Source organism: Kerstersia similis, from assembly GCF_965139615.1.
Lineage (GTDB): Bacteria > Pseudomonadota > Gammaproteobacteria > Burkholderiales > Burkholderiaceae_B > Kerstersia > Kerstersia similis.
Window position 1 is genome coordinate 114,778 of record NZ_CBCSIQ010000002.1, and the last position, 56,289, is coordinate 171,066.

At 61.6% G+C, this 56,289-nt stretch carries 51 protein-coding genes and 1 pseudogene (2 of these 52 cut by a window edge); 33 read left to right on the forward strand and 19 right to left on the reverse strand.

Translation table 11 applies throughout. From position 1 onward, the window contains the following. Positions 1-810 carry the 3' portion of a tRNA (adenosine(37)-N6)-threonylcarbamoyltransferase complex transferase subunit TsaD gene (gene tsaD / locus ACNA1V_RS01810; RefSeq protein WP_415831872.1) on the forward strand. The gene continues 246 nt to the left of window position 1, outside the view, so the window shows 810 of its 1,056 coding nt (coding positions 247-1,056); its start codon lies off the left edge, out of view; it ends in the stop codon at positions 808-810. 94 nt (positions 811-904) lie between these two features. Here the strand turns inward: tsaD and plsY are convergent, their stop codons facing one another. Next, a complete protein-coding gene (gene plsY, locus ACNA1V_RS01815; protein WP_415831873.1) occupies positions 905-1,609 on the reverse strand; it encodes a glycerol-3-phosphate 1-O-acyltransferase PlsY in 705 nt (234 codons plus the stop codon). A gap of 368 nt (positions 1,610-1,977) precedes the next feature. On the opposite strand from plsY, the gene surE reads away from it, so the two are divergent. The 6 genes and pseudogenes from surE to ACNA1V_RS01845 all read left to right on the forward strand — a co-directional run bounded on the left by surE (position 1,978) and on the right by ACNA1V_RS01845 (position 7,895). After that, the gene (gene surE / locus ACNA1V_RS01820) at positions 1,978-2,718 is read left to right on the forward strand and encodes a 5'/3'-nucleotidase SurE (protein ID WP_415831874.1); all 741 of its coding nucleotides are present in this window, start codon (positions 1,978-1,980) and stop codon (positions 2,716-2,718) included. Positions 2,719-2,726: 8 nt separating this feature from the next. After that, complete coding sequence (locus ACNA1V_RS01825; protein ID WP_415831875.1) at positions 2,727-3,551, forward strand: protein-L-isoaspartate(D-aspartate) O-methyltransferase; 825 nt, start codon at positions 2,727-2,729, stop codon at positions 3,549-3,551. A gap of 49 nt (positions 3,552-3,600) precedes the next feature. Next, entirely contained in the window at positions 3,601-4,458 is an 858-nt protein-coding gene (locus tag ACNA1V_RS01830; RefSeq protein ID WP_415831876.1) for a peptidoglycan DD-metalloendopeptidase family protein, read from the forward strand. Continuing rightward, a complete protein-coding gene (locus tag ACNA1V_RS01835) occupies positions 4,455-5,243 on the forward strand; it encodes a 3'-5' exonuclease (protein WP_415831877.1) in 789 nt (262 codons plus the stop codon). Before ACNA1V_RS01830 ends, ACNA1V_RS01835 begins: the two co-directional genes overlap by 4 nt. A gap of 224 nt (positions 5,244-5,467) precedes the next feature. Further along, positions 5,468-6,772: pseudogene (gene rlmD / locus ACNA1V_RS01840) on the forward strand (23S rRNA (uracil(1939)-C(5))-methyltransferase RlmD); the annotation flags it as partial. Positions 6,773-6,833: 61 nt separating this feature from the next. After that, positions 6,834-7,895, forward strand: coding sequence for a DUF481 domain-containing protein (locus ACNA1V_RS01845; RefSeq protein ID WP_415831878.1), 1,062 nt, complete (start codon positions 6,834-6,836; stop codon positions 7,893-7,895). Between the two features lie 143 nt (positions 7,896-8,038). On the opposite strand, the gene argH is transcribed toward ACNA1V_RS01845, so the two are convergent. Next, a complete protein-coding gene (gene argH, locus ACNA1V_RS01850) occupies positions 8,039-9,463 on the reverse strand; it encodes an argininosuccinate lyase (RefSeq protein WP_415831879.1) in 1,425 nt (474 codons plus the stop codon). A 64-nt stretch (positions 9,464-9,527) separates the two neighbouring features. Here argH and ACNA1V_RS01855 point away from each other — a divergent pair, with 64 nt between their 5' ends. The 13 genes from ACNA1V_RS01855 (at position 9,528) to ACNA1V_RS01915 (ending at position 20,397) form a co-directional block, all read left to right on the forward strand. After that, complete coding sequence (locus ACNA1V_RS01855) at positions 9,528-10,814, forward strand: mechanosensitive ion channel family protein (RefSeq protein ID WP_415831880.1); 1,287 nt, start codon at positions 9,528-9,530, stop codon at positions 10,812-10,814. A gap of 470 nt (positions 10,815-11,284) precedes the next feature. Continuing rightward, positions 11,285-11,782, forward strand: coding sequence for a cupin domain-containing protein (locus ACNA1V_RS01860; RefSeq protein ID WP_415831881.1), 498 nt, complete (start codon positions 11,285-11,287; stop codon positions 11,780-11,782). Between the two features lie 118 nt (positions 11,783-11,900). Beyond that, on the forward strand, positions 11,901-12,215 hold the full coding sequence (locus tag ACNA1V_RS01865) for an NIPSNAP family protein (protein ID WP_415831882.1): 315 nt from the start codon (positions 11,901-11,903) through the stop codon (positions 12,213-12,215). Between the two features lie 10 nt (positions 12,216-12,225). After that, positions 12,226-13,167, forward strand: coding sequence for a 3-hydroxyacyl-CoA dehydrogenase (locus tag ACNA1V_RS01870; protein ID WP_415831883.1), 942 nt, complete (start codon positions 12,226-12,228; stop codon positions 13,165-13,167). After that, positions 13,164-13,685: a TRAP transporter small permease gene (locus tag ACNA1V_RS01875; RefSeq protein ID WP_415831884.1), complete on the forward strand. Its 522-nt coding sequence runs from the start codon at positions 13,164-13,166 to the stop codon at positions 13,683-13,685. The genes ACNA1V_RS01870 and ACNA1V_RS01875 overlap by 4 nt, the downstream gene beginning before the upstream one ends. 6 nt (positions 13,686-13,691) lie before the next feature. Continuing rightward, positions 13,692-14,960: a TRAP transporter large permease gene (locus ACNA1V_RS01880; protein ID WP_415831885.1), complete on the forward strand. Its 1,269-nt coding sequence runs from the start codon at positions 13,692-13,694 to the stop codon at positions 14,958-14,960. Between the two features lie 35 nt (positions 14,961-14,995). Continuing rightward, on the forward strand, positions 14,996-15,979 hold the full coding sequence (locus ACNA1V_RS01885; RefSeq protein WP_415831886.1) for a TRAP transporter substrate-binding protein: 984 nt from the start codon (positions 14,996-14,998) through the stop codon (positions 15,977-15,979). Between the two features lie 5 nt (positions 15,980-15,984). Beyond that, positions 15,985-16,794, forward strand: a complete 810-nt coding sequence (locus ACNA1V_RS01890; RefSeq protein ID WP_415831888.1) for an alpha/beta fold hydrolase — start codon at positions 15,985-15,987, stop codon at positions 16,792-16,794. After that, entirely contained in the window at positions 16,791-17,591 is an 801-nt protein-coding gene (locus tag ACNA1V_RS01895) for an aspartate dehydrogenase (RefSeq protein WP_415831889.1), read from the forward strand. Before ACNA1V_RS01890 ends, ACNA1V_RS01895 begins: the two co-directional genes overlap by 4 nt. A gap of 51 nt (positions 17,592-17,642) precedes the next feature. Next, on the forward strand, positions 17,643-18,404 hold the full coding sequence (locus ACNA1V_RS01900; RefSeq protein WP_415831890.1) for an SDR family oxidoreductase: 762 nt from the start codon (positions 17,643-17,645) through the stop codon (positions 18,402-18,404). Positions 18,405-18,542: 138 nt separating this feature from the next. Next, the gene (locus tag ACNA1V_RS01905; protein ID WP_415831891.1) at positions 18,543-19,175 is read left to right on the forward strand and encodes a TetR/AcrR family transcriptional regulator; all 633 of its coding nucleotides are present in this window, start codon (positions 18,543-18,545) and stop codon (positions 19,173-19,175) included. Between the two features lie 125 nt (positions 19,176-19,300). Further along, the gene (locus tag ACNA1V_RS01910; RefSeq protein ID WP_415831892.1) at positions 19,301-19,639 is read left to right on the forward strand and encodes a P-II family nitrogen regulator; all 339 of its coding nucleotides are present in this window, start codon (positions 19,301-19,303) and stop codon (positions 19,637-19,639) included. 2 nt (positions 19,640-19,641) lie between these two features. Continuing rightward, positions 19,642-20,397: a pseudouridine synthase gene (locus tag ACNA1V_RS01915; RefSeq protein ID WP_415831893.1), complete on the forward strand. Its 756-nt coding sequence runs from the start codon at positions 19,642-19,644 to the stop codon at positions 20,395-20,397. A 121-nt stretch (positions 20,398-20,518) separates the two neighbouring features. Here the strand turns inward: ACNA1V_RS01915 and ACNA1V_RS01920 are convergent, their stop codons facing one another. Continuing rightward, positions 20,519-21,382: a 23S rRNA (adenine(2030)-N(6))-methyltransferase RlmJ gene (locus ACNA1V_RS01920; RefSeq protein WP_415831894.1), complete on the reverse strand. Its 864-nt coding sequence runs from the start codon at positions 21,380-21,382 to the stop codon at positions 20,519-20,521. 272 nt (positions 21,383-21,654) lie between these two features. Here ACNA1V_RS01920 and ACNA1V_RS01925 point away from each other — a divergent pair, with 272 nt between their 5' ends. Continuing rightward, entirely contained in the window at positions 21,655-23,700 is a 2,046-nt protein-coding gene (locus ACNA1V_RS01925; protein WP_415831895.1) for a SurA N-terminal domain-containing protein, read from the forward strand. A 7-nt stretch (positions 23,701-23,707) separates the two neighbouring features. Beyond that, entirely contained in the window at positions 23,708-24,922 is a 1,215-nt protein-coding gene (dinB, locus tag ACNA1V_RS01930; protein ID WP_415831896.1) for a DNA polymerase IV, read from the forward strand. A gap of 83 nt (positions 24,923-25,005) precedes the next feature. Here the strand turns inward: dinB and ACNA1V_RS01935 are convergent, their stop codons facing one another. The 4 genes from ACNA1V_RS01935 to gmk form a co-directional block, all read right to left on the reverse strand. Further along, positions 25,006-26,025 carry a C45 family autoproteolytic acyltransferase/hydolase gene (locus ACNA1V_RS01935; protein WP_415831897.1) on the reverse strand — a complete coding sequence of 340 codons (1,020 nt, stop codon included), beginning with the start codon at positions 26,023-26,025 and terminating at the stop codon, positions 25,006-25,008. Positions 26,026-26,315: 290 nt separating this feature from the next. Continuing rightward, positions 26,316-28,595 carry a RelA/SpoT family protein gene (locus ACNA1V_RS01940; RefSeq protein WP_415831898.1) on the reverse strand — a complete coding sequence of 760 codons (2,280 nt, stop codon included), beginning with the start codon at positions 28,593-28,595 and terminating at the stop codon, positions 26,316-26,318. An 18-nt stretch (positions 28,596-28,613) separates the two neighbouring features. Beyond that, entirely contained in the window at positions 28,614-28,817 is a 204-nt protein-coding gene (gene rpoZ / locus ACNA1V_RS01945) for a DNA-directed RNA polymerase subunit omega (protein WP_068369484.1), read from the reverse strand. A 39-nt stretch (positions 28,818-28,856) separates the two neighbouring features. After that, positions 28,857-29,489 carry a guanylate kinase gene (gmk, locus tag ACNA1V_RS01950; RefSeq protein ID WP_415831899.1) on the reverse strand — a complete coding sequence of 211 codons (633 nt, stop codon included), beginning with the start codon at positions 29,487-29,489 and terminating at the stop codon, positions 28,857-28,859. A gap of 172 nt (positions 29,490-29,661) precedes the next feature. On the opposite strand from gmk, the gene ACNA1V_RS01955 reads away from it, so the two are divergent. The 5 genes from ACNA1V_RS01955 (at position 29,662) to phnE (ACNA1V_RS01975) (ending at position 34,434) form a co-directional block, all read left to right on the forward strand. Further along, positions 29,662-30,528, forward strand: a complete 867-nt coding sequence (locus ACNA1V_RS01955; RefSeq protein ID WP_415831900.1) for a sulfurtransferase — start codon at positions 29,662-29,664, stop codon at positions 30,526-30,528. A 291-nt stretch (positions 30,529-30,819) separates the two neighbouring features. Then, the gene (gene phnD, locus ACNA1V_RS01960) at positions 30,820-31,788 is read left to right on the forward strand and encodes a phosphate/phosphite/phosphonate ABC transporter substrate-binding protein (RefSeq protein WP_415831901.1); all 969 of its coding nucleotides are present in this window, start codon (positions 30,820-30,822) and stop codon (positions 31,786-31,788) included. Positions 31,789-31,931: 143 nt separating this feature from the next. Continuing rightward, positions 31,932-32,765 (forward strand): phosphonate ABC transporter ATP-binding protein, encoded by an 834-nt coding sequence (gene phnC, locus ACNA1V_RS01965; RefSeq protein WP_415831902.1) that lies wholly within the window; start codon positions 31,932-31,934, stop codon positions 32,763-32,765. Beyond that, on the forward strand, positions 32,762-33,595 hold the full coding sequence (phnE, locus tag ACNA1V_RS01970; RefSeq protein ID WP_415831903.1) for a phosphonate ABC transporter, permease protein PhnE: 834 nt from the start codon (positions 32,762-32,764) through the stop codon (positions 33,593-33,595). The genes phnC and phnE (ACNA1V_RS01970) overlap by 4 nt, the downstream gene beginning before the upstream one ends. Continuing rightward, positions 33,592-34,434 (forward strand): phosphonate ABC transporter, permease protein PhnE, encoded by an 843-nt coding sequence (phnE, locus tag ACNA1V_RS01975; protein ID WP_415831904.1) that lies wholly within the window; start codon positions 33,592-33,594, stop codon positions 34,432-34,434. The genes phnE (ACNA1V_RS01970) and phnE (ACNA1V_RS01975) overlap by 4 nt, the downstream gene beginning before the upstream one ends. An 86-nt stretch (positions 34,435-34,520) precedes the next feature. Here phnE (ACNA1V_RS01975) and ACNA1V_RS01980 read toward each other — a convergent pair whose 3' ends face one another. Then, complete coding sequence (locus ACNA1V_RS01980; protein WP_415831905.1) at positions 34,521-35,969, reverse strand: catalase; 1,449 nt, start codon at positions 35,967-35,969, stop codon at positions 34,521-34,523. A 502-nt stretch (positions 35,970-36,471) separates the two neighbouring features. Here ACNA1V_RS01980 and ACNA1V_RS01985 point away from each other — a divergent pair. Together ACNA1V_RS01985 and ACNA1V_RS01990 are read left to right on the forward strand one after the other, a co-directional pair. Beyond that, positions 36,472-37,587 (forward strand): 5-methyltetrahydropteroyltriglutamate--homocysteine S-methyltransferase, encoded by a 1,116-nt coding sequence (locus tag ACNA1V_RS01985; protein ID WP_415832022.1) that lies wholly within the window; start codon positions 36,472-36,474, stop codon positions 37,585-37,587. 446 nt (positions 37,588-38,033) lie between these two features. After that, positions 38,034-38,621 (forward strand): nitroreductase family protein, encoded by a 588-nt coding sequence (locus ACNA1V_RS01990; RefSeq protein WP_415832023.1) that lies wholly within the window; start codon positions 38,034-38,036, stop codon positions 38,619-38,621. Here the strand turns inward: ACNA1V_RS01990 and cueR are convergent. Both cueR and ACNA1V_RS02000 read right to left on the reverse strand, forming a co-directional pair. Next, positions 38,590-38,988: a Cu(I)-responsive transcriptional regulator gene (gene cueR, locus ACNA1V_RS01995; RefSeq protein ID WP_415831906.1), complete on the reverse strand. Its 399-nt coding sequence runs from the start codon at positions 38,986-38,988 to the stop codon at positions 38,590-38,592. The two genes, ACNA1V_RS01990 and cueR, sit on opposite strands and share 32 nt — an antisense overlap. Then, positions 38,985-41,294 carry a heavy metal translocating P-type ATPase gene (locus ACNA1V_RS02000; RefSeq protein WP_415831907.1) on the reverse strand — a complete coding sequence of 770 codons (2,310 nt, stop codon included), beginning with the start codon at positions 41,292-41,294 and terminating at the stop codon, positions 38,985-38,987. The genes cueR and ACNA1V_RS02000 overlap by 4 nt, the downstream gene beginning before the upstream one ends. Before the next feature lie 194 nt (positions 41,295-41,488). On the opposite strand from ACNA1V_RS02000, the gene ACNA1V_RS02005 reads away from it, so the two are divergent. Continuing rightward, on the forward strand, positions 41,489-41,698 hold the full coding sequence (locus tag ACNA1V_RS02005) for a heavy-metal-associated domain-containing protein (protein WP_415831908.1): 210 nt from the start codon (positions 41,489-41,491) through the stop codon (positions 41,696-41,698). A 2-nt stretch (positions 41,699-41,700) separates the two neighbouring features. Beyond that, a complete protein-coding gene (locus ACNA1V_RS02010; protein ID WP_415831909.1) occupies positions 41,701-43,101 on the forward strand; it encodes a dihydrolipoyl dehydrogenase in 1,401 nt (466 codons plus the stop codon). Between the two features lie 114 nt (positions 43,102-43,215). Here the strand turns inward: ACNA1V_RS02010 and ACNA1V_RS02015 are convergent, their stop codons facing one another. The 3 genes from ACNA1V_RS02015 to wrbA form a co-directional block, all read right to left on the reverse strand. After that, positions 43,216-43,464, reverse strand: a complete 249-nt coding sequence (locus tag ACNA1V_RS02015) for a GlsB/YeaQ/YmgE family stress response membrane protein (RefSeq protein WP_415831910.1) — start codon at positions 43,462-43,464, stop codon at positions 43,216-43,218. Positions 43,465-43,630: 166 nt separating this feature from the next. Further along, a complete protein-coding gene (locus ACNA1V_RS02020; RefSeq protein ID WP_415831911.1) occupies positions 43,631-44,833 on the reverse strand; it encodes an MFS transporter in 1,203 nt (400 codons plus the stop codon). After that, positions 44,830-45,459 (reverse strand): NAD(P)H:quinone oxidoreductase, encoded by a 630-nt coding sequence (gene wrbA / locus ACNA1V_RS02025; protein ID WP_415832024.1) that lies wholly within the window; start codon positions 45,457-45,459, stop codon positions 44,830-44,832. The genes ACNA1V_RS02020 and wrbA overlap by 4 nt, the downstream gene beginning before the upstream one ends. A 95-nt stretch (positions 45,460-45,554) precedes the next feature. On the opposite strand from wrbA, the gene ACNA1V_RS02030 reads away from it, so the two are divergent. Next, a complete protein-coding gene (locus ACNA1V_RS02030) occupies positions 45,555-46,472 on the forward strand; it encodes a LysR family transcriptional regulator (protein WP_415831912.1) in 918 nt (305 codons plus the stop codon). A 197-nt stretch (positions 46,473-46,669) separates the two neighbouring features. On the opposite strand, the gene ACNA1V_RS02035 is transcribed toward ACNA1V_RS02030, so the two are convergent. The 6 genes from ACNA1V_RS02035 to ACNA1V_RS02060 all read right to left on the reverse strand — a co-directional run bounded on the left by ACNA1V_RS02035 (position 46,670) and on the right by ACNA1V_RS02060 (position 53,154). Next, positions 46,670-47,134 carry a carboxymuconolactone decarboxylase family protein gene (locus ACNA1V_RS02035; RefSeq protein ID WP_415831913.1) on the reverse strand — a complete coding sequence of 155 codons (465 nt, stop codon included), beginning with the start codon at positions 47,132-47,134 and terminating at the stop codon, positions 46,670-46,672. 30 nt (positions 47,135-47,164) lie between these two features. Continuing rightward, positions 47,165-47,677 carry an RrF2 family transcriptional regulator gene (locus tag ACNA1V_RS02040; protein WP_415831914.1) on the reverse strand — a complete coding sequence of 171 codons (513 nt, stop codon included), beginning with the start codon at positions 47,675-47,677 and terminating at the stop codon, positions 47,165-47,167. Between the two features lie 166 nt (positions 47,678-47,843). Further along, positions 47,844-49,913, reverse strand: coding sequence for a M3 family metallopeptidase (locus ACNA1V_RS02045; RefSeq protein ID WP_415831915.1), 2,070 nt, complete (start codon positions 49,911-49,913; stop codon positions 47,844-47,846). Continuing rightward, positions 49,910-50,776 carry a bifunctional methylenetetrahydrofolate dehydrogenase/methenyltetrahydrofolate cyclohydrolase FolD gene (gene folD, locus ACNA1V_RS02050; protein WP_415831916.1) on the reverse strand — a complete coding sequence of 289 codons (867 nt, stop codon included), beginning with the start codon at positions 50,774-50,776 and terminating at the stop codon, positions 49,910-49,912. Before folD ends, ACNA1V_RS02045 begins: the two co-directional genes overlap by 4 nt. Positions 50,777-50,788: 12 nt before the next feature. Then, positions 50,789-51,403 (reverse strand): response regulator transcription factor, encoded by a 615-nt coding sequence (locus ACNA1V_RS02055; protein ID WP_415831917.1) that lies wholly within the window; start codon positions 51,401-51,403, stop codon positions 50,789-50,791. Beyond that, positions 51,400-53,154: a PAS domain-containing sensor histidine kinase gene (locus tag ACNA1V_RS02060; protein ID WP_415831918.1), complete on the reverse strand. Its 1,755-nt coding sequence runs from the start codon at positions 53,152-53,154 to the stop codon at positions 51,400-51,402. The genes ACNA1V_RS02055 and ACNA1V_RS02060 overlap by 4 nt, the downstream gene beginning before the upstream one ends. 558 nt (positions 53,155-53,712) lie before the next feature. Here ACNA1V_RS02060 and aceE point away from each other — a divergent pair. Further along, positions 53,713-56,289: the 5' portion of a pyruvate dehydrogenase (acetyl-transferring), homodimeric type gene (aceE, locus tag ACNA1V_RS02065; RefSeq protein ID WP_415831919.1), read on the forward strand. The gene runs 129 nt beyond the window's last position; the window shows 2,577 of its 2,706 coding nt (coding positions 1-2,577); its start codon is at positions 53,713-53,715; its stop codon lies off the right edge, out of view.

A 56,289-nucleotide genomic window follows, 5' to 3' on the forward strand; every position in this document is an offset into this window, starting at 1 on the left:
GGCCTTGCCGGTGCCTTGCTGGTAGGCGCCAGTGTGGCGCAATCCATGGCCTGGACGCTGGGGGTGCCTGCCATTCCTATTCATCACCTGGAAGGGCATCTGTTGTCGCCGCGGCTGGCGACGCCGCAGCCTGCATTTCCTTTTGTCGCCCTGCTGGTCAGTGGCGGCCACACCCAGTTGATGCGCGTCGATGGGGTGGGACGTTATGAGTTGCTGGGCGAGACGCTGGACGATGCGGCCGGCGAAGCCTTCGATAAAAGCGCCAAATTGCTGGGCCTGGGCTATCCGGGCGGGCCGGCATTATCGGCGCTGGCCGAGCAGGGCGATGCCAGCCGCTTCGAGTTACCGCGCCCCATGCTGCATAGCGGCGACCTGGATTTCAGCTTCAGCGGGCTGAAAACGGCGGTGCTGACCAAAGTGAAGGCGGCCAACGCCAATGGTGCGATGGACGCGCAGACGCGCGCGGATCTGGCCGCAGCCACCCAGCAGGCGATTGTCGAGGTATTGATCGCCAAGGCTGCGAAAGCCTTGCGTCAGACCGGCCTCAAGCGTTTGGTGGTGGCGGGGGGCGTGGGAGCCAATCGTCTGCTGCGGCAACGGCTCGATCAGGCGCTCAAACCGATCAAAGGCGAAGCCTTCTTTCCACCCCTGGCGCTATGCACGGACAATGGGGCGATGATCGCTTTTGCGGCAGCCCAGCGGGTTCAGGCTGGCCTGTGGTCGCCTGAGGAGGATCCGGAGACCAGTCTGGCCCATGCCTTTACGGTGCGGCCGCGCTGGGATCTGGCGGATGTCTCGCGGCCTGCCTGAGCCTGCCGGCGCGCTTGCGCGCCAGCGTGACATCCGGTGCATCGAGGGCTGAACAGACGCCCCCGTGCACGCTTGGTGCAGGTGCAGGCCGGGGTCAGCGCTTGCGCTCCTTGCGCGCATCGGCATTGGGGCGGATCTTGCCGGAAATGGTGGCATTGCCGCCATGGTCTTTTTTCTGCCCGATGCGGCTTTCCTTGCCGGCCAGCAGGCGTTCGATATTGGCACGATGGCGGGTGAGCAGCAGCAGGGTCATCGCAACGATGGCCGTGCCGACGGCCGTGCTGGTGCGCCAGGCAATGTCGGAGCCGAGGATATAGTAAAGCGGTGCGGCCAGCGCGGCGATCAGGGCCGCCAGCGAGGAATAGCGCCATATCAGCGCGGCGGCAAGCCAGGTCAGCGCGACCAGCAGCGCCAGCAAGGGGGCCAGGCCGAGCAGGACGCCCAGGGCCGTGGCCACGCCCTTGCCGCCCTTGAAGCCCAGGAACAGCGGAAACAAATGGCCGAGGAAGACGGCAATGGCGGTCAGGGCCAGTACGCCTGCGCTCAGGTCATACTCCGGCCCCCAGACGCGCACTGCCCAGACGGGCAGCCATCCTTTGGCCGCATCGCCCAGCAGCGTCAGGGCGGCGGCGGTCTTGTTGCCCGTGCGCAGCACATTGGTCGCCCCCGGATTGCCGGAACCGAATTTGCGCGGATCCTGCAGCCCCATGACTTTGCTGACAATCACGGCGAAGGGCAGGGAGCCGATCAGGTAGGCCAGGGGGACGACAATCCAGGGCAGCAGGGCGTATTCGTTCATGAGAGACGAGGAATGAAGGAGGAGTTCATGCAAGGCCGCCTATTGTAAGAGCTAAGGTAAGGGCTAAGTACAGGTTTGCGACTTTTGGTTCGCGGCTTTTCGCTCATCATGCCGCATGGCGGAACGCCTGCCGGGCATGGCCGGGCAGTAGGCTTGCTGGCGTAGCGGGTCTTTGCCAAGGGCCGGCCGGCTGGCAAGTAAGCCCTGGCGGGTTCCCGCAGGCCGGTTCCTGATAGTGCAAAAAATCCTGTGCTTTGATGCGGTTACGGTGGGCGGAAGCGGTGCCGGCAGGTACAATCAGGCGCTGCTGTTTCGCTGGATCCGGCTCTCGCGGGGATCTCGGCAGCTTTATGGATGGACAGGAAACTATGCGTATTTTGATTTCCAATGATGATGGCTATTCCGCTCCCGGGCTACAGGCGCTGGTGGATGCCTTGCGCGGCCTGGGCGACCTGACGGTCATTGCGCCTGAGGCCAATCACAGTGGCGCGTCGAATTCGCTGACCCTGTCGCGCCCGCTGACGGTACGGACGGCCAGCAACGGCTTTCTGTGTGTCAATGGTACGCCTTCGGATTGCGTCCATATTGCGCTGACGGGCTTGCTCGATCAGATGCCAGATCTGGTGGTTTCCGGCATCAACAATGGCGCCAACATGGGAGACGATACGCTGTATTCCGGCACTGTCGCCGCTGCCATGGAGGGCTATCTGTTCGGTGTGCCGGCCATCGCGTTCTCACTGGTGGAAAAGGGCTGGTCGAACCTGGATGCAGCCGCTGCCGTTGCGCGCCAGATTGTCGAGCGCCAGATCGCCCGGCCTTTGACGGCGCCTTCGCTGTTGAGCGTCAATATTCCCAACCTGCCTTTGCATGAGATCAAGCCGCCGCGCGTGACCCGGCTGGGGCGTCGGCATCCATCCTCGCCGGTCATCCGTTCGGCGAATCCGCAAGGGGAAGTGATTTACTGGATCGGGCCATCCGGGGCTGCGGCAGATGCCGCGCCGGGGACGGACTTCCATGCGCTCTCTGAGGGCGCAGTCTCCGTGACGCCGCTGCAAACGGATCTGACCCATCACGGTCAGCTGCCGCGCCTGCACGATTGGCTGGCCTGATCGCTTCCATGAGCAAGCAGCCGCCCGTTCCGTTCATGGATACTCCCCCGGCGCGCCGTACAGGTGGCGGGGCAGGGAGCGGCGCGCTGCATGGCATTACCCCGGCCAACAGCAATACGCGGGTATCGGCGGCCGTGCTGCCGCCACGAACCAGCGGGGACGCCGGCACCGTCGGGCGTTCGGCCGGCAATCTTGGCCTTAATTCCGACCGCATGCGGGCTGCCATGGTGCAACGCCTGCGCGCGCAGGGTATCAGCGATGATGCTGTGCTGCGGGCCATGAACGATATTCCGCGCCACCGCTTCGTTGACGAGGCCCTGGCCAGCCGCGCCTACGAGGATGCCGCCTTGCCGATCGGCTTCGGGCAGACCATTTCCCAGCCATGGGTCGTGGCGCATATGATTGCACTGGGCATGGCGGGCAAGGCGCCGCGCCGCGTGCTGGAAGTTGGCGCAGGTTGTGGCTACCAGGCGGCGGTGCTGTCGCTGCTGGTGCGTGAAGTGCATGCCATCGAACGCATGCGCGGGCTGTACGAACTGGCGCGGACCAACCTTTCCGGGCCGGCCTATCGCAATGTCCGCTTGATTTATGGTGACGGTATGGCGGGTTTGCCCAAAGCCGCGCCGTTTGACATGATTATTGTTGCCGCCGCCGGGTTGACCATTCCAGATGCGCTCTTGCAGCAACTGGCGCGCGGCGGCCGGCTGGTGGCACCGGAAGGTGGCGCGCAGCAGCGTCTGGTCGTGATCGAGCGTACCGGACCGCAGCAATGGCGGCGCCAGGAACTCGATGCAGTCCGTTTCGTTCCGCTCAAGCCCGGCATACAATCCTGATTATTGGCGCTTTGTGCTGTGCACAAAGCATGAACGTATTTTTATCGCTATGACGAATTCATCCTCTACGCGCAATTTCCGACTTCCCGTGCTGGCCGCTGCCTTGGTTCTGGCTGGCTGCGCGTCCCAGCAGCCTGCTCCCATTGTGGATGGCGCAGCAGCCAAGCCTGCGGTGGAGGTGCCTGCGCCTTCGGCCGGCATCACTGGTGCTTCCTACACGGTGCAGCCGCGCGATACGCTGTACCAGATTGCCCGCAACAATAATGTGTCGGTCGAGGATTTGCGCCGTTGGAACAACATCACCGACCCGACGCAACTGCGTATCGGCCAGGTGCTGCGCCTGTCGCCGGCAGGCAGCGCCGCAGGCGGCAGCCAGCCTGTCGGCAGCGGCAGCACGCAGGTTGCGGCCATTTCCGACCCCAAGCCGGTCGTGGTCCAGCCACCCAAGACCAGCACGGTGCAGCCTGCCACGACTCCCTCTGCAACCACCACCACGGCAACGACACCGGATGAAAAAAGCGTCGTGCGGGCTGCCGACGCCAATCTGATCGACTGGGGCTGGCCCGCGTCGGGCAAGCTGATCCAGGGCTTCAACACCAATACCAAGGGTATTGATATCGACGGCCAGCCGGGCGATCCCGTGGTGGCGGCTGCGGCAGGCCAGGTCATGTATAGCGGCAACGGCGTGCGCGGCCTCGGCAATCTGATCATCATCAACCACACTGGCGGCTTCATCACCGCTTATGCGCATAATCGCAAGCTGCTGGTCAAGACGGGTGACAAGGTCACGCGCGGCCAGCGGATTGCGGAGCTGGGCCAAACCGACACGACCTCGCCGCGCTTGCACTTCGAGGTGCGCCGCCAGGGCACGCCGGTGGATCCGCTCAAGTACCTGCCGCACCGATGACACCGGTACTGGTCTTTGACCTGGAAACCCTGCCTGACGTCGATGGCCTCAGGCGCCTGAATGGCTGGGGGCCCGAGGTATCGGACGCCGAGGTGGCGGAACGCGCTTTTGCCGCTCGCCGCGAAGAGAAGGGGAATGACTTCCTGCCGCTGCATTTGCAGCGTGTCGCGGTGATCAGTTGCACGTTCCGGGACGACAGCGGTTTCCGTGTGCGTACGCTGGGCAAGCCTGGCGATTCCGAAGCGTCCCTGATCGCCGGGTTTTTCAAGACGATAGAGCGCTACACCCCAACGCTGGTGAGCTGGAATGGCTCGGGCTTTGACCTGCCCGTGCTGCATTACCGCAGCCTGATTCACGGGCTGCAGGCGCCACGCTATTGGGATATGGGCGAGGATGACCGGGATTTCAAGTTCAACAACTATATTTCCCGGTATCACCAGCGCCATACCGATTTGATGGATTTACTGGCCAAGTACAACGGCCGCGCCAATGCGCCGCTCGATGAGCTGGCCAAGCTTTGCGGTTTTCCGGGCAAGCTGGGCATGGATGGCAGCCAGGTCTGGCCGGCCTGGCTGGCAGGCAAGGAAGATGAGGTCCGCGCTTATTGCGAGACCGATGTCGTCAATACCTGGCTGGTCTATTGCCGCTTTCGCCTATTGCGCGGCGAGCTGGATCCGCAAAGCTACGAAGCCGAGGTGCAACTGGTGCGTGACACGCTGGCAGCCAGCGGCGCAGCGCATTGGCAGGAGTACCTGGCAGCCTGGGATGCGGAGAGCCGCGCCTGATGCCAGACCGCCGGCGCAAGCGCCGGCAAGCGGTACTGAACGCCGGCCCGAGTGCCGGCGTTGCTGATTCCGTGATCCCGTTACCCGTTGACAGGGCATGGCTGCCTGCGGAGCAGCGTTAGCAGCGGGTAGTAGAAAAACGCTTGTGGTATGTGCGAGACAGTTTCTGGCGCGTGACCGTCAAGGATTGAAAACGAAACCGGGCGGCCTGAGGGCTGATTCCCATGCAAGAAACGCTAGATATCGAATCGCTGGACATGGAAGCGCGTGGCGTCGCGCACAGGGACGGAAAGGTCGTTTTTGTTGAGGGGGCCTTGCCTGGGGAGCGTGTCGTAGCGCGCGCCCTGAAATCCAAGCCCTCCTACGAAATCGCCGAACTGGAAAGGCTCATACGGCCTTCCACCCAGCGTGTGGCGCCGCGCTGCCGGCATTTTGGTACCTGCGGGGGCTGCGCCATGCAGCATCTGGAGCCGGCCGCCCAGCTGGCGATCAAGCAGCGAGTGCTGGAAGACGCTTTCGGGCATATCGGCAAGTTGCGGCCCGGCAGCATGTTGGCGCCGCTGCAGGGGCCGGCCTGGGGCTATCGTTTCCGGGCCCGGCTGAGTGTACGCATGGTGCCCAGCAGAGGCGGCGTACTGATCGGTTTTCGTGAGCGCAAGAGCAGCTATGTCGCGGATATCCGGGAATGCCACGTCTTGCCGCCGCATGTGTCCCGCCTGCTGGAACCTTTGCATGCCATGGTGGCGCAGTTGTCTGCACCTGATCGCGTGCCGCAGATCGAGCTGGCGGTGGGCGACCAGGTGACAGTATTGGTATTGCGGCATCTGACGCCTTTGAAACGGCAGGATATCGAGCTATTGCGCCGCTTTGGGGAGCAGCACGACATTTCCTGGTGGTTGCAGCCGGATGGGCCTGATAGCGCGCATCCGCTGGTACGGGGCGATGATGCCAAACTGGCCTATGCCTTGCCAGCCTATGGCCTGCGCATGCCGTACCGGCCCACGGATTTCACCCAGGTCAATCATGCGCTCAATCGGGTGCTGGTGGTGCGGGCGCTGGCTTTGTTGCAGTGCCAGCCACAGGATCGGGTCGCGGATCTTTTCTGCGGCCTGGGGAATTTCAGCCTGCCCCTGGCGACCTGTAGCCGCGAAGTGCTGGGGGTGGAGGGGAGTCCGGCACTGACTGCGCGAGCCCGACAGGCCGCGGAACAGCATGGCTTGGCAGAGAAGGCCCGCTTCCAGACCTTGAATCTGTTCGAGATTGATGTGCGCTGGCTGCGTTCGCTGGGGTATTTCGATCGCATGTTGATCGACCCGCCGCGCGACGGCGCCCAGGCACTGGCGGAGGCGCTGGCGGCGCTGCAGCCGCAGGAACGCCCGCGCCGGATTGTCTATGTCTCCTGTAATCCCGCCACCCTGGCCAGAGATGCCGCCATCATGGTGCACAAGGGCGGATACCGGCTGGTGCAGGCAGGAGTCATCAATATGTTTCCGCATACCGCCCATGTGGAATCCATTGCGGTGCTGGAATAACCGTGCGATGCCGCAGGCCAGGGCTGGCCCGGCGCCGCTTCATGATAAGGACGCTGTGTTGATCTTTTCTCTTGCTTCACGCCATCGCTGCGGGGCTCAGGCCCTGGTTGCCGCCAGCCTGGGCCTGGTGGCCAGCGCCAGTGCGGCGGATACCGTTCTGCTTGCCAATGGCGACAGGCTGAGCGGTACGGTGCAGTTGCTCGACGCGGGTACTTTGCTGCTGAAGACGAGTTACGCTGGTGAGATTCGGATTGCCTGGAAGCATGTCGTTCAGATAGAGACGGATGACCCGCTGGTATTGCATGCCCCTGGTTTGCGGGCGGGCTATCAGGCCCGCTTGTTGCCCGCCACCAGGGATGGACAGGCGCTGCAGCTTGCCGCCACGCCGGAATCATCGGAAGCCCCGGCGCCCCAGCCCATCGCCCTGGATCAGGTGGAGCGGCTGGTGCGTCCGCATCCGGTGTTGCGGGACTGGGTGTTCAAGGGCAACGCGGACTTGGCCTTGGACGCCAATCATGCTGCCAAGACCAATGAAAACTGGACGCTTGCATTGCAGTCCACTTTGCGTCGCTATAACTGGCGGCATGGCCTGACAGCCAATTACACCCGGAAATCCCAGGACAGCGTGGTGGGCACACACAACTACATGGCGCTCTATACGCTGGATCGTTTCGTGACGGAAAAGCTCTTTGTGCAGGGCCGTGTCCGCTACCGTCATGATTACATCGACGACCCGGCGCGCGACCTGAGTTTCGCCGTGGGCCCCGGCTATCAGTTCTGGGATAACGAACTGGGCGCCTTGTCGGTTTCCACGCTGGTCAACCATACGCGCTATCGCTATCACGATGGCGACACCGTGCGTTTTCAGTCCCTGGGCGTCAGTTGGGACTATTCACGCTATTTCGGCGGCAAGCAATGGCAGCTGTTCTCGCACGGCGAAGTCTATCAGGCGCTCAGCAACGATGCTGACCAGAGCCTGGATGTCGCCGTCGGGATGCGCTACAGCCTGACGGAGTGGCTGTCGCTCTATACCAAGGCGAGCTACAACCGTGTGACTGCCTCGGGGCAGGACAATAGCAGCGAGCGCAAGTATTCGGTGGGCTTGAGCACGCGCTGGTAGCCCATGCCGGAAACGATGCAAGCGTTGCCATGAAAGGTAAACGGCCCGCCGCACACGTTTGGGTGTGCGGCGGGCCGTTTCTGATGGCGCCTTGGGCGGCGCAATCACATCCTTGCCTGTGGTCAGGTTTGGCTGGCCAAGGCTCAGGCGGCAGGGGGCAGGGCGTCGATCAGGCGTTGCGCTTCGATGCGTACGCGTTCCGGTGCCGTGCCGCCGATATGCGAGCGGGAGGCAACCGAGCCCTCCAGCGTCAGCACCTGATGCACATCTTCCTGGATGTCGGGATGGAAGGCGCGCAGTTCTTCCAGTGTCAGGTCGGACAGGTCGCAGCCGCGCTCTTCGCAGGCACGCACGGCCAGCGCCACGGTTTCGTGGGCATCGCGGAAGGGCAGGCCGCGCTTGACCAGGTAATCAGCCAGGTCGGTGGCGGTGGCATAGCCCTGCAGGGCGGCGGCGCGCATGGCATCGGCCTTGACGCGGATGCCGCCTACCATGTCAACGAAGATCGTCAGGGTGTCGCGCAAGGTGTCGGCGGTGTCGAACAGGCCTTCCTTGTCTTCCTGGTTGTCCTTGTTGTAGGTCAGCGGTTGGCCTTTCATCAGGGTCAGCAGCGCAATCAGGTTGCCGTTGACCCGGCCCGCCTTGCCGCGGGCCAGTTCCGGGACGTCCGGGTTCTTCTTCTGGGGCATGATGGAGCTGCCGGTGCAGAAGCGGTCTGCCAGGTCGATGAAGCCTACGCGCGGGCTCATCCAGAGCACCAGCTCTTCGGACAGGCGCGAGAAGTGCGTCATGATCAGTGAGCCGGCAGCGCAGAACTCGATGGCGAAATCGCGGTCGGAGACGGCATCCAGCGAGTTGCGCGCAACTTCATCAAAGCCCAGCGTGCGGGCGACGCGCTCACGGTCGATGGGGTAGCTGGTGCCGGCCAGGGCGGCGGCGCCCAGTGGCAGGCGGTTGACGCGGCGGCGCGTGTCGATGAGACGCTCGGCGTCACGGCCGAACATTTCCGCATAGGCCAGCAGATGGTGGCCGAAAGTGACGGGCTGGGCCACCTGCAGGTGGGTGAAGCCCGGCATGATGGTATCTGCGTGTTCCAGCGCCAGGTGGGCCAGGGCGCGGCGCAGTTGGCCGAGCAGATCAACCAGCAAGTCGATTTCACCGCGCAGCCACAGGCGGATATCGGTAGCAACCTGGTCATTGCGCGAACGGCCGGTGTGCAGGCGCTTGCCGGCGTCGCCGACCAGTTCCACCAGGCGCTTTTCAATGTTGAGGTGAACGTCTTCGAGATCCAGCGACCATTCGAAGCCGCCGGCTTCGATTTCCGCCAGTACCTGGGCCATGCCGCGCTGGATGTCGGCATAGTCCTGGGCGCTGATGACGCCGACGGCGGAGAGCATCTCCGCGTGCGCCAGCGAGCCCTGGATATCGACGTACGCCAGGCGTTTGTCGAAATCGACGGAAGCGGTATAGCGCTTGACCAGATCGGAGACGGGTTCGGAGAAACGCGCCGACCAGGCCTTGGCCTTGTTGGCGAATTGATTGTGATGGGATGATGTGGTGTCTGACATAATGGCCGAATTATAAGATGCGCGATAATGCCGCAACCTCAATTGTCCCGAATTACTGGAAGCAATGGTAGAGCTGGCTAATTTTTATCAATCCTTGCTGGATACCTGGACGCCCAAAAGCGAGTGGGCGCAGACCGTGTTCGGCCTGTGCGTGCTGGCGGTCGTGGCGTTGTTGGCACATGTCATTGTTTCGCATGTGGTGCTGCGGGTCATCCGCCGCCTGCTGCGTGTGAGCGGCCGCGAAAATTGGGATCAGGCGCTGCGGCGGCGCGGTGCCTATCGCAATCTGTGGCGTTCGGTGCCGCCGCTGGTGGTGTCGGTGAATGCCGATCTGGTGCCGCATTTCGAGCGTCTGGCAGGGCCGGTCAGCCGCCTGGCCTTGATCCTGGCGATTATTTTCTTCTTCCAGTCCTTGCGGAATTTCCTGAGCGCCTTGCAGGACACCTACGCGGCGACGACCCGTGCACAGACCCGGTCGATCAAAGGCTATATCGAACTGGCCAAGATCGCGTTGGTGGCGATTTGTTTTGTGCTGGTGATTTCCATCCTGGTGAACCGTTCGCCGGTGATCCTGATTTCCGGTCTGGGCGCGCTGTCAGCCGTGTTGTTGCTGGTGTTCAAGGATACCTTGCTGTCATTGGTGGCCAGTACTCAGCTGACCACCAACGATATGTTGCGTATCGGCGACTGGATTGAAATGCCGCAGGCCGGGGCTGACGGGTTCGTGATTGATATCGCGTTGCATACGGTGAAGGTGCAGAACTGGGACAAGACCGTCACGACGATTCCGACCTACAAGCTGTTTTCAGAGAGCTATCGGAATTGGCGCCAGATGTTTGAGTCCGGCGGCCGGCGTATCAAGCGGACCTTGCGGATCAATGCCAGGTGTGTGCGGTTTTTGAGTGATGCCGAACACGAGCGTTTGCAGTCGTTCAGTTTGCTGAAGGAATATCTGAAGGACAAGGACCAGGAGATCTCGCGTTTCAATGCGCAGCTGGGCGAGGCGGGCAACAGTGTGGTGAATCGGCGCCGCCTGACGAACCTGGGGACATTTCGTGCTTATGCCAAGGCGTATATCCAGGCGAACAAGGAAGTCCGCAAGGATATGCTGTTGCTGGTGCGGATGATGGAGCCGACCGCCGAGGGGATTCCCGTGGAGGTCTATTGCTTTACCAACAATACGGCCTGGGTGGAGTATGAGCGGATCCAGGGGGATATTTTCGACCATCTGCTCGCGATTTTGCCGGAGTTCGATTTGCAGCTGTATCAGGCGCCTGCGGGAGCGGATCTGTTGCAGCTGGGGCCGCGTGAGGCGGCTCAGGCAGCCGCGATGGCATCTGTTCGCCACTGAGTTCGCAGTAGCCTGGCGGTGCGCCTGCTGGCGCGTTGCTTCGCCTGAGGCGGGACGACGCATGCGAGCGATTCAGGCATGGCAAGGCCGGGCTTGTTCAGACGCACCATAGTGGCAGCAGCATGTATTCAGAAATATTCTGAATTTATTTGTTTCAAGTTTCTATAAATTTTCTTGCCGGTTCGAATTGCCCTGTATTGGTGCGGCGCTCTGCGTGCCTGCACCGATACAGGGCTTTTTGCTTACAGGGTTGTTAGTTTTTGCTTTTTGGGAAATCCCTGATTTTTTCTGGGTTTGCCCTTTTAGCGCAGTTTTTTTATAGATTATCCAGGTGCCATGCGGCTTTAAAGCTGGTTTTCATGCACCAAAATGGCTGACATATTTGTCAGTTCTTCGGGTTGCTACTAGGTTTTCTTGCCGGGATTTTTCACTGATACTGACAACAATGTCAGTTTTTATCGGGGAATGTCATGGAAGAAAAGGTAGGCGGCAAGTATGTCGTGATTGGTCCGGATGAGGGGAAAAGCTATTGGCAGCCCAAGCCTGCTAACGGTTATGTCAGGACTTTGCTCAATAGTGAAGTCACCGGGGCGGGAACACCTTTTTGCGCCGGTACGCAGACCATAGATCCCGGCTGTTTCGTGCGCGAGCATTGCCATGATGCCCACGAAGAGATCATTTACATCTTCGAAGGCGAAGGCGTGGCGCAGCTGGAAGGCAAGGAGATCGCGCTGGCACCCGGCGCCTGCCTGTTTCTGGGCAAACACCGCAAACACAGGTTTATCAACACGGGCACCGGCCCCTTGTCTTTTTTCTGGACGCTGATGCCCGGCGGTCTGGATGACTTTTTTCGCCAGATCGGCCGCGAGCGTACCGCGGGCGCCATTCCGCCCGTTCCGTTTGAACGCCCGGCGGATATCGCCGCCATTGAGGCCAGCACCGTTTTCGGGTGGACGCAGAAGTCCTGAGCATCTGGCGAGTGCATATGCCGCAGTGCGGACCGGTTGGTTTCAGGCCGGTATAGGGAAAACGGACGCAGGCGGATTGCCGGCGTGAGCATCCATCAAGACAAAGGAAGCAGACAGCATGTTTATCGAAGAACGGGATTACTGCATCAAGCCCGGCCTGGCCGGCAAGTTCGTTGCGCTGTATGAGGCACATGGGCTGGCGCTGCAGAAGCATTACCTGGGGAAGTTTCTGGGCTATTTCATTAGCGATATCGGCGAACTCAACCGGGTGGTGGCGCTCTGGGGCTACGACAGCCTGGATGAACGCGATGCGGCCCGCAGCCGCATGATGGCCGATCCGGCCTGGCAGGACTATCTGGATAGGGTGTTGCCACTGATAGATTCGCAGCAGACCCGCATCCTGAAGCCGGTTTCTTTCTCTCCCATTCAGTAAAGCAGACAGCATGAAACAGATAGCGGTAATCGGCAGCGGCATCATCGGAACGTCCTGGGCGGTGGTTTTTGCCCGGGCAGGTCTGCAGGTGCGGCTTTATGACGGCGATGCCATGCAGCGGGAGCGCGCCGTGGCTGTGCTGCGGGAGACGGTGCGGGCCAGTGCGGCCCTGCTGCGCGAAGGCGACAGTGTGGAGGCCGTGCTGGCCAGGGTGCAGGTGGTGGATGCACTGGATGCCGCACTGGATGGCGCGGACTATGTGCAGGAGGCGATCTCCGAGCAGTTGGATGCCAAGCGCGCATTGTTTGCCGCCATGGATGCGCGGCTTGCGCCAGCAGTGATTCTCGCCAGTTCCAGCTCGACCTATGGCGTTTCCTTGTTTGTTGAGGATTTGCCTGGCCGGGCGCGTTGCCTGGTGGTGCATCCGATGACGCCGCCGCATTTGATGCCCGTCGTGGAGGTCGCGCCAGCACCGTGGACCAGCGCGGTGGTGACGCAGCAGGCGTTCGCGTTCATGCAGGCGCTGGGGCAGGTGCCGGTGCACATTCATAAGGAGATCAGCGGTTTTGTGTTGAATCGTTTGCAGGGCGCGTTGCTGGCTGAGATGTTCCAGGTGATTGCCGACGGCGTGATTTCGGCGCGTGATGCCGATCTGCTCCTGAGCCAGGGGCTGGGGCTGCGCTGGGCGACGGTTGGTCCGCTCGAAGGGGTGGATCTCAATGCGCCTGGCGGGATTGCGGATTATCTGCAGCGCTACGGCCATATTTTCAATGGCATGGCGGCGGAAAAAGGCTTGCCGGCACCGGTGGATGAAGCGCTGGCCGCCCGGCTGGATGCGGAAATGCGGGCATCGCTGGCCTTGGACGGCTTGGCGCGCAAGCGCTCCTGGCGCGATCTGGCAGTTGTGCAGGTGCGGCAGGCCATGCAGCCTTTGTACGGGGAAAAACCATGAAATGGATACACCGTTTTGATCGTTTGAACCAGGGTATTTGCTGGCTCCTGGGCGCCTTGATGCTGGTGATGGTGTTGTGCACGCTGTGGCAGGTGGCCGTGCGCTTCCTGTTGACGGCGATGGGCTGGAATGTGGCCGCGCCCTGGACGGAAGAGGTGTCGCGCTACGCCATGATCTGGATCATTTTCCTGGGGGCCGGAGTGGCTTGCAGGCAGGCGCAGCTGATCTCCCTGGAGATCGTCATGATGCGTTTGCCGCCGGTCCTGGGCAAGAGCGTGCGTTATGTCGCGTTATTCGGTTGCCTGGCGTTTTTCTGCCTGATGTTCGTGCTGGGCATGGAGTTCATGGAGTTTGGCGCGATCGAGACCAGCCCCGTGCTGTCCTTGCCCAAGACCTGGATTTATGTGGCGATGCCTGCCGGTTTTGCGTTGATGTTCGCCAATACCGTGGCGCTGTTGTTGAACTGCTGGCTGGAGCGGGGCGATATCCGTCACGCCGGCCATCCCCCGACGGAGTGAACGATCATGTTATCTGCCGTATTCATTTTGCTGCTGTTGTTCGCCATCAGCATTCCCATTGCGCTGAGCCTGGGGATCGCGCCGCTGCCGGCACTGATGGACAAGGGAATTCCGCTGGTGGCAGTGCCGCAAACGATGTTTGAAGCCATGGATTCCTTCGCGTTGATGGCCGTGCCGTTTTTCGTGCTGGCGGGGCGCCTGATGCAAACCGGCGGTATCGCCCGGCGACTGATTGATCTGGGCCTGGCGCTGATCGGTTGGGTCAAGGGCGGGCTGGGCGGTGCTGCGGTGCTGACGACGATGTTCTTCTCGACGATCTGCGGTTCATCGTCGGCGACGACGGCGGCCATCGGTTCGGTGATGATTCCGGAAATGGAGCGCAAGGGGTATCCGCGCCCCTTCGCGGCATCGGTGATTGCTTCCAGCGGCGAGCTGGGCGTAATCCTGCCGCCGTCGGTGCCCATGATCATCTATGCCATGCTGACCGGCACCTCCGTCGCCTCGCTGTTCGTGGGTGGCATCCTGCCAGGGCTGCTGATCGCCTTGTCCCTGATCATCACCATCCTGATCCTGTCGCGGATGCATGATTACGGCGAAGCCGCACGGGTCACGCCGGGCGAGTGGCTGCGCGGCGTGTGGCGTGCCTTGCGCCAGGCCAGCCTGTCCTTGCTGATGCCGGTCATCATCCTCGGCGGTATCTACGGCGGGTTCTTTACGGCAACGGAAGCGGCGGTGGTCGCCGTGGCCTATGCCTTCATCCTGGGCGTGTTCGTCTATGGCGAAATTTCCCTGAAATCCTTGCCGGCGATTCTGTGGAGTTCGGCAGTGACCTCAGCCATCGTGCTGTTGATCGTAGGGTTCGCGTCGGTCTTTGCCTATGTCCTGTCGCTGTATCAGGCGCCGCAAAAGGTCGCCAGCATGCTGCTGGGCGTTTCCGACAATCCGCTGGTTTTCCTGTTGCTGGTGAATGTCGCGTTGCTGGTGATTGGTCTCTTTATGGAGACGTTTGCCGCCATCCTGATCCTCGCACCGGTTCTGGCGCCTGTTGCGGTCAGCCTGGGCATAGATCCTGTGCATTTCGGCGTCATCGTGATCGTGAATCTTGCCATCGGCATGGTAACGCCGCCAGTGGGGGTGAATCTGTTCCTGGTATGCGGCATTGCCAATGTCACCATGGAACGGCTGATGCGCCCGCTGTCCATTTTCCTGGCCGTGCTGCTCTGCGACCTCATGATCATTACCTATGTGCCGGTGCTCTGGCCGGCGCTGTTCTGAGTTTCCACCAACTACTTCCATTAGGAAGGCACATCATGAAAACACTGAAAACGCTTTTGGCTGGTGCGGTCTTTGCTGCGGGTTCCATGGCGGCTTATGCGGACGAGCCCATCCAGATCAATATCGGCCATGCGCTGGGAGATACCAGCAGCTATCAGATCGCCGGCCTGCATTTTGCCGACCTGATGGACAAAAAGACCAATGGCAGGGTCAAGGTCACCATGTACCCGTCGGGCAGCCTGGGGGGAGAATTGAAACTGGTGCAGGGGGTGCGTACGGGTGTGGTTGATGCCCTGATCGTCGGTCAACCATCGCTGGAAAACACCGTTAAGGAATACCGGGTGCTGTCCTTGCCGTACCTGTTCGATGATTACGAACAGGCCAACCGCGTCATGCAGGGGCCGGTGGGCGACGAGTTGCTGGAGGTTTTGTCCAGGTACAACATGAAAGGCCTGGGCTGGGGAGCAATTTATGCCCGCAGCCTGGCCTCGATGAAGCCCGTGGACAAGCTGGAGGACGTCAAAGGCCTGAAGGTGCGTGTCATTCAGTCGCCGGGCTATGTCGAAGCCTACCGTGCCCTGGGCGCGCAGCCGACGCCGACAGCTTACGCAGAACTGTTCCTGAGCCTGCAGAATGGCGTGGTGGATGCGGCGGAGCTGAGCCCGGATCAGACGGTGGGCGACGGCTTTGTCGATGCCATCAAGCATTATTCGGTGACGGCGGTTCATCAGTTGCCGAGCCTGTTCATCATTTCCAAGAACAAGTTCGACAAGCTGCCTGCGGATATCCAGACGGCTATCGAAGAGGCAGGCAAGGAAGCGATGGGTGTGGCAGTGGCTTACCAGAATGAGCAGATCGTAAAGGCCTTCGAAACGCTCAAGCAGCGTGGCGTCACCATCCATGAGCCGGATCAGGCGCCATTGCGTGCAGCAGCGCGTGCATCCTGGCCGCGTATTACCAGCGAAGCCCCGGGCGGAGAAGAGTTCGTCGCCAAGATCGAGGCAGCAAAGGCCCAGTGATGAGCATGCCTGCATCCAAAACGGCATTCCGGGTGCAGCTGCCTGACGGCGCATGGCTGTCAGGCAGCAGTACCGGTACAGGCGTACCGGTACTGCTGCTCAGCGGCCTGGGCGGGAGCGAAGCCTTTTGGCAACCTGTGCGCCAGGGCCTGCCGGGCTACCGCTGCATAGCCTTTGATCAACGCGGTATCGGCGCATCAACACGCGGCAGCGCTGCGGTGAGTGTGCAGCAGCTGGCGCAGGATTGCCGCCATGTGCTCGACGCCTTGGATCTGGGCCAGGTGCATGCCGTCGGGCACTCCACCGGTGGCTGCATTCTGCAGGAGCTGGCGCTGGCCGAGCCGCTGCGCTTGCAGTCGCTGTTCCTGGGGGGAACCTGGGCAGGGCCGGATGACTATATGAAGGCCTTATTCCGGTTGCGCGATGAAATCCTGCAACGGTCGCCGGAATGCTATGAGCGCCTGGGCGCTTTGCTTTCCTACCCGGCGCAGTGGTTGCGCGAGCATCCGGAAAAGCTGGCGGCCGCAGCGCAAGGGCAGTGGACGGCAAGCCGTGTCGGCATCGTGCGCGAGCGTATCGCGGCCTTGCTGGCGCATGACCGGCGCGCGCAACTGGGGCAGCTTGCCTTGCCATGCAAGGTGATCGGTGCCGCGGATGACCAGGTCGTGCCCTTGCATTTGCAACGCGAGCTGGCCGGTCTGGTGCCCGGCGCAACCTTGGAAGTCTTGAATCAAGGCGGCCACTTTTTTCCCGTGGCACGCCGGCAGCAGTATCTGCAGATACTGCAATCCTGGCTTGGAGGACAGGGCAAATGAGTTTCCGCATCGCATTTATCGGTATGGGCACGATTGCCCAGGATGTCGCCCGTGCTTTATCCAGCGGCCAGCGTGCCGGACGGTATGTGCTAGGCGCGCTGAGCCGCTCCCGCCCCGAGGGGGGCGAGGCACCGGCGCTTGCCTGGTTTGAGGACCTGGATGCCTTGCTGGCCTGGGGGCCGGATCTGGTCGTCGAGGCGGCCAGCCAGGAGGCGGTCTGGGCGCTGGCGCCAGCCTGCCTGCGTGCCGGTCATCCCGTGCTGGTGACATCGGTCGGGGCGCTGGCGGATGCAGATCAGTTCGCTGCGCTACAGGCAGCCGCCGTGGCGGGGGGCGTCACGCTGAGCGTGCCAGCCGGTGCCGTGGCGGCGCTCGATTACCTGCAGGCTGTGCGTGGCCAGGACGGGGTAAAGGTCATGTATGAGTCGCGCAAGCCCGTGGATGCCTGGCGCGATGAGTTGGCGATGCGTGGCATTGCGCCGGAATCCTTGCAGGAGCCGCTGGTTCTGTTCCAGGGCAATGCCCGCGACGCGGCCTTGCGCTATCCCAAGAACCTGAACGTGGCGGCGACGGTGGCGCTGGCTTGCGCGGGCATGGAGGCCACGGAAGTCCGGGTCGTGGTGGATCCGGCGGTCACCGGCAATACCCATACTATTACTGTCCATAGCCCGCTGGGCGAGTTGCGCACGACATTGACGAACCAGCCTTCGCCGACCAATCCGAAAACGTCGTGGGTGGTCGCGCAAAGTATTGTGAGCGCGATAGAGCGGCAGTTTGCCTGCTTCCTTGTGGCCTGATGCCAGAGGGTTCAGGCGGGATGCCGCCGGCGATGAGATGAGGAGCAGAAGATGAAATTGCAGGGAAAGATCGTCATTGTGACCGGGGCCGGTTCCGGAATTGGTGAAGCGGCCGCCATGCTGCTGGCGCAGGAGGGGGCGCATCTGTGTGTGGTGGATCTGAGCGCGGCTGCCGCCCGGCGCGTTGCTACGCAGATACAGGATGCGGGCGGCAGCGCCGATGCCTGGGAAGTGGACATCGCCCGGGCCGAGGCGGTACAAGTCGCGTGGGAGGCCATTGTCGCGCGCCATGGGCGTATCGATGTGCTGGTCAATAACGCCGGATACGGCATCGCCGGCACTGTGGCCGAGACCAGCCTGGAAGACTGGAGCGCGCTGATGCGTGTCAATGTCGATGGCGTCTTTCATGGTTGCAAGTACGCCGTGCCTGTCATGCAGCGGCAAGGGGGCGGGGTGATCGTCAATACGGCGTCTGTCGCGGCGGTGGTCGGGCTGCGGCAGCGTGCCGCCTATTGCGCGTCCAAGGGAGCGGTCACGGCATTGACGCGCGCCATGGCGGTGGATCATGCAGCCGACGGCATACGCGTCAATTGCGTGGCACCGGGCACGATCGAATCACCTTATTTTGCGCAGATATTCGCCCAGGCGGAAGATCCGGCTGGCTTGCGCCGTACGTTGGAACAACGTCAGCTCATGGGCCGCCTGGGGCAGCCTGCCGAGGTGGCGCGTGCCATTCTGTTCTTGGCGTCCGACGACGGCGGGTTTGCCACCGGCAGCACTCTGGTGCTGGATGGCGGCCTGAGTGCGGCCTAAATGCAGGGTAGGGCTAGGGGCGGCTGGGAGCAACGGCAGCAGGCGCTAGGAACGCTGTGATGTTCCAGCAATAGGCTGCCGGCGCTGGGTACGGCTTGATAAAATTGAGACGAATGCTTAGAGAGAGACAAGACGCGCATGGCAAACGCAAACGACAAGCTGGCACAACTGAGCATGCGTGAGAAGATCAAGGAAGTGGCAACAGATTTGCTGATCATGCATGGCTGCCCTGGTCTGCGCTTTCAGCAGATTGCCGAAATCCTGGACTGTACGCGTGGCAATATCCACTATCACTATCGCCACAAGCATCTGCTGGTGGAAGAGGTTACGGTGGAGTATTGCCAGCGCACCATCGGTCATTTTGACCAGATATGGGGGTCGGATTTCTCCTTGAAGGAAAAAATCCGGCAAAGCATGCAGTTCAACCAGACGCGCTACCTGAAGCGCAATCCGCAAGGCAACACGAATAACCCGTGGAGCTTGATCGCCCGCATGCGTCTGGAACGCGACATCATCACGCCGGTCGCCAGGGAAGCCGTGGCGCGCTATTCCATGGAATTGCAGCGTTGTGTCATCGGCGGCATGCGGCGTTCCATCGAGCGCGGCGAGTTGCGGCCCGACACGCCGGTGGAACTGGTGTCCTTGCCGCTGATCGAGCTGGCCAACAGCGCCGACCCGATTACCCGCGACGCTGGCCAGTTCGACCGTTTGCGGCAAATGTATGAAGCCTTTGACTGCCTGATTCATGAGGCTTACGGTGTGCGCACGTAAGTCGTGCATACCCGCCTCAGAGACTGTTCGCCGCCTGCATCCGTGCAATAATTCCAATTCATGTACGGATGCCAGGCGCACCGACATCCTTCCCGTTATTGCCTTTTGTCCCGGATAAGACCGCCGTGAAGCAAGTCACTGCCATCATCAAACCATTCAAGCTCGACGAAGTCCGTGAAGCGCTCGCCGAAGTTGGCGTCAACGGCTTGACCGTGACAGAAGTCAAAGGTTTCGGCCGCCAGAAAGGGCATACGGAGCTGTATCGCGGCGCGGAATATGTCGTGGATTTCCTGCCGAAGATCCGTGTCGATATCGTGCTGCCCGCCGAACGGGTCGATGCCGCCATCGAGGCGATTCTGAAAGTTGCGCGTACCGGCAAAATCGGCGACGGCAAGATATTCGTCACGCCGGTGGAGCAGGCCATTCGTATCCGTACTGGCGAAAGCGGAACCGACGCGCTGTGAGCATGCGCCAGACACAGGAAGCAGCCAGCCAGGAGAAAGTCCGTATTTCGAAGCTGTTGGCCGAGCGCGGTATCTGTTCGCGCCGCGAGGCCGACAGCTACATCGAGAAGGGCTGGGTCAAGGTGGACGGCCAGGTGGCCCAGCTGGGTGACAAGGCCTGGCCCCATCAGTCGATTACGCTGGAACGGGCAGCCCAGACCTCGCAGACCAGCCGCGTCACGATTATTCTGCATAAGCCTGTCGGCTATGTTTCCGGGCAGGCGGAAAAAGGCTATCGGCCCGCCGCCACCTTGATTCAGGCGCAAACGCATTGGCGCGGCGATACCAGCCCGCAGCGTTTCCTGCCGAGCCATACACGCGGGTTGGCTGCGGCAGGACGGCTGGACATAGATTCCACCGGCTTGCTGGTGCTGACCCAGGATGGCCGGGTGGCGCGCCACCTGATTGGCGAAGACTCCGACGTTGATAAGGAATACCTGGTTCGTGTCGCGGGTCGCCTGAGCGAGGGCGGCCTGGCCTTGCTGAATCACGGCCTGTCTCTGGACGGCCATAAGCTGCGCCCGGCCCAGGTGACATGGCAGAACGAAGACCAGCTGCGTTTTGTCTTGCGCGAAGGGCGCAAACGCCAGATCCGGCGCATGTGCGAGCTGGTCGGGCTGAAGGTCATCGGCCTCAAGCGGGTGCGTATCGGCAAAGTCCGCCTGGGAGATTTGCCGGTCGGGCAGTGGCGCTACGTGAAACCGGGCGAGCGCTTCTGATTCCAGGAAGAACGCTGCGATTTGGCAGCTTTCACCGTCATTGAACGCTATCGTTGCCGCATGCGGCCTGCCTGAATGCTCAGACAGGCCGCTTTGCATTTCGGGAAGAGGCCCGTGGCGCCTATTCCTGCTGGAAGTCCAGGGTGTAGCTGGCTTTTCCATCCAGGGCAAGCTGGCGCGCCATCCAGGGCAAGGCTTCCTTGAGGGCGGCAGCCAGCGTCCAGGGCTGATTGATCAGGAACATGCCGCTGCCATGCAGGCCGCGTCCGTCGGGCGCCGGGGCGCGTACCGTCAACGTGGCGTTGAGCCAGTTGCGCACCGGCAGGCGTTGCAGCTTGCGCGGCAGTTCCTGTGCTTCGACCCGCGAAACAATGGGGTACCAGACCGCGATGGTGCCAGGCGCATAGCGCTTGATGGCATCGTTGACTGCTGTGACAACCTTGCGGTAATCCGTTTTGTCTTCGTAGGGCGGGTCGATCAGCACCAGGCTGCGGCGGCTGGGTACGGGCAGTAGGGCCTTCACGCCTTCGAAGCCATCCTGGCCGAAAATCGTGGTCTGGCGCATGGCGGTACGGCCACTGGCTTCCAGGTTGGCGACCAGCACCTCGACCTCGCTGGGGTGCAATTCGAACAGGCGCAGGCGATCGGTCGGGCGCAGGCGCGACAAGCTGACCCAGGGCGAACCGGGATAATGGCGCAAGGTGTTCTTGCCCTCGTTGAAGCTGCGGATCAGTTCACGGTAATTGTCCAGCAAGGGAGGGAGCTGGCCCTGATGCGACCAGACCCGGCCGATACCGTCCTCGAATTCTCCGCGCTTGGTGGCCCAATCGCCATCCAGGGCATACAGGCCGGCGCCTGCGTGGGTATCTATGACCCAGAACGGCGTGTCCTTGCGGGCGAAGTGTTCGACGGTATGCAGCAGAATGGAATGCTTGAGAACGTCGGCATGATTGCCGGCATGAAAAGCGTGGCGGTAACTGAACAAGGCGGGCCTTTGGCAAAAAGGGGCGGGAAGCGGGCGGCCGTCATGGCCTTGCCCGGTTGCGCCGCCCCGGGAGAATCTGGGGGATGGCAGGGAAGCAGTCAAGGATACCGGGGATGATGCGAACAATTCCCGAAGAGCGTCTTGCATGATGTTAAACTCGACGCCCGTGCCGTTCAGCAGGTATGCTGGGCGGTTGCAGGACGAATGGTATCGCATTCGTTTTTTGTGTCGCGTTTCCTGCGGGGTCGCGGGAAATTTTCGCCGGATGCCTCATGTTCGATTTTATTCGTAACCACAAGCGCTGGATGCAGTTCATCCTGATGCTGTTGATTCTGCCTTCGTTTGTTTTCGTTGGCGTCCAGGGATATACCACTTATGTGTCCCAGGATCAGGACGTCGCCATCGTCGATGGCGAGCCGGTGACCCGTCAGATGTTCGACAGGATGCTCAGCAACGCGCTTGAGCAAGAGCGCCAGCGCCTGGGCAGCAACTATGATCCCGCCCTTGTGGATACGCCAGCGCTGCGCAGCGCCTTGATCGACAACCTGCTGGAGCAGGCCGTGATCGCCCAGGCGGCCAGCAACTATCGTTTCTCTGCCTCGGACGAGGCGCTGCGCCGTTATATTGCGCAGCAGCCTTATTTCCAGCAGGACGGCCGTTTCTCGGCTGAGCGCTATCGCAACGTGCTGGCTGCACAAGGCCTGTCTGCCAACGATTACGAAGCCAACGCCCGTGGCCGTATCGCCATCGAGCGGGTGGTCGAGCCTGTTGGGGCGCGCATTGATCCGGCAGTGGCGGCACAGAATCCCTGGAATCCGATCAAGCCGCTGGATGCGTCGGTGCGCGTGCCCGACAGCGTCGTGCGCGCGCTTTACGATGCCATGCGCGAAACCCGTGATATTCAGGTGCAATCCTTCAAGGCGGCAGATTTTCTCTCCAAGGTGGATGTGACCGACGCGGATGTGCAGCAATGGTATGACGCCAATGGCGAAACCCTGCGCCTGCCGGAGTTCGTCGATGTCGAATATGTCATTCTCGATGAGCCGGCCGCACGCGCCGGCGTGGAAGTGAGCGATGACGATATCCAGAGCTACTACACGCAGAATCAATCGCTGTACAGCACGGCAGAGCGCCGTCGCGCCAGCCATATCCAGATTTCGGTAGCCGAAGATGCCAGCCAGGCCGAGCGTGATGCCGCGCTTGAGCGCGCCAAGGCGCTGGCTGAAGAAGCCCGCCATGACCCGGCTGCATTTGCCAAGCTGGCTCGCGAAAATTCGCAGGATGTCGGTTCCGCTGCCAATGGCGGGGATCTGGGCTGGGTGGATGTCTCCAGCTTCCCGGTCGCCAGCATTGCTGACGCCGTGTATGCCTTGCCGGAAGCCGGTGCGGTCAGCGACCCGGTATCCAGCCGTTTCGGTTATCACGTGGTGCAGCTGAGCGCGCTGGATAAGGCGCAGGTGCAGCCGCTGGACGAAGTGCGCGAGATCATCGCCGAAGAAGTGCGCACGCAAAAGGCTGGCGCCCGCTTTGCCGATCAGGCCAGCAAGCTGACCAATCTGGTTTATGACCAGCGCGACAGCCTGCAGCCGGTGACCGATACCCTGGGCCTGAAAATCCGTCGTGCCGGCGGCGTGAGCCGCAATGGCCTGGTGGAAGCCAAGGCCGCAGGCGCCGATGCCGCCATCGCCGGTGAAGATGCCGCCTGGTTGAATTCGGCCCGAGTGCGTCAGGCGCTCTTCAATAATGATGTGCTGAAGGAAGGCCATAATACCGGTGTCATCGAGCTTGAGCCCAACAAGCTCGTCGCCTTGCGCGTTGCCGAAGTGCATCCGTCGGCGATTCCGGCGCTGGCGCAGGTCAGCGACGGCATCCGTGCCCAACTGCGCGACGAGCGCGCCCAGGCGGCGGCCCGTGAGGCTGGCCAGGCAGCCCTGGCCAGCTATCAGGCGGAAAAGCCGGCCAGCTTGCCGCGCGGCTTTGGTGAAAAGCTGCAAGTCAGCCGTGAGCGTGCCATGGGCCTGGAACCTCAGTTGCTGGACGCTATCTCAGTCGTTCAGGCGGATGAGGCGCCGACATTCGTTGGCGTGCAGAATGGCCCGGATTACGAGCTGGTGTACGTGGCAGATGTCACGCCTGCCGGAACGCCTGATGCCAAGGATCTGAGCGTCTTGCGCGGCCAGCTGGACTTCATGCTGGGCGAAGGCCAGAAGGCTGCCACGCTGGAAGCCTTGCAGAAAGTGCTCAATGCCAAGTTGCTGCCGGAAGCCCAGCGTGTGATCGCCGGTGAAGGCAACGATTCACAGGACAGCGCTTCCTGATTGTTTTATGAGCCAGCGCTGGATTGCGCACCTGGACATGGATGCGTTCTACGCATCCGTGGAGCTGTTGCGTTACCCTGAATTGCGCGGTCTGCCCGTCGTTATCGGCGGCCGGGCCGCGCCTCCTGTTCTGTTGCCAGATGGCAGCAGGGAATACATGCGCCTTTCGGCCTATGCCGGAAGAGGGGTGGTAACAACGGCCACCTATGAGGCGCGAGCCTATGGCGTCCATTCCGCCATGGGTTTGATGAAAGCGGCGCAGCTCGCGCCGGATGCCATCTTGCTGCCGGTCGATTTTGCCCGCTACCGGGAGTTCTCCCGGCGCTTCAAGGCAGCGATCGCCACCTTGGCGCCTCGTATCGAGGACAGGGGGGTGGATGAAATCTACATTGATCTCAGCGACCACGACGACCTGCAAGCCTCCTCCTGTACGGAAGCAGGGCGGCAGGACAGTGTCCGCGCATTGGCGTTGCGCTTGCAACAGGCGGTGCTGGATGCGACGGGCCTGAGCTGTTCGATCGGCGTGACACCGAACAAGCTGCTTTCCAAAATGGCCTCTGAATTCGATAAGCCTGGCGGCATTACGGTATTGCGCATGGAAGAGGTGCCCGATCGGATCTGGCCACTGCCGGCCAACCGCATCAATGGCATCGGCCCCAAAACGACTGAGCGTTTGCTGCAGGCAGGCATCAGCACCATTGGGGATCTGGCGCGTTGCGAGTTGCTTTGGTTGAAAACGGAGTTTGGCACGCGCATGGGCGCCTGGCTGTATCGCGCTGCGCGTGGCGAGGACAGCCGGGAGGTGCAGACGGAAAGCGAGCCCAAGTCCGTCAGCCGCGAATCAACCTTTGAACGCGACCTGCATCCTCAGCGCGATAAAGTGCTGCTGGGGCAAATATTCACGCGTTTGTGCGTGCAGTTGTCGGAAGATCTGGCGCGCAAGGGTGTGGCTGGCAAGACCGTAGGCATCAAGCTGCGCTATGAGGATTTCCAGACGGTCACGCGCGACTTTACCTTGCCGTACCCCACCCAGGATGCGCGCACCATACGGCGTGCTGCCGGCAATTGTCTCAAACGCGTGCCGCTGGATCGGCGCTTGCGCCTGCTGGGCGTAAAACTCACGGGCCTGTCGGCCGTGACGGCGGGCGGGCCAATGCCGGCCGCCAGTGGCGACCCTTACACCTTGCCCTTGTTTGAAGATGCCATGCCGCTGGGCGGCTGAACCCGGCTTGGAGATACACCACGCCGATGCCCGCCGCCTGGCAAAGCAGCCCTGCGGCGACGCCGCATGAGGTTTATGCCGGGTCAGATTTCCTGCTGGTAGCAGGGGGTGCGGCTGCGGTTATAGACGCTGATGCGGCATTGCTCATCATCAATCCGGAAAATGACGCTCGCCAGCGTATTTTCCCCATCCGGGTCGCGCGGGTCGGTGCGCAGCATGGGCAGCGTCGCTTCCGTGTCGTAGAGAATGTCCAGCAGTTCGTCTGCGCCAGCCTGTTCATGCAGTTCCAACAGCAGCACATCCAGGCGCTCCAGGCGCTCGCGGGAAGAGGTCGTGACGAGCTGTGTGGTCTGGCGGGCACCGAAGTGAATGCAATGATTGGTATGGCCATACAGGATGGTCACAGGTTGGGAGGAACACCGTTCCGGCGTGGCCTCGATGCTGAGCAAGCGGTCGTCACCCACGGCGCCGAGCATATGGTGAAAGCCGCCGGCGCGTGGCATTTTGTTGAGCAGCGCCTGGGCTTCGTCCAGGCTGCGGCAATCCAGAATGGCGCGCGCCAGCATCATGCGGGGAACGCCTTGGCCGCCACGCATGATGCGCAGATTATCGACGACCTGCACCAGGCCGGCACGATTGGCCGCGAAGGTATAGCCGGGCAAAGACCCTGGCAGATAAAAGCACAGAAATCCCGGGCCATCTTCGGCCTGGACTTCCACCAGGCGGCCCAGGCCGGCCAGGAAGGGGTCGCCGTCCTCATTGTGAGCGATCCAGCGGGAACCGTCGGCGTGGCGCAGGGCCACCGTCATGCAGCCATCATCCGTCCTGTGCAGCAGGTCGCCACGGACATTCCAGAGTAATACGTCTTCCAATGGCATGTCCATGCCTTCGGCCAGACCGCAAAGCTCTTCCCATTGTTTGGGCAGATAATGCTGGGTTGCCTGGCCCAGTTGATCCAGCAAGGCATGGCCGCGCCAGCGGCGCAGCGCGAACCAGGTCGGGCTTTGCTCCAGCAGGCCGGCGATATGCGGACGGGCCAGATCGCCAAGCGCGCGGCCGATATCGCGGCGGCTACCGCGCAAAGAAAGAGGTGTCGCTTCCATAGGGCAGAAATCCTGAGCATGCGCCGCAGCGCAGTGCCACGCAGTACGCTGCGAGCGTCAGCGCGGCGGGTTCAACAGGGAGGCAGTGGCTTCCCCTGGAAAGGCGGCCGGAATATCCGGCCTGCCAGCCGATACGCCAGCCTGCGCTGGTATCGGTGCCCGTCCGGTCAGGAGCAAGCCTGACCGGGCGCATACTGTAAGGGATTGTAGGGCAGATGCCGCGTTGCTGCAGGAGAGGGCGCTGGCCGGGCCGGACGCCTTCGTGCAGGGTACGGCGCATGGGCGGGGCGTCAGCCTTTGACGCGGACGATCTTCTGCACCTGGGGCACGTGGCGGATGGCGCGAATGACACGCGCCAGCTGTACACGGCTTTCCACTTGCAGCGTCAGTTGCAGCGAGACCGTGGCGACGGCATCATCATGCATGGTGACATGAATGATATTGGCCTCGGCTGCCGTGACTTCCGCAGCAATGCGGCCCAGCGTGCCGCGCTCGTTGCGCGCGGTCACATCCAGGCGGGTGGAGAAATGCTTGGCGGTTTTTTCATCCCAGGCCACCGAAACCCAGCGTTCCGGTTCTCTGGTCTGGCCACGCGTGGCGACCGGACAGTCGGCAATATGCACGACCAGGCCATGGCCGGCGCGCAATTCGGCAATGATGGGGTCGCCCGGCAGCGGGTGACAACAGGGTGCCAGCTGCACAGCCTGGCCTTCATTGCCCTGGATGGGAATGGGGGCAGAGCGGGCGCTGACGATTTCATCGACGGCTGCCGCTGTCGTGGCGACCAGATCCGAACCCGGCATGAAGCGCCGGGCCACGACGGCCGCCAGGCGCTTGCCCAGCCCGATGTCTGCCAGAATCTCTTCGCGGCTGCGGGCACCGCTGACGCGGACAAGCTTGTCCCAGGAAGGGTCGGTGGATTCGGGCAGTTCCGCCTTGATGGCCTGCATGGCCTGTTGCAGCAGACGTTCGCCGAATGCGACGGATTCCTCGTACTGCACATTGCGCAGGTAGTGGCGGATTTCCGAGCGGGCGCGGCCGGTACGGACATAATTGAGCCACTGGGCGCTGGGACGAGCCGAGGGCGCGGTAATGATTTCGACGGTATCGCCGCTGCTCAGTTCGCTATCCAGCGGCATGAATTCGCCGTTGATGCGGGCTGCGACGGCATGATGGCCGATATCCGTATGGATGGCGTAGGCGAAATCCACGGGCTTGGCGCCACGCGGCAGCGAAATGATGCGCCCCCGCGGCGTGAAAACATAAACGGCGTCCGGGAAGAGATCGACCTTGACGTGCTCCAGGAACTCGCCGGAATCGCCGGTCTGGCTCTGGATGTCCAGCAGCGACTGCAGCCATTGGTGCGTGCGCTTCTGCAGCTCGTTGAGCGGGACGTCGTCTTCCTTGTAGAGCCAGTGCGAGGCCACGCCTTCCTCGGCGATATGGTGCATATCGCGCGTACGGAATTGGAATTCGACCGGCGTGCCGTAAGGCCCGACCAGCATGGTGTGAAGGGACTGGTAGCCATTGAGCTTGGGAATGGCGATGTAGTCCTTGAACTTGCCGGGCACCGGGCGGTACAGCTGGTGCAGCGTACCCAGGGCCAGATAGCATTCCGGCACGGTGTGCACGATGATGCGAAAGCCGTAGATGTCCAGCACATCGGAGAAGGATTTCTTCTGCGACGCCATTTTCTGGTAAATGCCGTAAAGCGACTTTTCCCGGCTGGATATATCCGCTTCAATGCCGGCGGCGGGAAGGGCCGCCGCCACGGCATCGTGAATCTTGCCCAACACTTCACGGCGATTGCCGCGCGCAGCCAGCACCGCTTTGCGCAGCACGCGATAGCGGTTGGGGTGGATGGCTTCGAAACAGAGATCCTGCAATTCCCGGAACAACGCATTCAAGCCCAGGCGGTTGGCAATGGGCGCGTAGATTTCCAGGGTTTCGCTGGCAATGCGGCGGCGCTTTTCGGTGCTGACAGCATCCAGCGTACGCATATTGTGCAGGCGGTCAGCCAGTTTCACCAGGATGACGCGGACGTCACGCGCCATGGCGAGCAGCATCTTGCGAAAGCTTTCCGCCTGTTGCTGCGCCTTGCTGGCGAATTCCAGGCGGTCAAGCTTGGAGAGGCCATCAACCAGTTCTGCGACATCAGGGCTGAAGCGCTCGGCCAGTTCCTGCTTGGCCACGCCCTGATCTTCAATCACATCATGCAGCAGGGCGGCCATCAGGGCCTCTGCATCCAGCTTCCAGCCGGCACAGATTTCCGTGACTGCAATGGGATGTGAAATGTAGGGGGCTCCGCTGGCGCGGAACTGCCCCAGGTGGGCTTGATCCGCAAAGCGGTAGGCCTCTCGAACCTTGGCGACCTCTTTTTCAGTGAGGTAGCCGCTGATGATTTCGGTCAGGCCTGCCAGCGATGCTACCGGTTGGCTGGCCACCGTTTCGCCGGCAGCGTGGCCGCCGGCATCATCGTGGGATTTGCTCTGGCGCTTCCCCAGCCTGGAACCGGCCTTGATGGCAGCCAGTAGACCGGTTGACGCTTGTTTCAGGCCCGAGAAGTCCATCGCCAGCCTCCCAGGGGATCAGGTCGGAACTTTACGCAGCATTTCCAGGCCGGTGACGCCTTCGGCAATTTCGCGCAGGGCGGTAACAGCTGGCTTGTTCTTCGATTCGATGCGGGAGCTGTGGCCCTGCGCCAGCTCACGGGCGCGATAAGCAGCTGCCAGCGCCAGCTGGAAGCGGTTGGGCGATTTTTGCAGACAATCTTCGACGGTGATACGGGCCATGGCGAATCTTAAAAAAGGGAACAAAAACAGGATGATGCCTTAGCGGGCGTCCAGCAGGCCAAAGCGTGCAAACAGTTCGGTATTGCGTTTGCTTTGGACGGGGTAGCGCAGGCGGGCACTGTGAATGATTTGTTCAAAGGCCTGCAGCGCATCGCTAAATTCTTGATTAATAATAACATATTCGCACTCGGACGCATGCGAAATCTCGCTGGCGGCAGCGGCCAGGCGCTTGGCGATGACAGCTTCCGCATCCTGGCCTCGGCGCCGCAGGCGCGCTTCCAGTTCTTCAATGGAAGGCGGCAGGATGAAGATGCCTATCGCGTGCGGGAAAAACTGGCGTACCTGGCGTGCGCCTTGCCAGTCGATCTCCAGAATAATGTCGTGGCCGGCGGCGATGGCGGCGTCAATGGCATCGCGGGGCGTGCCGTAATAATTGCCATGGACTTCGGCCCATTCCAGCATCTCACCTGCATCCCGGCGGCGCAGGAATTCAGGGATATCGACAAAGCGGTAGTCGCGGCCGTCCTCTTCGCCTTCGCGCGGTGCGCGGGTGGTGCAGGAAACGGAGAGCGCGATATCAGGATGCCGTTCGAGCAGGGCGCGAACCAGGCTGGATTTGCCAGCGCCGCTGGGCGCGACGACGATGAACAGATTACCGGAGTGGGCGGACATGGGGAAAGAATACCTTAACGAAGGCGGCAAGCATAGCAAACTTAAAGGCTTCCAGCGCTGAAAACCGGGCAATTTCCCCCGGTTTTGCCCGGCGCAGGCCAAGCCAAACGGCCACACTGGATTTACACTGCTGGCAGCTTATTCGCCGTCCACCGTCTTACCGGAGATTTCCATGGCCCCTCATTCCCCGCTTGTTACCGTTGCGCAATTGCAGGAGTGGTTGCAGCAGCGACCTACCGAGGTGCTGGTGTTGGACGCCAGCTTCGATCTGGGTGATCCTGCGGCGGGTCAGCAGGCATTTCTGCAGTCTCATTTGCCCGACGCGGCCCATATCGACCTCGACAAACATCTGAGTTCCAGGCCGGACGGCAGCAATGGCCGCCATCCTTTGCCGGATTTTGCTGCATTCGCTGCCGTGCTGGCGCGGCTGGGCGCCGACAATACCACGCATATCGTGGCGTACGACCGGCAGGGCGGCATGTATGCGGCACGGGTCTGGTGGCTGTTGCGGCGCGCCGGCCATGCCCAGGCCCACGTGCTGGATGGCGGCCTGCAAGCCTGGCAGGCTGCGGGCCTGCCTTTGGCCGAAGGGCCTGCTGCAACCCGGCGCTCCGGCAGTTTCAGGTTGAGGCCGGCGCTGGTGGAAATCGTGGATTATGAAACGCTGCGGCCGCTGGTGGATGCCCAGGCGGCGCCGCTGATTGTCGATGCCCGGGCGCCAGACCGTTTTCGCGGAGAGAATGAAACGCTGGATCGTATCGGCGGACATATTCCTGGCGCAAAGAATCGGTTTTTCCGGGACAACCTCGATGCCCAGGGGAAATTTCTGGCGCCTGACGCATTGCGTGCGGCTTTCGAGGCTTTGCTTGACGGCCAGCCGGCGTCGGGGGCTGTCATGCAGTGTGGGTCGGGCGTGACGGCCTGCCACAATCTGCTGGCGCTCGAGGTGGCGGGTTTGCCGGGTGCCAGGCTGTATCCGGGTTCTTGGAGCGAATGGTCCTCGCGCGATGGCGCGCCTGTGGCCACCGGCACAGCCTAAATCGGCACAGCCTGAGATTTACCGCAGGACGCCGGTCGGTTTGGGTCGGCGTCTTCCGGCGTGTACAGGGTTGGCCTATCTCCATGGCGCGTTCAACCTAAGCGCCAGGCCGCCTCGCCCAGCGCCGTGCCGAAGTCTCTGGATGGCTTGCCTGCGCGGTTTTTACGCGCAGGGCGGGCCATGACAGGAAGTGAGGGCAGTGTCATCAGGATTTCATCGCCGGTATTCAAACTGGCAAGCTGATTCCGGTCCGCAACCCAGCGGCGGGCCATTTACCGGAGAAATCAGCTCGTGAAAAAGACACTGCTTTGCCTGGCTCTTGGAATGACGTTCATGGGCGCGGCTCAGGCGCAGGATGCCTGCCCGCGTGGTGAATTGGATAGCCGCTATTGTGACCGCGATGGCGATATGGTGGCCGATGCGCCTACCGACCCCAAGGAGTGGGTGGATCCGGCGACTCTGGTGTTCGCCTATACCCCGGTGGAAGATCCGGAAGTCTATCGTGGTGTCTGGGATGGCTTCCTGAAGCATATGAGTGCGGTGACGGGCAAGAAGGTCCAGTTCTTCCCCGTACAGTCCAATGCCGCGCAGATCGAAGCCATGCGTGCCGGACGCCTGCATGTCGCCGGTTTCAATACTGGTGGCAACCCCCTGGCGGTCAATTGCGCGGGCTTCGTGCCGTTCGCAATGATGGCGGACAAGCAGGGCGCCTATGGCTATGAGATGGAAATCATCGTGCCTGCCGATAGCAGCGCGCAGAAAATCGAGGACCTGAAGGGCAAGACCATCGCCTTTACCTCGCAGACGTCCAACTCGGGCTACAAGGCGCCGTCAGCGCTGCTGGCCAGCGAGTATGGCATGCAGGCAGATCGTGATTACAAGCCTGCCTTTTCCGGCAAGCACGACAATTCGGTGCTGGGCGTAGCGAATAAGGATTACGACGGCGCTGCCGTGGCCAATTCCGTCATGAACCGGATGATCGGGCGCGGTACGGTAGATGCAGACAAGCTGCGCAGCATCTACAAATCGCAGTCGTTCCCGACGACGGGCTATGGCTACGTCTATAACCTGAAACCTGAGCTGGCCGACAAGGTACGCGAAGCGTTCTTTACCTACGATTGGACGGGCAGCCCCTTGCTGGAGGAGTTCAGCAAATCCAGCCCGCCCCAGGAAACGTTTATCCCCATTACCTATAAGGAACATTGGGGCGTGGTGCGTGATATCGACCGCGCAATGGACGTCAGCTATAGCTGCAAGTAACCCCGGGCGCTGGCGCCAGGCGCTCCGCGACGGAGATGGCCTGGACCGGCGCGCCCATGGCCGGCCGCCCGCCAGCGGCCCATGCATGAGCCGCGCCCAGCCCGTCGGGCCATGCGCGGGTTGCCGGCCGCCATGGAGCCACCATGCTGCAACTGCAATCCCTGAGTAAACGTTATGCGACTGGCGACCTGGCGCTGGACCAGGTCGAACTGGCGCTGCCGGCTGGCCAGGTGATGGCCTTGATCGGGCCCTCCGGCGCCGGAAAAAGTACCTTGATTCGCTGCGTCAACGGTCTGGTGACGCCATCGTCGGGCAGCATTACGCTGGCGGGCGATAGCCTGACCGGCCTGAGTGCCGCCCGGTTGCGGCGGGCCCGCCGCCAGATCGGGATGATTTTCCAGGAGTACGCCCTGGTAGAGCGCCTGAGCGTGATGGAGAACGTGTTGTCCGGCAGGTTGGGGTATGTGGGGTTTTGGGCCAGCTGGTTGCGCCGTTTTCCTGCCCAGGACATTGCCCGCGCGTTTGAGCTGCTGGATCGTGTCGGTTTGGCCGGCTTCCAGGATAAGCGTGCCGATGCGCTGTCCGGCGGGCAGCGCCAGCGTGTCGGGATTGCTCGGGCGCTGATGCAGGAGCCGCAGTTGCTGCTGATTGATGAACCGACAGCGAGTCTGGATCCACGTACGGCGCGGCAGATCATGCGTTTGATTTGCGAGCTGTGCCGTGAGCGCAGCCTGTCGGCCATTATCAATATTCATGATGTTCCGCTGGCGCTGCGTTATGCGGACCGTATCGTCGGCCTGCGCAAAGGCAAGGTCGTGTATGACGGCGCGCCTGCCGGGCTGGACGCCGCCGCCTTGACCGAGATTTATGGCGAGGAAGATTGGAATGCACCTGCCCAGGCGCCGGAGGCTTCCTTGGCAGAGGATGAGGCCGACGGCGCGCCGGCCGGAGCGCGTTTGCAGGGGAGTCTGGCATGAGTCGTGCGCTTGCGACAGGGGCGGTGTCAGGTCGCGGCGCTTACCCAAGCCAATGGCGGCGTCCGCCGCGTTGGGGGTCGCCCTGGAAAACCCGTTTGCTGACGACCTTGCTGGTGCTGTATCTGTTCTGGGCGCTGGGTAGTTTGCCGATCAACTGGGATCGTGCGGCGGAAGGGTTGGGCCGGGCCGCGCTGTTGTTCAAGCAGTTTTTCGTACCGGATTTCACCTCCCGCTGGAGTGAAATTTTCGCCGGCTTGGTAGAGAGCCTGACGATGACAATTACCGCAACAGTGCTGGGGATTGCGTTGAGCGTGCCTGTGGCATTGGGTGCCGCGCGCAATATGGCGCCCTGGCCGGTCTATGCAGCCTGCCGTACCTTGGTGGCGGGCGCACGCGCTTTTCCGGAAATCATCATCGCCATTTTGTTCGTGAAGATGTTCGGGTTCGGGCCGCTGGCGGGCATGGTGACGCTGGTGATCGCGTCCATCGGGTTTCTGGCGAAGTTGCTGGCCGATGAAATAGAAACGATAGATTCCTCTCAGTGGGAGGCGTTGCGCGCAACGGGCGCCAGCTGGTTGCAATGCGTGGTGTTTGCGGTGATGCCGCAAATCAAGCCGCGTCTTGCGGGTTTGTCGATGTATCGGCTGGATATCAATTTCCGCGAGTCCGCCGTGCTGGGGATCGTGGGCGCCGGAGGGATAGGCGCGACCCTAAATACTTCGCTGGATCGCTATGAGTTCGATACGGCAGGGGCGATTCTGTTGCTGATTATCGTGATTGTTCTATTGGCGGAGTATGCATCCGGTTTGGTGAGGCGACATTTCCAATGAAGAGCGCTGGTTTTGATTCAGGTTCTCCTGCAGGCGCAGGTGCAGCGGTTCCCGTCTGGCGCCACCGGAGTACGGCGGCACAGCGTGCCAATTGGCTGTGCTGGCTGTTGGGGGCTTTGCTGTTTTATCTGGGGTGGCAGGAGATCAGTGAAAATACGATCTGGGTGTTCGCTGCAGATGCGCCCAGCGCTGCCTGGGATATGGTGTCGCGTATGTTTCCGCCGCGCTGGCATTATGTCGGGCAGTTGTGGCAACCGCTGGTGGATACGATTCATATTGCGACGCTGGGCACGTTGATTGGCGCCGTGTTGGCGATTCCGCTGGCGTTTCTGGCTGCTAGGAATACGACGCCTAGCCGTTGGCTGGCACGTCCGGCAGCTTTGGTGGTGATTGTGACGTCACGGTCGATCAATTCCCTGATCTGGGCGATGCTGCTGGTGATCATGCTCGGGCCTGGGCCCTTGGCCGGGACGATCGCCATTGCGTTGCGGTCGGTGGGCTTTGTCGGCAAGTTGATTTATGAGGCGATAGAAGAGACCGATGCCCGGCAGGTTGAGGCCATTGAGGCGACGGGGGCCAGCCGTTTGCAGGTGCTGGGCTACGGGATTGTGCCGCAAGTGATGCCAGCGATTGTCGGGACGGTGGTGTATCGCTGGGATGTGAATATTCGTGAATCGACGATTCTGGGGATTGTGGGGGCTGGGGGTTTGGGCTTGCCTTTGGCCGCATCCGTGGATACGCTGGCCTGGCCTCAGGTTACCTTGATTTTTATTGCCATTCTGGTGATGGTCGGGGTGGCGGAGTGGGGGTCCAATCGGATACGCAGTCGATTGATTTAGTTCGTCGTGGTATCGCCAAGGCATTGCGGTGGTGCCGCGGCCGGGCGGCGCGCATGCCGTTCTTGGGGACGGCATGCGCGCCGAGTTCAGGCTGCGTTGGCCCGTTGCGCGAGGGCGCTGCGTACGCCCGCGGCGTAGGCAGGATCAGCCTTTTCGAAGTGCCCCAGTTGGCGCTCGACGATGGTTTCAGGGACGCCGTCCATGGCGGCCGCGATGTTGTCGAACAGTTGCTGGCGTTGCGACGGGTTCATCAGGCGAAACAGATTGCCTGCCTGGGTGTAGTCGTCGTTGCCTTCGCGGTGGTCATAGCGGTCGGCCGCGCCGTGAAGCGGCAGCGGGGGTTCCTTGAAGGCCGGTGCTTCCTGTGGGCCGTTGAAGGAGTTGGGTTCATAGTTGACCGAGCCGCCGCCATTGTCGCCAAAGCACATGGCGCCATCACGATAGTAGTTGTGTACCGGGCAGCGCGGTTGGTTGACCGGCAGTTGCTCATGGTTGCCGCCCAGGCGATGGCGTGCAGCGTCCGCGTACGAGAAAATGCGGAATTGCAGCATTTTGTCCGGGCTGTGGCTGATGCCGGGGACGACGTTCGCAGGCGAAAAGCTGGCTTGCTCGACTTGTGCGTGGTAGTTGTCCGGGTTGCGGTTCAGTTCCAGCGTGCCGACTTCGATCAGCGGGAAGTCGCCATGCGGCCAGACTTTGGTGAGATCAAAGGGGTTGTAGCTGGTCTGTTCGGCCTGGGCTTCGGTCATGACCTGGATGTAGAGTTTCCAGCGTGGGAATTCGCCGTTCTCGATCGAGTTGTACAGATCGCGCTGATGCGATTCTCGGTCGCCGCCGATGATTTGCGCAGCTTCGGCGTTGGTCAGGTTCTTGATGCCTTGCTGGCTCTTGAAGTGGAATTTGACCCAGTGACGGACACCTTGCGCATTGATCATGCTGTAGGTATGGCTGCCGAAGCCATGCATGTGGCGCAGAGAAGCCGGCAGGCCGCGGTCGCTCATCAGGATGGTGACTTGGTGCAGGGATTCCGGTGACAGCGACCAGAAATCCCATTGCGCGGTGTTGCTGCGCATGTTGGTGCGTGGGTCGCGCTTTTGCGTGTGGATGAAGTCCGGAAACTTGTAGGCGTCGCGGACGAAGAAGACAGGGGTGTTGTTGCCGACCAGATCCCAGTTGCCCTGGCGGGTATAGAACTTGAGCGCGAAGCCGCGTACATCGCGTTCCGCATCGGCAGCGCCACGTTCGCCGGCAACCGTGGAGAAGCGCAGCAGCAGGTCGGTCTGCAAGCCGATGGCGGAGAAGATGTCCGCACAGGAGTAGCGCGTAATGTCGTGCGTGACGGTGAAGGTGCCGAACGCAGCCGAGCCCTTGGCATGAACGACACGCTCGGGAATACGCTCACGGTTGAAGTGTGCGTGCTTTTCGAACAGCTGGTAGTCCTGGACAAGCAAGGGGCCGCGCGGGCCTGCCGTCAGGCTGTTCTGGTTATCGGCGACAGGGGCGCCAGCGGCGGTCGTGAGGGTGGGGCGGGTCATAGTGAGGTCCTCCTGTGGGTTGGTGTTGCGATGTGATTGGGTTGATCATAGAAAATCTCAATGACAAAATAAAATCAATTAATTCAATTAAGCCGATAGCGTTCTGCTATATCTCGGTTCAGTGTGTGATTTTTCGGTCGGCCGAGCCCAGGCCAGGGGAAAGCAATCTCTGTAAATTAAGCCAAGTTTTACTGGATTGACAGCCGGGATCTTGCGTAGCGTTCCGGAAAGACAGCTTTAAATGAAAAATATTCATTTAAATCTTGAGAGAATGGCGTGGATTGTATGCAAGCTGATGAAATCAACGATATTCTTGTTCCATAAAATTCTGGCTGGCACTTGGCTTGTGCTGCGTTAAGTGGCAATAATCAAATAGAATTATCCAAGTAACGGTGACGGAAGGTGAAGCAGCCGGCACCACCGGGCCGACGTTTTATGTATACATAAAACGTTGGCGCGTCAGGATGATATTCGTCAAAACCATTGGGAGTTTTCAGTGAGCATTCCGCTTAATCCGCCATTCCGCGCCGAGCATGTCGGCAGTTTCCTGCGTCCCGCCTATTTGCTGGAAGCCCGCGCCCAGAAGGAAAAGGGTGAAATCACTGCTGAACAGCTGCGAGCCGTGGAAGACAAGGCTATTCTGGAAATCATCAAGTTCCAGGAAGAGCTGGGTTTCAAGAGCATTACTGATGGCGAGTTCCGCCGCACCTATTTCCACGTGGACTTCCTGCGTCAGCTGGGTGGCGTGGTCAGCGAGATTCCGGCCGTGATCGAACGTCCCAATGGCAAGATCGAGCTGGCGCCGCCCATCATGAAGGTGGTCGATAAGGTGCGCCATGTGCGCGATATCCAGCTGGCTGACTTCCAGTTCCTCAAGGCCAATGTGGCGGCAGGCTCGGTGCCCAAGGTTACGATTCCGTCGCCGACCATGCTGCACTTCCGTGGCGGCCGCGCCGGTATCAGCAAAGAGCATTACCCGGTGCTGGACCCTGATTTTTATGATGATGTGGCGCAGGCTTATGCCGACGAGCTGCACTCGCTGGCCGCCGCCGGCTGTAATTATGTGCAGATGGACGATACTAACCTGGCTTACTTGTGTGATGAGCGCATGCGCGAAGCCGCTCGCCAGCGTGGTGATGATCCCAACGAGCTGCCGCATCGCTATGCCGATTTCATCAATCGCGTCGTGGCCCGCAAGCCTGCTGGCATGCGCCTGGGCATTCACCTGTGCCGCGGTAACTTCCGCAGCACGCACGCAGCGGCGGGCAACTACGAGCCGGTCGCCGAGGCACTGCTGGCTGAAATGAATGTCGATGCCTACTTCCTGGAGTATGACGACGACCGTTCGGGCGATTTCCGTCCGCTGCGTTTCCTGCCCAAAAACAAGGTAGCGGTGCTGGGCCTGATCACCACCAAGTTCGGTGAAATGGAATCCAAGGACGCCATCAAGCGCCGTATCGAAGAGGCCGCCCAGTACGCGCCGCTGGAGCAATTGGCGCTGTCGCCGCAATGTGGTTTCAGCAGCACCGTGCACGGCAATGATATTGCCGTTGCCGCGCAACGCGCCAAGATGCAACTGGTCATGGAAGTGGCCCGCGAAGTCTGGGGCGATGCCTGATCCTGGCAGCATGCCTGCAGGGCAGACGGCCTGACGGTCTGCTGAGGTCATGCAAACAGGCCGGAAAGCCATGCTTTCCGGCCTGTTTTTTTATGCCTGCTGTCTCTGTTCGTGGCGATATTCGATGCGGCCTGTGCCGGAGGACAATGGCAGGCTCGGCGGATGATTCAGTCCAGGATGGGCAACAGTTCGCACGGCGGGGATGACTGCAAACCACTGTGCTCTTGCGTCGCCGTTCAGGGAAAGGCCGTCGATATGGCCGCGCGGGATTGGAGCGGTTGCGGAAAACCCGCTGCAGGCAGGGGATAAGCCGGGCATGGCCGACGAAGTGTGCGAGAATCAGTTTCATTCACTGCGGCGCCACATCGTGTCATACCGTGCCGGCTAGCGCAGGTATCCGTTTTTCTACCAAGCGAGACCTTCCAACAATGAGCAATCCGTCTGATGTGGCGACCAGCGCCCTGGAGCTTTTGCTGTCCCGACGTTCCAATTCCCTGTTGACGGCCCCAGGGCCCAATGCCGAGGAGCTGGATCTGATTCTCCAGGCCGCGGCACGTGCGCCGGATCATGCGTCTTTGCGCCCCTGGCGTTTTCGTGTGATTGAGGGAGCAGCCATTGGCCGCCTGGCGGATTTCGCCATCGCCGCAGTCAAGGCCGCCGGCGATGCCCGCATGACGCCCGAGAAGGAACATGCCGTGCGCGCCTGGCTGGCCAAGGTGCCGCTGGTGATCGCCCTGGGGCATGAGATTCACCACGACCATCCCAAGGCCCCCGAGTGGGAACAGTTGGCGGCAACCAGCGCGGCCGTGATGAACATCTTGAATGCTGCCCATTTCCTGGGCTATGGCGCTTTCTGGAGCACCGGGCTGGGTACGGCCGTGGAAGAAGTGCAGGAAGGCCTGGGTTTTGATCCGCTGTCCTACCGCTTTATGGGCTATCTGGTGATAGGCACGCCTGCCGTGCCGGCGCAGGAATCCGCCAGGCAGGCGCCCTCAGTGTATGTCAGTCGCTGGACGGCGCCTGAAGGCCTGTAATGATCGGGCAGTCCGGCCGCTCGTCACCATGACAGTGGCTGGCCAGGTGCGCCAGCGTATCGGCCATTTGTTCCAGCGCCAGCGCTTTGGCGCGCAATTCCTGGATATGGGCCAGAGCCAGTGCTTTGACATCGGCGCTGGCCCGGGATTTGTCCTGCCAAAGTTGCACCAGGCTACGCATCTGTTCAACGGAAAAGCCGAGGTCGCGGGCACGCCTGAGAAAACGCAGCGTGTGCACATCCTGTTCCCGGTAATGTCGGTAGCCCGCCTCGCTGCGCTGGACGGCAGGCAGTAGCCCCGCATCTTCGTAGTAGCGGATCATTTTTGCGGAAATGCCGCTGGCCTTGGAGGCTGCACCGATATTCATGCTCGTGCTCCTGCAGTGTGCGATGGTTGTGGACGCCAGGCTTTCAGGCGCAAGGCATTGACGACCACAAAGACGCTGGAGAGCGCCATGGCCGCGGCGGCAAATACTGGCGACATCAGCAGGCCATAGGCGGGATAGAGCACGCCGGCTGCCAGCGGAATGAGTGCTGCGTTATAGACAAAGGCCCAGAACAGGTTCTGGCGAATATTGCGCATGGTCGCGCGCGAGAGCGCGATGGCATTGGCAACGCCAGTCAGAGAGCCGGACATCAAGACCACGCCAGCGGATTCGACAGCGATATCCGCTCCCGTGCCAATGGCGATGCCAACATGCGCTGCCGCCAGGGCAGGGGCATCATTGATGCCATCGCCCACGAAAGCGCAATGCTTGCCTGCCGCCTTGAGCTGCGCCAGTACCGCTACCTTGTCGGCGGGCAAGGCCTGGGCGTGTACATCGTCAATGCCCAGCTGGGCGGCCACGGCTTCGGCGGTGCGTTGATTGTCGCCTGTTAGCATGACCAGGCGAATGCCTTGTTCATGCAAGGCTTGCAGGGCAGCAGGCGTGTCGTCCTTGAGGGGGTCGGCCACGGCAACCAGTGCGGCCATGCGTCCGTCCAGGGCGACATAGAAGGGGGTGTTGCCGGCGGCACCCCATTGGTCGGCCAACGCGGCAAGCATGGCGTCCATGGCGATGCCGCGTTCTTGCATGAGTTTGGCTGCGCCGGCGATCAGGGCGTGGCCATCGACCGTGGCCGCCAGCCCCGCGCCGCTGATGGCTTCGAAGCCGTCAACCTGGCCGAATGTCATATTGCGCGCTTGCGCCGCCTGCACGATGGCATGGGCAATCGGGTGTTCAGAGTGGCTTTGGGCACTGGCCAGCATTTGCAGCACGGACGCTTCCTCAAAGCCCTCAGCCACCTGGATATTCGTCAGCGCCGGCTTGCCTTGCGTCAGTGTGCCGGTTTTATCGAAGACGACGGTATCGACTTCACGCAGCGTTTGCAGTGCATCGCCTTGGCGGAACAGAATGCCGAGGTCAGCGGCCCGGCCGGTACCCACCATGATGGAGGTCGGCGTGGCCAGGCCCATGGCGCAAGGGCAGGCTACGATCAATACGGCCACTGCGTTGACGAGCGCAAAGTCAAAACCTAGCGAGGGTGCGAGCAGCATCCACAGGGCCAGCGTCAGAATGGCAATGCCCATCACGGCGGGCACGAACCAGCCGGTGACTTTATCCACCAGGGCCTGCACGGGCAGGCGTGCCCCTTGCGCCTGTTCTACCATGCGGATGATCTGAGCCAGCGTGGTGTTTTCTCCCGTGCGCGTGACTTCGATATCCAGGCTGCCATGCGTGTTGAGCGTGGCGCCAGTAACGCTGTCGCCCGCTTTGCGGGAAACAGGCAGGGGCTCGCCGGTGAGCATGGATTCATCGACATGCGACTCTCCCTGGCGGATCACGCCATCCAGCGGGATTTTCTCGCCGGGACGCACACGCAGCAGGTCGCCAGTGCGCACAGCGGAAATATCGACATCTTCGATCGTGCCATCGGACAGCACGCGTCTAGCGGTCCTGACCTGCAGCCCGACCAGGCGACGTATGGCTGCGCCGGTACGGCCCTTGGCGCGTGCTTCGAGCATTTTGCCCAGCAGGATCAGGGTGACGATGACGGCGCTGGCTTCAAAGTAGATATGGCGCGAGGCTTCCGGCAGCCAGTGCGGCGCCAGCGTTGCGACCACGGAATAGAGCCAGGCCGCCCCGGAGCCGACTGCGACCAGCGAGTTCATGTCCGGTGTCCGCTGCCAGAGCGCGCGCAGGCCGTCACGGAAGAAGTGCCGGCCCGGTCCAGCCAGCACCAGGGTGGTCAGTATTCCCTGTATCCAAGCGTTGCGTTGCGTGCCTAGCGTGTGCATGACGAAATCGTGGATGGCCGGCACCATATGGCTGCCCATCTCCAGCAGAAAGACGGGCAGGGTCAGAACCAATGAAAGCAGGAAAGCGCGCTTGAGCCGCTGGCGTTCTTGCTCCTGGCGCGCGCTTTGCTCGGCGGCCATGCGTTCTCGATCGACCACCACGCTGGCCGGATAGCCGGCAGCGGTTACGACGGCCGCCAGCGCGTCCGGCGAAGCGCCATCCGGTTGCAGTCGCACGCTGGCGCGCTCGGTTGCCAGGTTGACGCTGGCTTCCAGCACGCCAGGTTGTGCGGCGAGTTTTTTCTGTACGCGGTTCACGCAGGATGCGCATGTCATGCCATCAATGGCAAGTTCGATGGCTAAGGTTGCGTCACGATTGGCGGCTTTCGTACTCATGACTTTCTCCGAGAGCGGAATAGGGGGCCTGTGCTGTCGTGGGCAGCAGACATGGTAGGTATGGCTGTATTCTCAACCTTTCCATTATGGCAAGGTCAAGCGCTTTTGGGGCATCGGGCCGGGCGGGCGGTGCCTGGGATAGAATGAAGTGATGCCCTGGCTAAATAGGGCGCTGCAAGTAACGGAGAAATGACATGGCAACACTGCAATTCCAGGTTCCCGATATGAGTTGCGATCACTGCGTTCGTGCCCTGACAGGCGCTATTCAAGAGGCAGTGCCCGGCGCGCTGGTACAGGCCGACCTGACGGCGCACACGCTGACGGTGACTGGCACGGAAGATATCGCTGCAGTGGAACGCGGCATTGCTGCCGCCGATTACGAATTCACTCGCAAGGAGGCCTGAGCATGGTGCGAATGGTGGATGTTGCCGTGATCGGTGCCGGCACGGCCGGCCTGGGCGCATATCGCAGCGCCCGCGATCAGGGGGCCAGCGCCGTCCTGATCGAGAACGGCCCGTTCGGAACGACCTGCGCACGCGTTGGCTGCATGCCTTCCAAATTGCTGATTGCAGCGGCGGACGCCGCGCATGCGGCGCGGGATGGCGCCCCCTTCGGCGTACATGTCGATGCCGTGCGGGTGGATGGCGCGGAAGTGCTGGCGCGAGTCCGGCGTGAGCGGGATCGTTTTGTCGGATTTGTGCTCAAGGGGATGGAAAGCATTCCTGCCGGTGATATTTTACGCGGAACGGCGCGTTTTACCGCACCGGGCATGTTGGCAGTCGGCGAGGGCGAGCAGGAAACGCAGATTCAGGCACGGGCTATTGTGATCGCCACCGGGTCTTCACCTTATGTGGTGGAGAGCCTGGCTGGCCTGGGAGATCGCTTGTTGATCAATGACAACCTGTTTGAATTGGCCGATCTGCCACGCAGCATCGCCGTATTCGGGCCGGGGGTCATCGGACTGGAGCTGGGGCAGGCCTTGCACCGGCTGGGTGTGCGTACACATTTGTTCGGCGCACGCGGCAGTCTGGGCGGCATCAGCGACCCGGCCGTCAAGGCGGCGGCGTTGGCCGCCTTGAAGCAGGAAATGTCTCTGGACGTCCGTGCGCAGGTGCAGGCCATCCGGTCGGACAGCGACGGCGTGCACATCCGTTTCCTGGATGACGAAGGCCAGGCGCGGGAAGAACACTTCGAATACGTCTTGGCAGCGACAGGCCGCCGTCCGAATCTGGCCGCGCTGGATCTGGCCAAGGCAGGTTTGACACTGGATGAGCGCGGCCGTCTCGGGTATGACAGGCACACGCTGCGTATCGGTGATAGCGCAGTCTATATTGCGGGCGACGCCAATGGCGATTTGCAGCTGTTGCATGAAGCCAGCGACGAGGGACGGATCGCAGGCCGCAATGCGGCGCGGCACCCGCAGGCCGAGCCGGGGCTGCGTCGCGCCGGACTGAGCGTGGTGTTTTCCGAGCCACAGATTGCCAGCGCGGGCCGCCGCTATGCGGAACTTGAACAATCCGGCGTGGATTTTGTCGTGGGCGAAGTCGATTTCAGCGACCAGGGCCGGGCCAGGGTGATGCGGCGCAACGCCGGGTTGTTGCGGGTCTATGCGCAGCGCAGTAACGGGCGCTTGCTGGGTGCCGAGCTTGCCGCGCCAGCCGGAGAACACCTGGCCCACCTGCTGGCGTGGTCGGTGCAGCAGCAAATGACCATTGGGCAAATGCTGGAAATGCCGTTTTATCATCCGGTGGTGGAGGAGGGCCTGCGCACGGCGTTGCGCGACGCCCATGCCAAGCTGGCGCGCTGATTCTTGCCGCGCTGATTCTTTCTGTTGCCCATATGAAAAGCCCGGCGGTATGTCACCGTCGGGCTTTTTTCGGCCTCCCTGCCGTGCCTTATTCGGGTCAGGGCGAAGGCAGTTTTATTTGTTTTTTGTTACGAGGCCATAAATGAACAGAACGACGATGGCGCCGATGATCGAGGCGATCCAGCCGGCCGCCTGGCCAGCGGCAAGAAGACCCAGGCTGCGCGCCAGGAAACCACCGACGACAGAACCAACAATACCAAGAATGGCGGTCATGATGATGCCCATATCCTGCTTGCCGGGCATGATGGCGCGGGCGATAAGGCCAACGATGAAACCGACCACGATCATGATAATGAAATCCATGCAATTCTCCTGTCTCGTGCTGGATGGTTTGCCAGGGGTGGCAACCCTGATGCAAATCATAACAGTCAGGAATCATCGCTTTTGTGACTGGATACCTTCTCCAGCGGTGGGCATGTAAACGTGTGTGAGCAGTGGCCGTCACGGCGGCTGCGCAACGCGGGCAGCGCTACGGCAAGCGAGATGGCATATGCATGGCCGGTTTTGCAAGGAGCGCGACGACGACGGTAGCGCTGGCTATCACCACGGCGGCAGCCGACCAGTTCCAGTACTGGACGGCGCTGCCGACAATCATCGGGCCGACGATCTGCCCCAGGTTGTTGCCCTGCATCGTCAGGCCCATGACCAGGGGCACCAGGGCGCTGGTGCGAGCCGCCAAAGGAGCCGCCGACAGCAGTGTCGCCGGAATCAGGCCGCCAGCCGCCGCATAGACGATGCACAGCAGGAATGCGGGTGTGCCAGGCAGGATATCCATGAAAATGCCCAGCCCGCAGATACCCATGGCCAAACTGGCGCCGGCCAGTATCAGGGCGCGGGACATGCCTTTTGACAACAACAGGCCTGCGCCCAGATTGCCCAGGATACTGGCGGCGATGGCCAGCGCACTCAACTCTCCTGCGCCCTGATGAGTGACACTCATGCGTTCCATGAGCAGCACCGGCAGAAAACTGAACAAGGCGAAAAACATCAGGCAGTAAAGGCCGAAGATCGCGGCGATCAGCAACGGAGCGCGCGCTGTCAGCGTGTCCAGGGCATCGGCGGCCAGTTGCCGCCAGGATTGCCGGCGACGCACGCCGGTATCGGGGACCGCGATGAACACCGCGCCCACCGCCAGGACGGCCATGGCGGCGCAGGCCCACCACAAGTCGCGCCAGGTTTCGAACCAGGGGCCTGCCAGCATTGCCAGCGCCATGCCGGCAGGCATGAAGCAACTCCATAAGGCCATCACCACATTGCGCCGGGGTGGCGTGGCAAGGGAGCCCAGGATGGATGGGGCGGCTACCGTGATCAGGAGGAAGCCAGCGCCTTCGATGACGCGTGTCCACAGCAGTTCCTCATACCCGCGCGACAAAGCGCCCAGGACACCGCCTGCCAGAACGATCAGCAGGCCCAGGCGCAGCACCCGGCGTGCACCCATGCGGCCCGTCCAGGCGCCAGCGAACAGGCCGCCGATCAGGCCAAGCAGCGCAAAAACGCCTACCAGCCTGCCGATGGCCGCCAGGCCCAGGTGCAGGTCCGCCTGCAATAGTGGCGCTGCAATGACGGCCTTGCCAACTTGCAAGGCGCCGACGATGCCTGCTGTTACGACGACGCCCACGGCCATCCAGGGCGTTGCCGGAGCGGCTGCCAACTGTTGGGCCGATTGGGTCATGGCCGGGCTCCGCCCTGGCGTCCTGCTTCAAGCGCCAGGGCGATTTGCGCAACGTGCCGGCCCTGGAAGCGGGCGCCGGCCAACTCGTTCTCGCCAGGGTGCCGGTAGTTGCCTTGGGCATCGTCGGCGAGTGTCGTGGCGCCATAGGGTGAGCCGCCGGTGATTTCGTCCATACGCAATTGCCCTTTGAAGCTGTATGGCAGGCCGACAACAATCATGCCCAGGTGCAGCAGGACGGTATGGGTGGACTGCAAGGTGGTTTCCTGCCCGCCATGCTGACTGCCGGTGGAGGTAAAGGCGCTACCTACCTTGCCGACCAGCAGGTCTTGCGCCCAGAGGCTGCCGGTGCAGTCGAGGAAGTTTTTCATCTGCGCAGCCATGTTGCCAAAGCGTGTCGGCGTGCCGATGATGATGGCATCGTAGTCAGCCAGTTCGGCGACATCAGCGATTTCCTCATGCTGTGGCATCCGGTAGCCGGCGGCTTGCGCCACTGCGGGCGGCACCAGTTCAGGTACCCGCAGCAGCGTGACGGCGGCGGGTGTTTCACTGACGCCCTGGGCGACGGCCTGCGCCATGGTTTCGATATGTCCGTAAGATGAGTAATAGAGGATGAGTACCTTGGCCATCATGGCTCCTTGTGGAAAGGTTCCAACTATTCTAGGCAGCCCATTCGATCTATCATAGCGATATAAATTGATAGTTTTGATCGTTTATTTAGATAATGATAGATCCTCTCACTCTGGACCAGATCCGCACATTCGTGGCTGTGGCGGATTGCGGCGGGTTTCGGGCTGCAGCCCAAAACCTGGCTCGCGTGCAATCGGCGGTCAGCACGAGCATTGCCAATCTGGAAGCGCAGTTGGGCGTGCCGTTATTCGACCGCAGCGGGCATCGGCCGGTACTGACGCAAGAAGGGCAGGCTCTGCTGGCCGATGCCCAGGACCTGCTGCTCAGGGTGGACACCATGCGCGCTCGTGCGCGTGGTTTCGGCGCAGGCTTGGAGCATGAACTGGCACTGGTGGTCGATACCCTGTTTCCATTGGATGTCGTGGGTCACGCGCTCAGGGTCGTCCATGCCAGATATCCGACGGTGGCGCTACGCGTGGCTGTTGAACCCCTCGGCTACCCGGCCCAGGCGCTGATAGAGCGGCGCTGCAACCTGGCCATTATGGTGGGTGAGGATTTCCGCGAGCCACGTATCAGCCTGGAAGCGTTGGCCCCTGTCGTACAGGTGGTCGTGGCCGCGGCAGATCACCCGTTGGCGATGGTGGAGACTGGCCGCCTGCTGGGTCTGGCGGAATTGGCCGAGCATATGCAGATCGTGCTGGAAGATCCCACCTTGCTATCGGCTGGCCGGACTTTCGGGGTGTTGTCGCCAAGAACCTGCCGGGTCACGACCCAGGAAGCCAAACATGCCTTGATCAGGGCAGGCGTCGGCTGGGGGAGGTTGCCCCTCTGGCTGGTCGAGCCGGAATTGCAGGAAGGCAAACTGGTGCGTATCAGGACGGATGCGCTGGGGCGGCAGGGTGAGGGGGTTCTGGAAAGTTATCTGGCACGGCGGCTGGACCAGCCCCATGGCCCGATAGCAAGGTTCCTGGCTGAAACCCTGCTCAGCCTGGTGCGGCAGGACAAAGTTTGAAGCCGTCGCATTGTCTGTCAGGCCTGTCATGCGGTAGCACGAGACTGGCAGGCCGCGACAAGGCCGGTTCTGTCGTGTGTGGCGGAGCGAAGACCGCCATCATTGGGTGATGCGTGACGGATGGTCTCGAGCCGGCGGGCCGGGCCATGGGCTTGCCGGCTCGACTCAAGGCTGTGGTTTGAACGCACGCGGTCTGATCAGGCCGGCGAGGGGCTGGCGTCGATGGCGGGCAGGGCGCGGAACCCTACACACAGGCGATTCCAGGCATTGATGACGCCGATCGCCAGCGTGAGCTTGGTCATCTCCGCTTCTGTAAAAAAGGCGCGCAATGCGTCATAGGCTGCATCCGGGGCATGGGTCTGCGATACCAGCGTCAAGGACTCCGTCCAGCCCAGTACGGCGCGTTCGCGCTCGTCGAAAACCGGCGATTCGCGCCAGACGCTGACCAGGTGGATTTTCTGCTCGCTGAAGCCGTCATGACGCGCTTCCTTGACGTGCATGTCCACGCAAAACGCGCATCCATTGATTTGGGATGCTCGCAGATTGATCAGGTGGATGAGATCAGGCGCCAAGCCGGATTCCTCGGTCAGATATTGCGAAACGGAGGAAAGCGCCTGGTAGGCGTCGGGTGCGGCTTTGGCGAAATTGAAGCGGTTTTGCATGGCGTACTCCTGGGAAGAAAAGGCAAGGGGTCAGGCTTTCTGGATGGGAATGCGCTCGTGCGCCTGTAGGAACGAGCCACTGCGTTTGGCGATGGCGCCGTCGTCGCGCGCGCTGACGTCGGCAATAATGCTGGCGATGCTGACGGATCTGAGTTCGGCGCGATAGGCCTGTTCGGCGCGTTGCATGGCGGTGTTGATGCGGCAGGGGCCGGCAAGCATGGCGCAATCCGGCGGCAGGGGATTGGGGCCGCGGCGACGTATTTCCTGGCAGCGAAAGGCCGGCCCGGCGCCTTCCACGGCCAGGACGATATCCAATAGCGAAATCTCTGCCGGAGCGCGGCCGAGCCGATAGCCGCCCTTGGGGCCAGGCAGGGTCTGGAGAATACCGGCAGCGGAAAGCGCCTGCAGATGCTTGAGTAGATAGCTGGGCGATACCCCGTGGTATTCGGCCAGGGCCGCAGCCGAGAGCAAGCCTGCGGGGGAAAGTCCCGCCAGCAGGGTCACACTGTGTATGGCCTGTTCCACGCCGTCGCTGAGCTTCATGACGTTTTTCCTTTAATCATGGATATATTTTATCCATGATTAAAGGAAAATGGGCAAAACTATGAAACCTGGCCCAGCCTAGCTGGCCGGCGCCGGCTGCGTGGCACGGATAAAAAAAACGGCATGCAGGCCTGGCTGCATGCCGTTCATGTCCTGTCAGGGTCTGTCAGGGCTGGCCATCCATGCCGCTATGGCGCAGCAGGGCATCCATGCTGGCATCGCGCGCACGGAAGGCGCGGAAGGATTCTGCTGCCGGACGTTCACCGCCCACGGCCAGGATTTCCTTGCGGAATCGGGCGCCCGTGGCGGCATCCAGCGTAGAGCCATTGCCAGCCTGTGCTGCTTCCTCAAACGCGGCATAGGCGTCTGCCGACAATACCTCGGCCCATTTGTAGCTGTAATAGCCTGCGCCGTAGCCCCCCGCAAACAAGTGCGAAAAGCTATTGGGGAAACGGTGCCAGGCAGGCGGGTACAGGACGGCAACCTCCTGGCGTACCTTGTCGAGCACGGTCAGCACTTCCGCCATTACCATGGGGCGCACTTGCTGGTGCAGCAGCATGTCAAAAAGCGAGAATTCGATCTGCCGCAGCATTTGCATGCCACCCTGGAAGTTGCGGGCTGCCAGCAGCTTGTCAAACAATTCGCGTGGCAAGGGCTCACCCGTCTCCACGTGCGCCGACAGGCCTTGCACAACCTCCCACTCCCAGCAGAAATTTTCCATGAACTGAGATGGCAGTTCGATGGCGTCCCACTCCACCGCAGAGAAAGCCGACAATGCAGGCTCATCCACTTCCGACAGCAGGGCATGCAAGGCATGGCCGCTTTCATGGAACAGGGTGATGACATCATCATGCGTCAGCAAGGCAGGGCGGCCATCTTGCGGGCTGGCAAAGTTGCAGATCAGATAGGCGACCGGTGTCTGGACGCCCGTCTCGCTCAGGCGGCGGTTGCGCTCGCCATCGACCCAGGCGCCACCTTGTTTGCCGGCACGGGCATACAGATCCATATGCAGGTGCCCCAGAATCTTGCCATCGGCCTGCGTCACGGCAAAACTGCGGACGTCCGGATGCCAGCCCGGCAGCTCGGCGGGCGTCAGCTTGACGCCAAATAGCGAGTTTGCGACGCCGAACAGGCCTTCCAGTACCCGTGGCAGCGTGAAATAGCGTTTTACCGTATCGTCGGAATAGGCGTAACGCTGTTCGCGCAAACGTTCCGCAGCAAACGGCACATCCCAGGGGGCCAGCGGATCGAGCGCCAGTTCAGCGCGGGCGAAGGCTTGCAGGGCTGCCAGGTCGCTTTCGGCATAAGGCCGTGCACGTTGGGCCAGCGTGCGCAGGAATTCCGTCACCTGCTCGGCGCTGTCGGCCATGCGGGTTTCCAGGCGCAGGGTGGCAAAATCCGTATAGCCCAGCAACTGCGCTTCCTCGGCCCGCAAGGCCAGCAGCTGTTCGATCTGCGGCCCGTTGTCGAAGCGCGCATCGCCGTTTTCCGAGGCCACGGTAGCGTAGCCTCGGTACAGCGTCTCGCGCAGGGAGCGATCACGGGCATACTGCATGACGGGCAGATAGCAGGGCATCTTCAGCGTGAGCTTCCAGCCGGTTTTGCCTTCTTCCTGGGCGGCATTTCGGGCGGCCTGGCGGACATCATCAGGCAGGCCGTCAAGCTGGGCTTCATCTTCGACATACAAGGCCCATGCATCGATGGCGTCCAGCACATTCTCGGAAAATTTCTGCGAGACCTGGGCTTGCTGCTCGGCATTGCGGGCATAACGCTCGCGTGCTTCGCCCTCCAGCGCGACGCCGCTCAGACGGAAGTCACGCAGGGCCAGTTCAAGCACACGCAGGCGTGCGGGGCTCCAGCCGCCGGCATGCTGCAGCCGCAGATACTGCTTGTAGAGACCTTCATGCAGGCCCACCCAGGTCGAAAACTCGCTGACCTTGGGCAGCATCTCGTTGTAGGCGGCACGCAATTCCGGTGTGTTGACCACCGAGTTCAGGTGGCCGACGACAGACCAGGCACGCCACAGCTGCTCAGACGCCAGCTCCAGGGGCAGGACGACGGCCTCCCAGGTGGCGGGCAGCGCAGGCGAGGCCGCCTGCTCGACAGCCTGTCTGGCGTTTTCCAGCAAGGCATCTATTGCCGGCGCGATATGTGCCGGGGTAATGGCGGCGTAGTCGATATGCGCCGAAACCGGCACCATCAGGGGGTTATTGTCCAGCGCGGGATTCACACTCATGCCTTGCTTTGCTCCTGCAACTGGCGTTCTGCGGCTTCTATGGTGTTGACGAGCAGCATGGCGATCGTCATGGGGCCGACACCGCCAGGAACTGGCGTAATGGCGCCGGCGACCTCACTGGCCGATGCAAAGTCCACGTCGCCGCACAGCTTGCCGTCGGCGCCACGATTGATACCGACATCAATCACGACTGCACCGGGTTTGACCATGTCGCCGGTCACGATGCCGGGGCGTCCCGTGGCCACGACCAGAACATCGGCACGGCGCGTATGCGCTGCCAGATCACGGGTCTTGGAGTTGCACAGAGTGACGGTCGCGCCTTCGGCCAGCAGCAGCATGGCCATGGGCTTGCCCACGATATTGCTGGCGCCGACGATGACCGCTTCCGCGCCGCGCAGCGCGACATTCTCGTGGGCCAGCATCTTCATGACGCCATAGGGCGTGCAGGGGCGGAATAGCGGCTTGCCGGTCATCAGCAGGCCGGCATTGGCAATATGAAAACCATCGACGTCCTTTTCCGGGGCGATGGTTTCAATGACTGTGTGCGCGTCGATATGCTTGGGCAAGGGCAGTTGCACAAGAATGCCATGAACGGCTGGGTCAGCATTCAGCGCACGCACACGTTCCAGCAACTCTGCCTGGCTCAGGTCAGCCGGATAGCGTTCCATGACCGAGTGAAAACCGGCTTTCTCGCAGGCCGCGACCTTGTTGCGGACATAGACCTGGGAGGCCGGATCCTCTCCGACCAGGACAACAGCCAGACCCGGCTTGACGCCGGCGGCGGTCAGGCTGGCGGCGCGGACGGCGGCTTCTTCCCGGATCTGTTGGGCCAGGGCGGAGCCATTGATAATGCGTGCGGTCATTGGGACTATCCGTTAATTGTTGTTCAGGGCCACCTTCATGAGGTCGGCCACAGTGGTTACTTGAAGTTTTTCCATGATGTTGGCGCGGTGCGCCTCAACGGTCTTGATGCTGATGCCCAGATCGTCGGCGATCTGCTTGTTCAGGCGGCCGGCCACGATGCGTTCCAGCACCTGCTGTTCGCGCGCGGTGAGGCGGCCCAGCATGGCTTCGCGGTTGCGCCGGGTCTGAACCTGGTCATGGCGCTCGGCAGCCTGATCCAGCATGCGGCCCACGATCTGACGCAGGTCGGATTCATTGAAGGGCTTTTCGAGGAAGTCGGCCGCGCCTTTCTTCATGCTAGCCACTGCCATGGGAACGTCGCCGTGGCCGGTGATGAAGATGATGGGAATCGGAGCCTTGCGCGCCAGCAATTGTTCTTGCAGCTCCAGGCCGCTCATGCCTGGCATGCGCACATCGGCAATCAGTACCGCCAGTTGCCCTGGGTCGTACTGCGACAGAAAGACTTCGGCGTTATCGAAGGCTGTCACGCGATAGCCATTGGCCTCCAGCAGCCAGCGCAACGAATCGCGTACTGCTTCGTCGTCATCAACGATATAAACCATGCCGGCGTTTTGGGGGGTGCTCATGCGTGCTTCTCCTCGGACTTAGCCTCTGGCCTGACCGTTTCCGGCGCAGCGCAGGGCAGGGTGAACCTGAATATGGTACCTCCGGTAGGATTGGGCTGTGCCCAAAGCCTGCCGTGGTGAGACTCTATTATTGTGCGACAGATGTTAAGCCCCATGCCCAGACCTTCGGACTTGGTGCTGAAAAACGGTTCAAACAGGCGCTGCGGGTCGGCCAGGCCATGGCCTGCGTCGATGACGGATACGCCAACCAGCGAGCCTTCCCGGCGCAATTCCACGCGCAGGATGTCGATATCGCTGTTTTCCATGGCTTCCAGGCCATTCTTCAACAGGTTGAGCAGCACCTGTTCAATCAAGATGGGGTCGGCCAGGACATTCGGCAAGTCCCGCTCGATATCCTGAACAATGCTGATACGACGTTTGCGGGCGTCGATATCGGCGAAAGCCACGGCGTTTTCCAGGATACCAAGCATCGAAACGCTCTGGCGGCGCGGTTCGCTGCGTTTCACGAATTCGCGGATGCGGCTGATGATCTTGCCGGCGCGCTCGGCCTGCATGGCTGCTTTTTCCAGAGCGGGCAGCAGGGAGTCGGGGTCGGTGCGGCCTGCGCGCACCATGGCGACGGCGCCCATACTGTAATTGGTAATGGCCGTCAGGGGCTGGTTCAATTCATGCGCCAGTGACGACGCCATTTCACCCATGGTGGTCAGGCGGCTGGTCAACTGGATTTTTTCACGCTGCACGCGCGATGCTTCTTCATGGTCACGCCGTTCGGTAATGTCGCGCGCAACCTGCAGGCGTACCTTGCGGCCGTCGGTCCAGGCCAGGATGCGGTGGCGCACTTCGAACCAACGCTGTGCCGATTGCGAAAAAATCTCGATGGATTCGTCGGTATAGCGGCCGCGCCGGCCGCCCAGCAATTCCTCGTGGCCCGTGGCATGCGCGCCGAAAACGCGGCGATAGGTACGATTGGCAAACAACAGCTCCATGCCTTCCTGTTTGTCGGAAGTCACGGAAATGGCATCGTCCAGGCCTTCCAGCACGGTCATGAAGCGTTCGTGGGCGGCGGTCAGCGCTTCCCGGATGCGCTTGGGTTCGGTGATGTCCGTCATCGAGGTCATCCAGCCGATCTGCTTGCTGTCCGGATCCAGCAGCGGCGAAACATACATGCGTGCCGTGAAGCGGGAGCCGTCGCGCCGCTGGGCCTCGACTTCCAGGCCGCTGCTGGGCGTATTGCCTGACAATACCAGGTCCATGGTGTGCTGGTGCGCTTCAAAGCGCCCGGGCACCCAATAGGGGAAGGGCGGACGGCGGCCGACCAGGTCGGCTTCGTTCCAGCCTATCATGCGACAGAAAGCCGGGTTGACATAAGCAATGCGGCCATCCATGTCAATCACGCGCATGCCAGTGGACATGGAGTTTTCCATGGCCCGGCGAAAACTGGTTTCCGCAATCAGGGCCGCTTCGGCATTCCAGCGGTAACGGGTGTAGCGCCAGAGTGCCAAGAGGCTGATGATAATGACGATGGACAGACCGATGACCACCCACAACAGCCGCTGCTGGCGGATTTCCTGGTCGATGGTGACGAACATCACGCTGTCATCGCGCAGATGCTGCAGCCAGAAGAAGGCGCCCATCACGCAAAGATAGAGCCCCAGCACGAGGACGGGCGTCAGCCAGTACCAGCCGCGCCGCCGGGTGCGCGCATGATCGTGGAACTGGGTCGTGATGGAAGGTTTGGGCGTACTGGCCATTGTCTCTTTTTTCCGATTCGCGGGCATTTTAGAACACGAGCCTGCGGCCGCGCAGGGAATCTGGCATGAAATGCATCGCCGGTATGGAATCCGTCAGTGGCGGTATGACTCCGCCTTGGATTCAGGCAAGCCTCCCCGGACGGTAAGGCGTGTGTGTCGAGGTCTTGAGTGTCGCTGATCCATATCAAGGCAAACGACTGGACACGCGTTCCATTTTTTATATTATGAAATATAATCTCGCTTCGTGAAAAATCGCTTGCCCCCTCACAGTGTCTTTCCTAGAATGCGTTTGCGATAACGTTATGCTAGGTTACGAAAGGGAAGCCCCTCTAACTATCATGTAAATGCTTGCCTGTTTCCGCCGGCGCAGGACAACCTGACCGGCAGCGCGCATGCAGTATCGGCGCCGCGGCCCAGCGCTGCGTGCCGGACCCCATGACAGATAGTGTGGCCGAGACATCCAGCCAAGGCTGGGAGCCTGGGCAAAGCAGCGCAGAAACTGGATCAAGCCGGGAGTTTCCGGCTTCGCCCGTCCATCCGAAGATAAGGAGACACCTTATGTCCGCACAAGAGAACGTCGATCAAAGCTCGACGGCGCAAGACATCGACAGCCTTGAAACCCAGGAATGGCTGGATGCCCTGGCCGCGGTATTGGAACAGGAGGGGCCGGAGCGCGCCCACTTCCTGATTGAACGCCTGATTGACCAGGCGCGCCGCTCGGGCGCCCATATTCCTTTCTCGCCTAACACCGCATACGTCAATACGATTCCGGAAGCCCTGCAGCCCGGCCATCCGGGCAATCTGGAGCTCGAGGCCCGCATCCGCGCCTATGTGCGCTGGAACGCCATGGCCATGGTCGTGAAGGCCAACCGTCACACGCCGCCCGATGGTGGCGACCTGGGCGGCCACCTGGCATCGTTTGCTTCGCTGGCTACCATGATTGGTACCGGCCAGAACCATTTCTGGCACGGCGAAACCGAAGACCACGGTGGCGACCTGGTGTACTTCCAGGGCCACTCGTCGCCTGGTATCTATGCCCGTGCCTATCTGGAGGGCCGCCTGACCGAAGAGCAGCTGGACAACTTCCGCCAGGAAGTCGATGGCAAAGGCCTATCGTCTTACCCGCACCCGAAGCTGATGCCGGAATTCTGGCAATTCCCGACGGTGTCCATGGGCCTGGGACCCTTGATGGCGATTTACCAGGCACGTTTCCTGAAGTATCTGCATGCTCGCGGCATAGCCGACACCAGCAAGCGCAAGGTCTGGGTATTCTGCGGCGACGGCGAAATGGACGAGCCGGAATCCAAGGGCGCGATCAGCCTGGCTGCCCGTGAGAAGCTCGACAACCTGATTTTCGTCATCAACTGCAACCTGCAGCGCCTGGACGGCCCGGTGCGTGGCAACGGCAAGATTATTCAGGAACTGGAAGGCGACTTCCGTGGCGCGGGCTGGAACGTCATCAAGCTGATCTGGGGCGGCTACTGGGATCCGCTGCTGGCGCGCGACAAAGAAGGTATCCTGCGCAAGATCATGGAAGAAACCGTTGATGGTGAATACCAGGCCTACAAGGCCAACGACGGCAAGTTCGTGCGCGAAAACTTCTTTGCCAAGCACCCCAAGCTGCTGGAAATGGTCGCCCGCATGAGCGACAACGATGTCTGGCGCCTGAACCGTGGCGGTCACGATCCGCACAAGGTTTATGCCGCCTTCAAGTCGGCCACCGAACATGGCGGCCAGCCGACGGTGATTCTGGCCAAGACCATCAAGGGCTATGGCCTGGGTCATGACGGCCAGGCCAAGAACCCGACCCACCAGAAGAAGAAGCTGGATCTGGACGCCATCCGCGAATTCCGTGATCGCTTCAACATTCCGGTGCCGGACGACAAGCTGGAAGAGCTGCCGTACTTCAAGCCTGCGGAAGAATCCGCGGAAATGAAGTACCTGCAGGAGCGCCGCGCCGAGTTGGGCGGCTACCTGCCCAAGCGCCGCCGTGTTTCTGACGAAAAGCTGCCGGTACCGGCACTGGACACCTTCAAGGCTGTCCTGGAGCCGACCGCCGAAGGCCGCGAAATTTCGACCACGCAAGCCTTCGTGCGTATTCTCAACCAGATCTTGCGCGACAAGACCCTGGCGCCGCGTGTGGTTCCCATCCTGGCCGATGAGTCCCGTACCTTCGGTATGGAAGGCCTGTTCCGCCAGATCGGTATCTATGCACCGGAAGGCCAGAAGTACGTGCCGGTCGATAAAGACCAGGTGATGTACTACAAGGAAGCCGCCAACGGCCAACTGCTGCAGGAAGGGATCAACGAAGCAGGCGCGTTCAGCTCCTGGATCGCCGCGGCGACGTCGTACTCGACGAACAACCGCGTCATGATCCCGTTCTACATCTATTACTCGATGTTCGGTTTCCAGCGCATCGGCGATCTGGCCTGGGCAGCGGGCGATATGCAGGCTCGCGGCTTCCTGCTGGGCGGCACTGCCGGCCGCACGACGCTCAACGGCGAAGGCCTGCAACACGAAGACGGCCACAGCCACATCCAGTCGGCCCTGATTCCGAACTGCGTGTCGTATGACCCTACCTTCGCCCACGAACTTGCCGTCATCATCCAGCGCGGTCTCAAGCGCATGGTGGAAGACCAGGAAAACGTCTTCTACTACATCACGGTGATGAACGAGAACTACGCTCAGCCCGGCCTGAACGAGAATGATGTGGAAGGCATCATCCGCGGCATGTATCGCCTGAAGGAAGGCGGCGAAGGCAAGCTGCGCGTGCAGTTGCTGGGTTCCGGCACCATTCTGCGCGAATCGCTGGCTGCCCAGGATCTACTGCGCGAAGACTGGGGTGTTGCCGCCGACGTCTGGAGCGTTACCAGCTTTACCGAACTGCGCCGCGACGGCCTGGATGCAGAGCGCCAGGCGCTGCTGAACCCGGAAGCCGAGGCACCCAAGCCTTACGTGACCCAGCTGCTGGAACAAAGCGAAGGCCCGATCGTGGCATCGACGGACTATATCAAGATGTTCGCCGACCAGATCCGTCCGTTTGTGCCGGAAGGCCGCCGCTATCACGTGCTGGGCACCGATGGCTATGGCCGTTCGGACTATCGCTACAAGCTGCGTGAGCACTTCGAGGTTGAT

Bases quoted from the DNA above. Each gene is read 5' to 3' on its own strand.
- plsY (WP_415831873.1), bottom strand. From the start codon at position 1,609: ATGAACGAATACGCCCTGCTGCCCTGGATTGTCGTCCCCCTGGCCTAC.
- surE (WP_415831874.1), top strand. From the start codon at position 1,978: ATGCGTATTTTGATTTCCAATGATGATGGCTATTCCGCTCCCGGGCTA.
- ACNA1V_RS01825 (WP_415831875.1), top strand. From the start codon at position 2,727: ATGAGCAAGCAGCCGCCCGTTCCGTTCATGGATACTCCCCCGGCGCGC.
- ACNA1V_RS01830 (WP_415831876.1), top strand. From the start codon at position 3,601: ATGACGAATTCATCCTCTACGCGCAATTTCCGACTTCCCGTGCTGGCC.
- ACNA1V_RS01835 (WP_415831877.1), top strand. From the start codon at position 4,455: ATGACACCGGTACTGGTCTTTGACCTGGAAACCCTGCCTGACGTCGAT.
- argH (WP_415831879.1), bottom strand. From the start codon at position 9,463: ATGTCAGACACCACATCATCCCATCACAATCAATTCGCCAACAAGGCC.
- ACNA1V_RS01855 (WP_415831880.1), top strand. From the start codon at position 9,528: ATGGTAGAGCTGGCTAATTTTTATCAATCCTTGCTGGATACCTGGACG.
- ACNA1V_RS01860 (WP_415831881.1), top strand. From the start codon at position 11,285: ATGGAAGAAAAGGTAGGCGGCAAGTATGTCGTGATTGGTCCGGATGAG.
- ACNA1V_RS01865 (WP_415831882.1), top strand. From the start codon at position 11,901: ATGTTTATCGAAGAACGGGATTACTGCATCAAGCCCGGCCTGGCCGGC.
- ACNA1V_RS01870 (WP_415831883.1), top strand. From the start codon at position 12,226: ATGAAACAGATAGCGGTAATCGGCAGCGGCATCATCGGAACGTCCTGG.
- ACNA1V_RS01875 (WP_415831884.1), top strand. From the start codon at position 13,164: ATGAAATGGATACACCGTTTTGATCGTTTGAACCAGGGTATTTGCTGG.
- ACNA1V_RS01880 (WP_415831885.1), top strand. From the start codon at position 13,692: ATGTTATCTGCCGTATTCATTTTGCTGCTGTTGTTCGCCATCAGCATT.
- ACNA1V_RS01885 (WP_415831886.1), top strand. From the start codon at position 14,996: ATGAAAACACTGAAAACGCTTTTGGCTGGTGCGGTCTTTGCTGCGGGT.
- ACNA1V_RS01890 (WP_415831888.1), top strand. From the start codon at position 15,985: ATGCCTGCATCCAAAACGGCATTCCGGGTGCAGCTGCCTGACGGCGCA.
- ACNA1V_RS01895 (WP_415831889.1), top strand. From the start codon at position 16,791: ATGAGTTTCCGCATCGCATTTATCGGTATGGGCACGATTGCCCAGGAT.
- ACNA1V_RS01900 (WP_415831890.1), top strand. From the start codon at position 17,643: ATGAAATTGCAGGGAAAGATCGTCATTGTGACCGGGGCCGGTTCCGGA.
- ACNA1V_RS01905 (WP_415831891.1), top strand. From the start codon at position 18,543: ATGGCAAACGCAAACGACAAGCTGGCACAACTGAGCATGCGTGAGAAG.
- ACNA1V_RS01915 (WP_415831893.1), top strand. From the start codon at position 19,642: ATGCGCCAGACACAGGAAGCAGCCAGCCAGGAGAAAGTCCGTATTTCG.
- ACNA1V_RS01925 (WP_415831895.1), top strand. From the start codon at position 21,655: ATGTTCGATTTTATTCGTAACCACAAGCGCTGGATGCAGTTCATCCTG.
- dinB (WP_415831896.1), top strand. From the start codon at position 23,708: ATGAGCCAGCGCTGGATTGCGCACCTGGACATGGATGCGTTCTACGCA.
- ACNA1V_RS01935 (WP_415831897.1), bottom strand. From the start codon at position 26,025: ATGGAAGCGACACCTCTTTCTTTGCGCGGTAGCCGCCGCGATATCGGC.
- ACNA1V_RS01940 (WP_415831898.1), bottom strand. From the start codon at position 28,595: ATGGACTTCTCGGGCCTGAAACAAGCGTCAACCGGTCTACTGGCTGCC.
- rpoZ (WP_068369484.1), bottom strand. From the start codon at position 28,817: ATGGCCCGTATCACCGTCGAAGATTGTCTGCAAAAATCGCCCAACCGC.
- gmk (WP_415831899.1), bottom strand. From the start codon at position 29,489: ATGTCCGCCCACTCCGGTAATCTGTTCATCGTCGTCGCGCCCAGCGGC.
- ACNA1V_RS01955 (WP_415831900.1), top strand. From the start codon at position 29,662: ATGGCCCCTCATTCCCCGCTTGTTACCGTTGCGCAATTGCAGGAGTGG.
- phnC (WP_415831902.1), top strand. From the start codon at position 31,932: ATGCTGCAACTGCAATCCCTGAGTAAACGTTATGCGACTGGCGACCTG.
- phnE (WP_415831903.1), top strand. From the start codon at position 32,762: ATGAGTCGTGCGCTTGCGACAGGGGCGGTGTCAGGTCGCGGCGCTTAC.
- phnE (WP_415831904.1), top strand. From the start codon at position 33,592: ATGAAGAGCGCTGGTTTTGATTCAGGTTCTCCTGCAGGCGCAGGTGCA.
- ACNA1V_RS01980 (WP_415831905.1), bottom strand. From the start codon at position 35,969: ATGACCCGCCCCACCCTCACGACCGCCGCTGGCGCCCCTGTCGCCGAT.
- cueR (WP_415831906.1), bottom strand. From the start codon at position 38,988: ATGAATATCGGTGCAGCCTCCAAGGCCAGCGGCATTTCCGCAAAAATG.
- ACNA1V_RS02000 (WP_415831907.1), bottom strand. From the start codon at position 41,294: ATGAGTACGAAAGCCGCCAATCGTGACGCAACCTTAGCCATCGAACTT.
- ACNA1V_RS02005 (WP_415831908.1), top strand. From the start codon at position 41,489: ATGGCAACACTGCAATTCCAGGTTCCCGATATGAGTTGCGATCACTGC.
- ACNA1V_RS02010 (WP_415831909.1), top strand. From the start codon at position 41,701: ATGGTGCGAATGGTGGATGTTGCCGTGATCGGTGCCGGCACGGCCGGC.
- ACNA1V_RS02015 (WP_415831910.1), bottom strand. From the start codon at position 43,464: ATGGATTTCATTATCATGATCGTGGTCGGTTTCATCGTTGGCCTTATC.
- ACNA1V_RS02020 (WP_415831911.1), bottom strand. From the start codon at position 44,833: ATGACCCAATCGGCCCAACAGTTGGCAGCCGCTCCGGCAACGCCCTGG.
- wrbA (WP_415832024.1), bottom strand. From the start codon at position 45,459: ATGGCCAAGGTACTCATCCTCTATTACTCATCTTACGGACATATCGAA.
- ACNA1V_RS02030 (WP_415831912.1), top strand. From the start codon at position 45,555: ATGATAGATCCTCTCACTCTGGACCAGATCCGCACATTCGTGGCTGTG.
- ACNA1V_RS02035 (WP_415831913.1), bottom strand. From the start codon at position 47,134: ATGCAAAACCGCTTCAATTTCGCCAAAGCCGCACCCGACGCCTACCAG.
- ACNA1V_RS02040 (WP_415831914.1), bottom strand. From the start codon at position 47,677: ATGAAGCTCAGCGACGGCGTGGAACAGGCCATACACAGTGTGACCCTG.
- ACNA1V_RS02045 (WP_415831915.1), bottom strand. From the start codon at position 49,913: ATGAGTGTGAATCCCGCGCTGGACAATAACCCCCTGATGGTGCCGGTT.
- folD (WP_415831916.1), bottom strand. From the start codon at position 50,776: ATGACCGCACGCATTATCAATGGCTCCGCCCTGGCCCAACAGATCCGG.
- ACNA1V_RS02055 (WP_415831917.1), bottom strand. From the start codon at position 51,403: ATGAGCACCCCCCAAAACGCCGGCATGGTTTATATCGTTGATGACGAC.
- ACNA1V_RS02060 (WP_415831918.1), bottom strand. From the start codon at position 53,154: ATGGCCAGTACGCCCAAACCTTCCATCACGACCCAGTTCCACGATCAT.